This window comes from bacterium, assembly GCA_022616075.1.
Lineage (GTDB): Bacteria > Acidobacteriota > HRBIN11 > JAKEFK01 > JAKEFK01 > JAKEFK01.
Genome location: JAKEFK010000024.1, coordinates 1 through 57,671 on the forward strand (window position 1 = coordinate 1; position 57,671 = coordinate 57,671).

General features: G+C 49.0%; 54 protein-coding genes and 1 pseudogene (1 of these 55 running past the window's edge). 27 read left to right on the plus strand and 28 right to left on the minus strand.

Translation table 11 applies throughout. From position 1 onward, the window contains the following. Together L0156_02020 and L0156_02025 are read right to left on the minus strand one after the other, a co-directional pair. Positions 1 to 752 (minus strand): hypothetical protein (locus tag L0156_02020; protein MCI0601766.1); only part of this gene is annotated, 752 nt, incomplete at its 3' end. Positions 753 to 1,195: 443 nt separating this feature from the next. After that, complete coding sequence (locus L0156_02025) at positions 1,196 to 2,746, minus strand: beta-lactamase family protein (GenBank protein ID MCI0601767.1); 1,551 nt, start codon at positions 2,744 to 2,746, stop codon at positions 1,196 to 1,198. Positions 2,747 to 3,030: 284 nt separating this feature from the next. Between L0156_02025 and L0156_02030 the strand changes: the two genes are divergently transcribed. From L0156_02030 to fabG, 3 genes are read left to right on the plus strand one after another with little or no spacing between them, the layout of a single operon-like run. Continuing rightward, positions 3,031 to 3,420, plus strand: coding sequence for an alcohol dehydrogenase catalytic domain-containing protein (locus L0156_02030; GenBank protein MCI0601768.1), 390 nt, complete (start codon positions 3,031 to 3,033; stop codon positions 3,418 to 3,420). Then, positions 3,389 to 4,054: an NAD(P)-dependent alcohol dehydrogenase gene (locus L0156_02035; protein ID MCI0601769.1), complete on the plus strand. Its 666-nt coding sequence runs from the start codon at positions 3,389 to 3,391 to the stop codon at positions 4,052 to 4,054. The genes L0156_02030 and L0156_02035 overlap by 32 nt, the downstream gene beginning before the upstream one ends. Before the next feature lie 13 nt (positions 4,055 to 4,067). After that, complete coding sequence (fabG, locus tag L0156_02040; protein MCI0601770.1) at positions 4,068 to 4,817, plus strand: 3-oxoacyl-ACP reductase FabG; 750 nt, start codon at positions 4,068 to 4,070, stop codon at positions 4,815 to 4,817. Between the two features lie 775 nt (positions 4,818 to 5,592). Here the strand turns inward: fabG and L0156_02045 are convergent. After that, complete coding sequence (locus L0156_02045) at positions 5,593 to 5,814, minus strand: serine hydrolase (protein MCI0601771.1); 222 nt, start codon at positions 5,812 to 5,814, stop codon at positions 5,593 to 5,595. Between the two features lie 278 nt (positions 5,815 to 6,092). Between L0156_02045 and L0156_02050 the strand changes: the two genes are divergently transcribed. From L0156_02050 to L0156_02060, 3 genes and pseudogenes are all read left to right on the plus strand, one after another. Beyond that, the gene (locus L0156_02050; GenBank protein ID MCI0601772.1) at positions 6,093 to 6,596 is read left to right on the plus strand and encodes an amidohydrolase family protein; all 504 of its coding nucleotides are present in this window, start codon (positions 6,093 to 6,095) and stop codon (positions 6,594 to 6,596) included. 296 nt (positions 6,597 to 6,892) lie between these two features. After that, the gene (locus L0156_02055) at positions 6,893 to 7,096 is read left to right on the plus strand and encodes a hypothetical protein (protein ID MCI0601773.1); all 204 of its coding nucleotides are present in this window, start codon (positions 6,893 to 6,895) and stop codon (positions 7,094 to 7,096) included. Positions 7,097 to 7,127: 31 nt separating this feature from the next. Then, positions 7,128 to 7,891, plus strand: a pseudogene (locus L0156_02060) (beta-lactamase family protein). A gap of 349 nt (positions 7,892 to 8,240) precedes the next feature. Here L0156_02060 and L0156_02065 read toward each other — a convergent pair. The 3 genes from L0156_02065 to L0156_02075 all read right to left on the minus strand — a co-directional run bounded on the left by L0156_02065 (position 8,241) and on the right by L0156_02075 (position 11,933). Continuing rightward, positions 8,241 to 10,445: a S9 family peptidase gene (locus L0156_02065; protein MCI0601774.1), complete on the minus strand. Its 2,205-nt coding sequence runs from the start codon at positions 10,443 to 10,445 to the stop codon at positions 8,241 to 8,243. A 112-nt stretch (positions 10,446 to 10,557) separates the two neighbouring features. Continuing rightward, entirely contained in the window at positions 10,558 to 11,334 is a 777-nt protein-coding gene (locus tag L0156_02070) for an AraC family transcriptional regulator (protein MCI0601775.1), read from the minus strand. A gap of 431 nt (positions 11,335 to 11,765) precedes the next feature. Beyond that, on the minus strand, positions 11,766 to 11,933 hold the full coding sequence (locus L0156_02075) for a hypothetical protein (protein MCI0601776.1): 168 nt from the start codon (positions 11,931 to 11,933) through the stop codon (positions 11,766 to 11,768). 158 nt (positions 11,934 to 12,091) lie between these two features. On the opposite strand from L0156_02075, the gene L0156_02080 reads away from it, so the two are divergent. Continuing rightward, entirely contained in the window at positions 12,092 to 12,535 is a 444-nt protein-coding gene (locus tag L0156_02080; protein MCI0601777.1) for a chromate resistance protein, read from the plus strand. A 213-nt stretch (positions 12,536 to 12,748) separates the two neighbouring features. Here the strand turns inward: L0156_02080 and L0156_02085 are convergent, their stop codons facing one another. Beyond that, positions 12,749 to 13,675 (minus strand): LysR substrate-binding domain-containing protein, encoded by a 927-nt coding sequence (locus L0156_02085; protein ID MCI0601778.1) that lies wholly within the window; start codon positions 13,673 to 13,675, stop codon positions 12,749 to 12,751. Positions 13,676 to 13,889: 214 nt separating this feature from the next. On the opposite strand from L0156_02085, the gene L0156_02090 reads away from it, so the two are divergent. Then, positions 13,890 to 14,903, plus strand: coding sequence for an alpha/beta hydrolase (locus L0156_02090; protein MCI0601779.1), 1,014 nt, complete (start codon positions 13,890 to 13,892; stop codon positions 14,901 to 14,903). 147 nt (positions 14,904 to 15,050) lie between these two features. Then, on the plus strand, positions 15,051 to 17,297 hold the full coding sequence (locus L0156_02095; protein MCI0601780.1) for a carbohydrate binding family 9 domain-containing protein: 2,247 nt from the start codon (positions 15,051 to 15,053) through the stop codon (positions 17,295 to 17,297). An 86-nt stretch (positions 17,298 to 17,383) separates the two neighbouring features. Here L0156_02095 and L0156_02100 read toward each other — a convergent pair whose 3' ends face one another. Further along, entirely contained in the window at positions 17,384 to 18,559 is a 1,176-nt protein-coding gene (locus L0156_02100) for an aminotransferase class V-fold PLP-dependent enzyme (GenBank protein MCI0601781.1), read from the minus strand. Between the two features lie 217 nt (positions 18,560 to 18,776). Between L0156_02100 and L0156_02105 the strand changes: the two genes are divergently transcribed. From L0156_02105 to chrA, 4 genes are all read left to right on the plus strand, one after another. Beyond that, entirely contained in the window at positions 18,777 to 19,154 is a 378-nt protein-coding gene (locus L0156_02105) for a Rid family detoxifying hydrolase (GenBank protein MCI0601782.1), read from the plus strand. A gap of 93 nt (positions 19,155 to 19,247) precedes the next feature. Beyond that, positions 19,248 to 20,606, plus strand: a complete 1,359-nt coding sequence (locus L0156_02110; GenBank protein ID MCI0601783.1) for a M20/M25/M40 family metallo-hydrolase — start codon at positions 19,248 to 19,250, stop codon at positions 20,604 to 20,606. A 29-nt stretch (positions 20,607 to 20,635) separates the two neighbouring features. Further along, complete coding sequence (locus L0156_02115) at positions 20,636 to 21,631, plus strand: ornithine cyclodeaminase family protein (protein ID MCI0601784.1); 996 nt, start codon at positions 20,636 to 20,638, stop codon at positions 21,629 to 21,631. Beyond that, positions 21,610 to 22,986 carry a chromate efflux transporter gene (chrA, locus tag L0156_02120; protein MCI0601785.1) on the plus strand — a complete coding sequence of 459 codons (1,377 nt, stop codon included), beginning with the start codon at positions 21,610 to 21,612 and terminating at the stop codon, positions 22,984 to 22,986. The genes L0156_02115 and chrA overlap by 22 nt, the downstream gene beginning before the upstream one ends. A 276-nt stretch (positions 22,987 to 23,262) precedes the next feature. Here chrA and L0156_02125 read toward each other — a convergent pair whose 3' ends face one another. Genes L0156_02125 through L0156_02135 form a run of 3 tightly spaced genes read right to left on the minus strand, consistent with a single transcriptional unit; the run spans position 23,263 to position 27,069 of the window. Then, positions 23,263 to 23,628 carry an alcohol dehydrogenase catalytic domain-containing protein gene (locus tag L0156_02125; GenBank protein ID MCI0601786.1) on the minus strand — a complete coding sequence of 122 codons (366 nt, stop codon included), beginning with the start codon at positions 23,626 to 23,628 and terminating at the stop codon, positions 23,263 to 23,265. A gap of 19 nt (positions 23,629 to 23,647) precedes the next feature. Continuing rightward, positions 23,648 to 26,047 (minus strand): ABC transporter permease, encoded by a 2,400-nt coding sequence (locus L0156_02130; protein ID MCI0601787.1) that lies wholly within the window; start codon positions 26,045 to 26,047, stop codon positions 23,648 to 23,650. Beyond that, a complete protein-coding gene (locus L0156_02135) occupies positions 25,963 to 27,069 on the minus strand; it encodes an AraC family transcriptional regulator (GenBank protein ID MCI0601788.1) in 1,107 nt (368 codons plus the stop codon). Before L0156_02135 ends, L0156_02130 begins: the two co-directional genes overlap by 85 nt. Before the next feature lie 217 nt (positions 27,070 to 27,286). Here L0156_02135 and L0156_02140 point away from each other — a divergent pair, with 217 nt between their 5' ends. After that, complete coding sequence (locus L0156_02140; protein ID MCI0601789.1) at positions 27,287 to 28,174, plus strand: EamA family transporter; 888 nt, start codon at positions 27,287 to 27,289, stop codon at positions 28,172 to 28,174. Between the two features lie 70 nt (positions 28,175 to 28,244). Here L0156_02140 and L0156_02145 read toward each other — a convergent pair whose 3' ends face one another. The 6 genes from L0156_02145 to L0156_02170 form a co-directional block, all read right to left on the minus strand. Further along, positions 28,245 to 28,613 carry a hypothetical protein gene (locus tag L0156_02145; GenBank protein ID MCI0601790.1) on the minus strand — a complete coding sequence of 123 codons (369 nt, stop codon included), beginning with the start codon at positions 28,611 to 28,613 and terminating at the stop codon, positions 28,245 to 28,247. Positions 28,614 to 28,617: 4 nt separating this feature from the next. After that, entirely contained in the window at positions 28,618 to 28,929 is a 312-nt protein-coding gene (locus L0156_02150) for a hypothetical protein (protein MCI0601791.1), read from the minus strand. A 258-nt stretch (positions 28,930 to 29,187) separates the two neighbouring features. Further along, positions 29,188 to 29,883, minus strand: a complete 696-nt coding sequence (locus tag L0156_02155) for an amino acid racemase (protein MCI0601792.1) — start codon at positions 29,881 to 29,883, stop codon at positions 29,188 to 29,190. 25 nt (positions 29,884 to 29,908) lie between these two features. Further along, a complete protein-coding gene (locus L0156_02160) occupies positions 29,909 to 30,286 on the minus strand; it encodes a Rid family detoxifying hydrolase (protein MCI0601793.1) in 378 nt (125 codons plus the stop codon). A 354-nt stretch (positions 30,287 to 30,640) separates the two neighbouring features. Next, the gene (locus L0156_02165) at positions 30,641 to 31,012 is read right to left on the minus strand and encodes a hypothetical protein (protein ID MCI0601794.1); all 372 of its coding nucleotides are present in this window, start codon (positions 31,010 to 31,012) and stop codon (positions 30,641 to 30,643) included. After that, positions 30,981 to 31,922, minus strand: coding sequence for a hypothetical protein (locus L0156_02170; protein MCI0601795.1), 942 nt, complete (start codon positions 31,920 to 31,922; stop codon positions 30,981 to 30,983). The genes L0156_02165 and L0156_02170 overlap by 32 nt, the downstream gene beginning before the upstream one ends. Before the next feature lie 266 nt (positions 31,923 to 32,188). Here L0156_02170 and L0156_02175 point away from each other — a divergent pair, with 266 nt between their 5' ends. Further along, complete coding sequence (locus L0156_02175) at positions 32,189 to 34,474, plus strand: carbohydrate binding family 9 domain-containing protein (GenBank protein ID MCI0601796.1); 2,286 nt, start codon at positions 32,189 to 32,191, stop codon at positions 34,472 to 34,474. Between the two features lie 22 nt (positions 34,475 to 34,496). Here L0156_02175 and L0156_02180 read toward each other — a convergent pair whose 3' ends face one another. After that, the gene (locus L0156_02180; GenBank protein MCI0601797.1) at positions 34,497 to 35,462 is read right to left on the minus strand and encodes an NADPH:quinone reductase; all 966 of its coding nucleotides are present in this window, start codon (positions 35,460 to 35,462) and stop codon (positions 34,497 to 34,499) included. 195 nt (positions 35,463 to 35,657) lie between these two features. On the opposite strand from L0156_02180, the gene L0156_02185 reads away from it, so the two are divergent. The 7 genes from L0156_02185 to L0156_02215 all read left to right on the plus strand — a co-directional run bounded on the left by L0156_02185 (position 35,658) and on the right by L0156_02215 (position 40,713). Beyond that, positions 35,658 to 35,798 (plus strand): hypothetical protein, encoded by a 141-nt coding sequence (locus L0156_02185; GenBank protein ID MCI0601798.1) that lies wholly within the window; start codon positions 35,658 to 35,660, stop codon positions 35,796 to 35,798. A 15-nt stretch (positions 35,799 to 35,813) separates the two neighbouring features. Then, positions 35,814 to 36,293: a thioredoxin family protein gene (locus L0156_02190; protein MCI0601799.1), complete on the plus strand. Its 480-nt coding sequence runs from the start codon at positions 35,814 to 35,816 to the stop codon at positions 36,291 to 36,293. Between the two features lie 63 nt (positions 36,294 to 36,356). Then, positions 36,357 to 37,211, plus strand: coding sequence for an arginase family protein (locus L0156_02195; protein ID MCI0601800.1), 855 nt, complete (start codon positions 36,357 to 36,359; stop codon positions 37,209 to 37,211). A 187-nt stretch (positions 37,212 to 37,398) separates the two neighbouring features. Then, positions 37,399 to 37,866, plus strand: coding sequence for a gamma-glutamylcyclotransferase (locus L0156_02200; protein ID MCI0601801.1), 468 nt, complete (start codon positions 37,399 to 37,401; stop codon positions 37,864 to 37,866). Between the two features lie 882 nt (positions 37,867 to 38,748). Beyond that, positions 38,749 to 39,033, plus strand: a complete 285-nt coding sequence (locus L0156_02205; GenBank protein ID MCI0601802.1) for a type II toxin-antitoxin system RelE/ParE family toxin — start codon at positions 38,749 to 38,751, stop codon at positions 39,031 to 39,033. Between the two features lie 10 nt (positions 39,034 to 39,043). After that, positions 39,044 to 39,346, plus strand: coding sequence for a HigA family addiction module antitoxin (locus tag L0156_02210; GenBank protein ID MCI0601803.1), 303 nt, complete (start codon positions 39,044 to 39,046; stop codon positions 39,344 to 39,346). 92 nt (positions 39,347 to 39,438) lie between these two features. Further along, positions 39,439 to 40,713: a hypothetical protein gene (locus L0156_02215; protein ID MCI0601804.1), complete on the plus strand. Its 1,275-nt coding sequence runs from the start codon at positions 39,439 to 39,441 to the stop codon at positions 40,711 to 40,713. A gap of 211 nt (positions 40,714 to 40,924) precedes the next feature. Here L0156_02215 and L0156_02220 read toward each other — a convergent pair whose 3' ends face one another. Further along, positions 40,925 to 41,341 carry a hypothetical protein gene (locus L0156_02220; GenBank protein MCI0601805.1) on the minus strand — a complete coding sequence of 139 codons (417 nt, stop codon included), beginning with the start codon at positions 41,339 to 41,341 and terminating at the stop codon, positions 40,925 to 40,927. A gap of 43 nt (positions 41,342 to 41,384) precedes the next feature. Between L0156_02220 and L0156_02225 the strand changes: the two genes are divergently transcribed. The 5 genes from L0156_02225 to L0156_02245 all read left to right on the plus strand — a co-directional run bounded on the left by L0156_02225 (position 41,385) and on the right by L0156_02245 (position 46,727). After that, a complete protein-coding gene (locus L0156_02225; GenBank protein ID MCI0601806.1) occupies positions 41,385 to 41,618 on the plus strand; it encodes a hypothetical protein in 234 nt (77 codons plus the stop codon). Positions 41,619 to 41,672: 54 nt separating this feature from the next. Continuing rightward, on the plus strand, positions 41,673 to 42,146 hold the full coding sequence (locus L0156_02230; protein ID MCI0601807.1) for a hypothetical protein: 474 nt from the start codon (positions 41,673 to 41,675) through the stop codon (positions 42,144 to 42,146). A gap of 9 nt (positions 42,147 to 42,155) precedes the next feature. After that, complete coding sequence (locus L0156_02235; GenBank protein ID MCI0601808.1) at positions 42,156 to 43,745, plus strand: hypothetical protein; 1,590 nt, start codon at positions 42,156 to 42,158, stop codon at positions 43,743 to 43,745. Between the two features lie 82 nt (positions 43,746 to 43,827). Continuing rightward, on the plus strand, positions 43,828 to 45,072 hold the full coding sequence (locus L0156_02240; protein ID MCI0601809.1) for a protein kinase: 1,245 nt from the start codon (positions 43,828 to 43,830) through the stop codon (positions 45,070 to 45,072). A gap of 14 nt (positions 45,073 to 45,086) precedes the next feature. Next, positions 45,087 to 46,727: a sigma 54-interacting transcriptional regulator gene (locus L0156_02245; GenBank protein ID MCI0601810.1), complete on the plus strand. Its 1,641-nt coding sequence runs from the start codon at positions 45,087 to 45,089 to the stop codon at positions 46,725 to 46,727. 112 nt (positions 46,728 to 46,839) lie between these two features. Here L0156_02245 and L0156_02250 read toward each other — a convergent pair whose 3' ends face one another. The 9 genes from L0156_02250 to L0156_02290 all read right to left on the minus strand — a co-directional run. Continuing rightward, entirely contained in the window at positions 46,840 to 47,295 is a 456-nt protein-coding gene (locus tag L0156_02250) for a hypothetical protein (protein MCI0601811.1), read from the minus strand. Next, a complete protein-coding gene (locus L0156_02255; protein ID MCI0601812.1) occupies positions 47,295 to 48,482 on the minus strand; it encodes a ThiF family adenylyltransferase in 1,188 nt (395 codons plus the stop codon). The genes L0156_02250 and L0156_02255 overlap by 1 nt, the downstream gene beginning before the upstream one ends. Beyond that, the gene (locus L0156_02260; protein ID MCI0601813.1) at positions 48,457 to 48,939 is read right to left on the minus strand and encodes a multiubiquitin domain-containing protein; all 483 of its coding nucleotides are present in this window, start codon (positions 48,937 to 48,939) and stop codon (positions 48,457 to 48,459) included. Before L0156_02260 ends, L0156_02255 begins: the two co-directional genes overlap by 26 nt. 70 nt (positions 48,940 to 49,009) lie before the next feature. After that, a complete protein-coding gene (locus L0156_02265; protein MCI0601814.1) occupies positions 49,010 to 49,459 on the minus strand; it encodes a hypothetical protein in 450 nt (149 codons plus the stop codon). A gap of 198 nt (positions 49,460 to 49,657) precedes the next feature. Next, the gene (locus L0156_02270; protein ID MCI0601815.1) at positions 49,658 to 51,559 is read right to left on the minus strand and encodes an ATP-binding protein; all 1,902 of its coding nucleotides are present in this window, start codon (positions 51,557 to 51,559) and stop codon (positions 49,658 to 49,660) included. Between the two features lie 381 nt (positions 51,560 to 51,940). Beyond that, complete coding sequence (locus L0156_02275) at positions 51,941 to 53,044, minus strand: XRE family transcriptional regulator (GenBank protein MCI0601816.1); 1,104 nt, start codon at positions 53,042 to 53,044, stop codon at positions 51,941 to 51,943. A gap of 6 nt (positions 53,045 to 53,050) precedes the next feature. Next, positions 53,051 to 53,632 carry a hypothetical protein gene (locus tag L0156_02280; GenBank protein MCI0601817.1) on the minus strand — a complete coding sequence of 194 codons (582 nt, stop codon included), beginning with the start codon at positions 53,630 to 53,632 and terminating at the stop codon, positions 53,051 to 53,053. 438 nt (positions 53,633 to 54,070) lie between these two features. Next, positions 54,071 to 56,119, minus strand: a complete 2,049-nt coding sequence (gene brxL / locus L0156_02285) for a protease Lon-related BREX system protein BrxL (protein MCI0601818.1) — start codon at positions 56,117 to 56,119, stop codon at positions 54,071 to 54,073. After that, positions 56,109 to 57,671, minus strand: the 3' portion of a protein-coding gene (locus L0156_02290; GenBank protein ID MCI0601819.1) for a PglZ domain-containing protein. The gene runs 999 nt beyond the window's last position; only the last 1,563 of its 2,562 coding nucleotides appear in the window; its start codon lies off the right edge, out of view; the stop codon is at positions 56,109 to 56,111. The genes brxL and L0156_02290 overlap by 11 nt, the downstream gene beginning before the upstream one ends.

Below are 57,671 nucleotides of genomic sequence, written 5' to 3' on the forward strand. Positions count from 1 at the left end.
CGAAATTGCGACAAAGCACTGTTGAAGGCAATGTGCAAAAAACCAAATAAGGGAGACCAAGAACACCCAAAAAATACTTGACGGAGCACCTCAGATGTCCTCACAGCGAATCCGAGCTTCCCCTGGTGCTTGATCCCGATGTAGGCCTGGCAATGAATTTCCGGTAGATTACATTGGGCAGGGCAGGCCGCAACTGTAATCTTGTGTTTGCGAGGCAGATCGGAATACTCCGGGTTTCCGTCAAGGAACTGTGCCAGCTGATGGATCACAGGACGCACATCAAACAATTCTTTACTGTCAATTCCAGCAACTGGACATCCGGTGATGTTTCGGACCACATCGCCACATCCTCCTACAGTATTGAGGCCAGCGCCCTTTAATGTTTCAAAGATATCGGGAAGATGGTCTATCCCGATGGAATGGAGTTGAATATCCTGCCTTGTTGTGATCTCACCGTAGTCTTTTCCGTAACGTTGAGACAGTAGACCGATGGTGCGGAGCTTTTGAGGTGTAAGAATACCGTTTGGAATCTTAACTCGCATCATGAATTCGCCCAATTTGGGTTTATCATGATAGAGGCCGTACCATTGGAGTCGAACGATATCTTCTTCTGCCATGGATTCATAACCACGTTGGATCAGCATCGGCAAATCGCTCAAGATCTCGAGTGGCGGCTTCTCTTTTTTTAGTCTCTCGCGAGAATTTTTCTTGAGCACTTGTTCCAGTGTCAGATCTTCATCTGCCAATTTCACTCCAAAAACTTTCGCCCAAAATAAAAAACCCGCTTCCTCTTCAGGGAGGACAGCGGGTTAAGAATTTCAGATTTTTAAGGGATTGCTAGAACCGGCGCGTGTGCCGTCTAACGGATTTCAAAACCTGCTGCCCTGCCCCTACGAAAGGGGCGGATACAGCAGCAATGTGTTTTGAAATCTTTTGTATTCATGAAGACAATTTGAACCTAAGTCAATTGTCCTGAATTGTCAAGCCGTTAGCGATGAATACTTATCATGGATAAGATGAACGAACTTGTGTTTACGGCGATTTATAAATAACGCCGCCTTTTCGGACATGAAGGGCCTTGTAACTATGCGCCCGAAAGTGGGTCAATTTTCAACGCCCCTTGACAGAACACATTCAGGATACGCGGCAAAGTCCAGCCGAAAAGCTGACAACTCCAGTAGATTTTGAGCCTGCATCATTGGGAAATGTTCTTTTCAAGCTGCATCCAGAAGGGAAGCCAGAAATGGAATAAAGGAGGTGGAGCTGCTGCGGCAATCTCGCCTGTCAATTTGTTATCCATGAGCCACAATCGAAAACGCGTGCGGTGATTGTGATTTGCTGTATCGGGATTCCGGATCGTTGCATCGGAGCGTCCGGATACTCGACCTTCGATCCAGGTTAGATCGGTTACCGGATGTTCCGCATCATCACCGATTTTTAACCTCGCTGCGCTCTGATCGATCTGCAGCAGGACCGGAATTGTTTTTTCCCATGTCACGATTTTCCCACTCCACCTTCCCTGCAAACCTTCAGGCGCATGGAAGGGAAGTTCAGGAGGTCTGGGTTTTCGCGTCGGATCGAGCACGCGGCGCGCAGGATAATCTTCAATCAACACATCGAGCACCGAGTCGGCGAGTGAATACGTCAAATCCTGTCGACTGTTCGATAGAACAGCAATCACGATTCTTTGCTTCGGTGCAATTCTCAGAATGGTGGAAACACCCGGGGATCCACCTTCATGTCCATACCACAGGTGTCCGAATTTCGATTCCTCTCTACCTCCCCAACCCAACCCGTAAAACCAATCCAAGCCCCAGAATCCGGAGGCAGAGCCGGAAGACTTTTTCTCCTGGATCATCCGGTCAATGTTTTCTTTACTCAGAATCTGGCGCTGATCTTTTACCTGCTCTTTCAGGTGAAACATCCCGAACCGCACGAGATCGTGAGCTGTGGAATAGATTGTCCCCGATCCGCGAGAATCAAAATCATAATCTGGGATGAGGGTCTCTCCAGGCCCGAATCTTTTTGCGACGTTTCGATCCGCAGGACCAACCGAAGTCTGATAAAGCCCGAGCGGCTGGAAGAGCTCCTGTTGCATGAATCTGCTAAAGGATTGCCCGGATACGTCTTCGATGACCCGTTCGAGAATTCCGTACCCGAGGTTGGAGTAATCGTGTTGTTCGTCCGGTTGGCGCACGACAATTGCGTAGCGTTGGACTGTCTCATCCAGGGAAGGGCGTCTTGTTTCATCGTTCGCAAAATAGTAGCGATTCTGTTCTGCGAGCCCTGCCCTGTGCTGCAAAATCAGTTGCAACGTGGCATCCTTTGCATCGGCCGCATGTCCTGTAATTTTTGCGTTCTTTAAATAGTTGTTGGCCGGACGATTCAAATCGACCAGACCATTCTGGACCAGTAGCATCAGACCTGTTGCTGTAAGGGGTTTTGATACGGACGCGATCGGATATGTTGTGGCGGGAGTTGCCTTCCTCCTGCTGGAGATGTCAGAGAATCCAAATGCCTCCTGCCAGAGGATTACTCCTTTCATCGCAACAGCGATCGAAACGGAAACCGGCGTGCCTGTTTTCACGGATTGCAGTATCTGGGTGCGTATCGGCTCCAATCGCGAATCCTGTAAGGGGAGCGTTGTCGCTTCCCTGGTCGATGAAATTGTGATCTGTGTGAGCAGGGCAACCAGCAGGCTAAAGGTAAGCAAGGCGAAGAGAGCGCGCGGTTCGCGGGTGCTCATGGTGCAAGCTTAAAATCAACGGAACTGGCTGTCCAGTGAGTTATTTTCAGCATTTGGATGAGAGAATCTAATTTAGAATTTTTTCGGTCACGACTTCTCCTATCAAACCGATTCGGTAAAGCAAACGGTGACCCCCACTGATTTGCCAAACTCCGATCATATAAGACATAACCGCATGAGCTCATGACGTTAATGAAAAAGATTAATTGGTTTCTGTCCAGTAGGAATCATTAGAATAAGCAAATGAAATTACAGGTTATGAAAGTTCAGGAAGAGAATTTGAGATGAAACTGGTTGAATTACGCGAACGTTACGCAATTGATAACCTCATGGTTGTAGAGGGTCCGGTACCGGAAGTACGTGCGGGCGAAGTGTTGATACAAATCAACGCATGTTCCCTGAATTATCGAGATTTGCTGATTGTGAGGGGTTATGGACGTTGGAAAAAAACCTTGCCGTTCGTGCCACTGTCTGATGCGGCTGGAGAAGTTGTGGAGGTTGGACCTGGAGTTTCAAGAGTTGCAATTGGTGACAGTGTTGCTGCGATATTCGTTCCGGCGTGGTTAGATGGAGATCTTTCGGAGGAAAATGATGGGCCTGCCATGGGGGAAATGCTCCCAATACAGGGTTCTTCCAGAGGAAGTGCTGGTTCGAGTCCCGGAGCACCTGAATGATACGGAAGCGGCAACGCTGCCGTGCGCGGCCGTAACGGCATGGAACGCCTTGTCCGGAGAAGGTTCGCCGAAGCCCGGGGAGACGGTAGTTGTACTGGGTTCCGGGGGAGTATCGTTGTTTTCGCTTCAATTTGCTCGCCTCAAAAAAGCGCGTGTTATTGCATGCTCCCGGAGCGAAGCCAAGATAACCCAACTTTTAAAACTGGGTGCAGATCACGCAATCAACTCTGGAGTTTCACCTGGATGGCCTGAAGTTGTGATGCAATTAACGGAGGGCCGCGGGGCCGATTACATTATAGATGTTGTTGGCAGGCTCGCGGATTCCGTTCATGCACTCCGGTTCGGAGGTCTCATTAGCGTCATCGGAATGCTCGATCGATTTTCGACTGAAATCGATCCGGCTGTAATAATGGCAAAAAAGGCGCGTCTCCGCGGGCTCCAGGTTGGCTCAAGGGAAATGTTCGAAGCCATGAATCGCGCCCTTTTCCGCCACCGAATCCGTCCTGTCATCGATCGCGTTTACAACCTGACAGCCGTGCAGGCCGCCTACCGCAGACTTGAAAGCGGTGATCAGTTCGGCAAAGTATGCATCCGGCTCTGGCCTGATACTAAAGAAAAAAGCGACTTTAACTAAGGAAATAGGAATCATGAGATTCGTCGGAAAAATAGCTCTCGTGACGGGGGCCGGCAAAGGAATAGGGAAGGCTACAGCTCTCAAGCTGGCATCGGAAGGATCTGATGTCGCTGTACACTATCTTCGTTCATCGGAACATGCCGAATCAGTTTGTGAGAAAATTCGTGCGCTGGGAGCTCGAGCCTTGGCGGTTCAGGCAGATATTGCCGACAGAGAAACCGTAAATAAGATGGTAGCTTGCGTCACTGCGGAGCTTGGCCCGATCCAATTGCTGGTAAACAATGCGGGGGATATAGGGGATATCGATTTCCATCAATTGCAGCCTGAGCATTGGGATCGGATTGTTGCAATAAACCTCACAGGCCCCTTCAATCTTATCTGGGCAGTGAAGGAGGGGATGCTTGCTCGACAATTCGGCAGGATCGTAAATATTTCCTCTATTGCGGCCTTAGCCGTTCGACCGAATCTTCTTCCGTACTCAGCTGCAAAAGCCGGGGTGATCTCATTGACAAAATCCTGTTGCGCTCCGTTTGCTCAAAAGAATATCAGAATCAATTCCGTCGCACCGGGCGCAATTGATACGGATATGTTGCGTGAGCTTTCCCCACAAACAGTAGAGCAATTGAAGTCCGCGACTCCGTTGGGCCGTTTGGGCGAACCGGAGGAAATCGCAAATGTTGTCGCGTTTCTTCTCAGTGAGGAATCAAGTTACATGACGGGCTCTACAATCATCGTCAGCGGTGGCAGAATGCTGATTCCGTAATCATGCCATGCTGATTATCGAGCCTTCATAGATATGGCGTCTTTCTGCTGAACCAAACCGGATTTTGGTGTCAGAGTGACGTATGGACTGCCGCGAACTTGTTCCAGTGTTAGATCATCCTCTGCCAATTTCACTCCAAAAACTTTCGCCCAAAATAAAACCCCGCCTCCTCCTCAGAGAGGACAGCGGGTTAGGAATTTCAGATTTTTAAGGGATTGCTAGAACCGGCGGCTGCGCCATCTAACGGATTTCAAAACCTGCTGCCCTGCCCCTATGATAGGGGCGAATACAGGAGCAATTTGTTTTGAAATCTTTTGTATTCATGAAGATAATTTGAACCTAAGTCAATTGTCCTGAATTGTCAAGCCGTTAGCGATCAATACTTATCATGGATAAGATGAAATTATCAAATGAGGTGACGCTCATCTAGGAAATTCTTCCTTTCAGATCCTTACAAACTCAGCGGCTCTGAGATGTTTTCTGAAAGTAATATCCACCTTCGTAGAAGCCAACTACATTTCCCATTGAATCAAAGACAAAACTAAGAATTTCGCCAGGAGAATGCGGACCGGACATTCTGAATCTGTCTTTCCCTTCAGGCGTAAGCTCGGAATCGGAGTTTGGATACTCTACCCAACTCAATATCAACTGATTGTCCTTTATAGCGAGGTCCATACTAAAAGAGAGAACCTCGGATCGATATCGGCCGATGAATTTTCCGAAATCTTTTGACGTTTGGAGGGAAACCGATTGTTGTTTAGAACGGTGGATCCGATCAAAAATCGGAATTAGCAATCCAGGACTTCTCACAAGTGTTTCGTGGCCACTCCTTTGTATCCATATTCGTTAATATTACGATTCCCAGTTTTGATTCCGGGACGAAAGCAATCATCGAATCATACCCGGGAGCGTCGCCTGCGTGACCAACTAGAGTGCGGTCGCTTTTTCGAAAAAGGGCGAACCCAATTCCGTAACCGAAACTCCAATTGCTATTCATGAACTGAGGCGTCCGCATTTCTCTCAGACTATGAGCTGATAATACTTCAGAATCGTCTTTGAACTGGCACACATTTACGCCAAAAAAACTTTGGAAGCCGGCTTTACGTCGGTTCGTGATCTTGGAGCCAGCGAACTGATCGACGTTGCCTTGAAAAAAGCGATTAACAATGGGAGGATCCCCGGTCCCCGCATGTTCGTTGCCACTCTCACCTTGGGCGCCACAGGTAGTCACGGAGATTGGGGGACCGGCTTTCCCCATACCTTCGTATGGAAGGATTGAGTAACACTGCGGATGGGGTTGAAGAGATCAGGAAAGCTATTCGACTTCAGATTAAGTACGGAGCCGATCAAATTAAATTTGCAGCCACTGGTGGGGTATTTAGTGAAGCGGGATCGGCCGAGGGTATGCAGTACTCTCCTAAGGAGATGAGAGCCATCGTGGATGAGGCGCATCTCTGGGGCAAGAGAGTTGCGGCGCACGCACACGGAACGCAAGGAATAAAAACTGCTGTGGAGGCAGGAGTCGATTCCATTGAACATGGAAGTCTTATAGATGAAGAAGGAATTGAGATGATGAAGAAACGTGGCACTTATCTCATTCCCACAATTTTTGCGGCGGATGCTGTTGAAATTTACGGTAAGGATTGGAATCTGCCTGAAAGTATCCTCGCAAGAGGGCGGTCTATCAACAAAGAAAACGTGAAAACTACAGAAAGGCAATCAAGGCGGGTGTCAAGGTTGGGTTCGGATCAGACGCCACCGTATTTCCCCACGGAATGAACGCTGTCGAATTTTCTCATCTAGTCGAAGTGGGAATGACGCCAATGCAGATAATCCAGGCCGCTACAGTTGTTAATTCAGAACTGCTCGGTAAGAGCGACGAATTAGGATCCATCGAACCAGGAAAAATATGCTGATTTCATCGCCGTTTATGGAGATCCATTGAAGAATATCGAGGCGCTCAATGATGTACGATTTGTTATGAAAGGCGGCGTTATTTATAAATCGCCGTAGACAGAAGTTCATCTTTACGAATCGAATTCTTTAACTCATTCGGAAATAAATGAGCTAAGATAGTGGTATTTTTGATGATTCCTCGTGGCGCATCATTGATTAAACGGACAAGAAATTCCCTTTTCATCTGTTTCTTTCTACTCCTTCACTTCGAAACCGGCCAGAGTCCATCTGCGGCAGCGATGAAGGATGATCCTGAAATAAAAGCTGCCCTGCAAATTGTTGACGAAATCATCACCAGACGCCATTCTGTGGCGGAAATATAGGACCTCAGCCGCAATTATTTACGGCGAGAAGGTGATATGGGCAAAGGGATATGGTTATTCCAATATTGAAGAAAAACAGCCGGCCACCCCTGATACGATTTATCGAATCGCATCTATCACTAAAGTGTTTACTGCGACAATGCTCATGCAATTGCGAGATGAAGGCAAGCTACAGCTTGATGAGTCTCTAGTGAGCCATATCCCCAATCTTAAGATTCGCAACCGATTCTCGAGTTCCGCGCTCCTTTCGTTCAGGCAGGTCGCATCACACTCTTCAGGTCTGCAGCGGGAACCACCCGATATTCAAAAATACTGGGACACTCTTATTTTTCTTCCATTGAACTCATGATGCCTTCCATTATTGAGAAGGCTGAAATGGCAACGCCACCGTTAACCTGCTTGAGCTACTCGAATCTGGCTGTCGCCTTGATGGGTCACGCCCTGGAGAGAATCGCAGGTCTGGACTATGAGACATACGTGACCGAGCGAATTACTCAACCTCTAGACATGACAGATACTTTTTTTCATCCTTCCCAGAAAGTCCAAAACAGGGTAGCAATTCCCTACACAAAGACTGCGGGAACGGTATCAAAACAGAAGCTAATCTATTCGAGTCTGGGAGGTCTACAGCCCGCGGGAGGACTCTTTTCAACGGTAACGGATCTGGGAAGATTCATTTCACTCCACAAGAATTGCGCGATCGATTGGAGACATCCTGAACAATTCGGCTTCGTAGTTCTCAGCCTGTTCTGTGATATGCGTGTGGGCATCTATCAAGCCGGGCAGCACAGTTAATTGGGATAGATCAATTCTTCGTGCACTAACCGGAACCTGAACATGATCCGCCGTACCAACTGCTTCAATCGGTTCCCCTTTTACTAAAATCAGCTGATTATCAATCACTTTTCCAGTTTTGACGTCAATCATCCTACCGGCCTGGAGAACGGAATAACTAACTTCTTCTGCTTGCAAGTTTGCGAAAAGGGTGGCGAAAAGTGAAAAAACCACGATGAAGAATTGGAGTAATTTCACAGTCTGTCCTCCTGTCCTTTTCTAGACTATCCGGAAGCATTGCTGATGGTATTGGACAAAAAAGATTGATTGGACAAAAAGCACAATCGGTGTAAGGGAAGCAATGACCACTTCAACCGGGTCCGAAGCCCAGAGGCGAAACATTCAAGGCCGGTTCAGGCCCCGGCCCAAGGTGGCGCTCGAACCAGTCTAGCACCCGCTGCAGGACGTCCACCTGATGGGCTCGCTCGCTGATGCCATGCGGCTCGCGTGGGTAGACGACCATCTCGGTCTCTGTACCGACGAGCCTCAGAGCATGATAAAACTCCCACCCTTGGCCTACAGGAGCCAAGTCGTCCGCTTCGCCGTGCAAGACGAGAGTAGGCGTACGGCAGTTTTTGACATGCGCCAGCGGGGAGCGGTTCCAATAGGCATCGGGTCGATCGATGTGAGTACCGAGGAAGTAGGGCGAGAAGAACGACGGTGTAAACGTGCCGCTCCCATTGGAGCTCGCCAAATTCGACAGTCCGGCGCTCATGACGGCTGCCTTGAAGCGGTTGGTTTGAGTAACCGCCCAGGCGGTCATGTAGCCTCCGTACGACCCGCCCCCGATCCCGAGCCGGTGCGGATCGGCGATCTTCTGATCGATCAAATGGTCCAGGCCGTCCATGATGTCCGTGAAGTCTCCGCCTCCCCAGTCGTCGCGGTTCGCCTCGGCGAATCTCCAGCCCTGGCCGCTTGATCCACGAGGATTCGGCAGCAGAACCACGAAGCCGTGAGACGCCAGGAGTTGGCCCCATTCCCACGCTGAGCCATGCCAACCTGCCCACCATGCCCACTCCGGCCCGCCGTGCACTTGCACGACTGTCGGCTGCGGGTTTCCCTTTCGGAAACCCGGCGGGGTGATCAGCACACCATGGATTATACGGCCGTCCTGGCTGCTCTTCCACGATATTTCCTCACTCTCACCGAGCCGCCAGGAGGCGGCCTGCGGATGGAGAGAGGTAAGACGGCGACCGGGCTCGCCGATACGCAGCACCCACACATCATCGGGCGACTGGCCCGTACCGCTGACGTACGCCAGCACACGGGAATCGGCGCTCGCGCTGAATCTGCGGCCAGGCCACAGGAAGGTCTGAGCCTCGCCTAGCACCTGTACCGCTTCCGTCGAGACCTTCACGCGCAATAGGCGCGTCCGCGCAGCCTCGAAGCTCTGGAATAGCAGATGCTCAGAATCCGAATCCCATTCTGCGCCCCAGTCTCCCGTCCAGAGCGAGCCCGGGTAGTCGTCCAGCAGATAGCGCGGCCGACCGCCGGCGGCGGGAACCAAAGCCACCCGGATGGAAATGTTGGCGGGAGATGGGGTCGAGAAAGCGATGGTGTGTCCATCCGGCGACCAGCGGACTATCTGTTCCGAATAGGCAATCGCTTCGCTCAGGGTGCGCGCCACTTGGCCCCCCTGCCTTCGGATCACAACCAGTCTGGAGGGCTGATAGTGGACGTCTTCCATGCGAGGCGTCTTTGCGGTCACGATTGCGATCTCCTCTCCACCGGGCGACCAGTCAAAATCGCTGATCTCGAGACGCTGTGGTGATACCGGTTCGGCATGACCGTCGACCAAACGCACGACGTACAGTCGCGAGTACCTGTAATTATGGTCAGCGTACCGTGCATCGTCGCCATCCTTTGATTTTTTCACCTCTTCTTCGGAGGGAGCTTCGCGCAGCGTAAAGGCGATCATCGAGCCGTCTGGTGACCAGCGAAATCGCAGTACCTCTCCCCGGAGCGCGGTGACCGGCTCGGCCTCACCACCGTCCAGACGCAGCAGCCAGAGCTGGGCCCCGGCTCCGCTCAGTGCCCCCTGTGGACACGGGCGATCGGAGAGGAAGGCGAGCCGCCTGCCTTCTGGGGACCAGCGAGGCGTGGTGTCGTTGGCTAGATGCGACGTCAACCTGCGAGCCGGTGCGTTGCCGTCGGTTGGGACGATCCAGATATCGGCCTTGGGGAGCGGATCAGGGCGTGCCGAATCGACCGCCTCACGTACCACGAAGGCGATCCGCAAGCCGTCTGGTGAGACTTGGGCGTCGCTGACCTCGCGGATGGCGACCAGATCCTCGGGGGTTACAGAGCGCTTCGCCTCGCTGATGGTGTCCGAAGACGCTGATGTAAAGCCTGCTTCCAAAGTTCTTTGGCGTATGTGTGTGCAAAAATTGCGCGATCGATTGGAGACATTCTGAACATTTCGGTTTTCGTAGTTCCCCGCCTGGTCTGTTTGTCCGTTTGCGAAAAGGGTGGCGAAAAGTGAAAAAACCACGATGAAGAATTGGAGTAATTTCACTGTCTGTCCTCCTGTCCTCTTCTAGACTATCTGAAGCGGGGTTGATGGTATTGGACAAAGAAGATTGCTTGGACAAAAAGCACAATCGGTGTTCGACCGCAGGAGCTACCACTTACGAACAAAGAGTGCGATATTGCGCCGGCGTCAGTCCTGTCATGCGCTTGAAGACTCTACAAAAATGGCTTTGATCATAGAAACCGACATCAGCGGCGATCTTAGCCAGAGATGGGTTGATGCGCGAAGAGAGAAGTTCGCAGGCAGCTTGAATGCGACGCTTCCGTAAATAAGCGCCTATCGAGTGGCCGTAAACTTTCCGAAACGATCGCGAGAGCCGCGTAGAGTTTACACCAGATCGGCGCGACAGTTCCTCGAGTTTGAGCGGACTTGCATAATTTGAATCAATGATCTCTTTTGTCATAACAAGCCATGGCTGAAGCGTCGATGTCTTCATGCAGAAGGTCTCTCGAGAAACTTGTCCAAGCATCTCAAGAATGATCCCCTCTATGATTAACGGATGGGTTTTCCCTCCGTATCGTAATTCCTGTACTAGATTCGCGGCAAGCCAGGACAGACGACCACCGCGAAAAATAATCGATTCTCCAGTTTTTTGTAGAAGCTCAGCGAGGCAATGTGCCCATTGTTCACCAACTTCCACATGCAAGACGCGAGCTCCCCTGGAAGAAATCCGGTGGGAGTGTTCTTCGCTGGAAGGATGAAATCCAACCGTCCATGGGTTCCATTTAATGTTTTTGCGCCCATAAGTATCGACGAATGCACCTTTCAACAGTATCCCAATGGAAACGCAGGAATGAGAGTGAAGGGGTATCACCAAATCCGGAGGATAAAAGTATTCGATCAATCGAAATCCGGTAAGCTGTCTATCGTCCAAGGTTTCTCGTTTATTATCGCATCCTGAACTCATATTTTGGCAGGATAAACTGATAAGAATGATTATATCCTTTCATTTTCCAACAGACAGAATAAATGTTCTCTCTGTGTTTTGCATAACCTCGGAGATGGATCGTTCGCTGACCAAATACATTTTTCCTCTGAGAATTCTGATGCAGGTAGCTTTTCTATGGTTTGTTTGTTTGCCAACCCGGGAAAACGGCTGCTCGATCCCACCAGGTACTTTCGGGAAAATCAGTCGAAAGCTGTTTCCAATGTTCCTTTAAGATTTCGCGATTCCTTCCAGCTATTCGGTATGCTGCGATTCCCTTCCAAAATAACGCTTCAGGAGTAACCGTCAAATTCTTTGTTGAGCAGTTGCGTCACCCGTTCGTTCGGATACGTCACGGCATCCATTTTCCCGCAACCCAGTCAACCGGGAACGTAGAAATCGATAAAAAGCGCCTTTTGTTTTTCTTGCGCCTTTCTTTGCGCTTCTTCAATGTTGGAACACCATAAGATGTCCGGCATGTTTGCTCCTTCTTTCTGAACCAGAATAGATTCTTCAAGATCATTGGTCGAATTAATTGTTTTCAGCATGTCGATGAGACATTGTCATGAGAAAAGGGAGAAGTCACGCATGATGGCTTCTCATGCAAATCTTGAATAAAACTAATTGGACAGGGACTCCTCTCCGATTCTACAATCGTCGGCCACCACATTCTACAATAGCTAAGAGTTTAAGGAGGATGGTTTAAATGAAATGGATAACAAGGGAAAAAGTAAAAGTTGATCGTGTTGCTTGTCCGTGGTTAATTCAGAGATTTCTCGATCCGCAGGCCGAGTTTCTCTTTGTTAAACCGAATCGAGTGATGCTCATTGCTGAAAAAGAAAATGCAATTCCATTTGATATTCCAGGCGCGGAGCTGGGCCATCATGAGGGCAGATGTTCTTTTGAGGCCTTTCTAAGACATTACAAGTTAGAGGATTCTGCGCTCCATCGGCTAGCGAGAATTGTTCATGGAGCTGATGTGAAAGACGATCTCTATCGATGCGCCGAAGCGCCCGGTTTGAAAGCAATTGCCCACGGATTTAGCCTACTTGGGTTGAATGATGAAGATATTCTTGCAAAGGAGTTCATCGTTTATGATGCTTTGTATGAATACTGCCGCAATACACCGGCAGAAACAGGAAACACGTAGTAGTATTCTCCGGATCTGCCCCAATCAGCGCACCCGCGCTTGAGGATAATAACCAAGGCTCTCACCGGTCAATACTGGCTGCTCTGCACGGAAGTTGATCCGTTCACGTTAGCTGCGGCAATGCGTCGCGAAATCCACGCTGTTGAGCGAGATGTTCCATCTTCCAACATCCGAACGTGACAGGTTCTGATTTGAGCTTTCCAGCACAAAATTTCAGATAACGAGCTTGAGTCCTTTTGAGGAACGGAACGGGATCGCGGTCTCCGAAAGCAATCGCGCGAATTCGCGATAATATGTGGGCGCGGACTTGGAATTCAGTGTGACAGCGTGCCACTGGCGATGGACTCCGTTTTTTGTAAGCCGGACACCAATGAGCTGACGCGATTTTAAATACGATGCAACAGCCCATCTGGCCATCACAGCGATTCCCATCCCTGCTCTGACCATTTCCACGATTGCCTCCGTTAATGCCACTTTATAGGTTCTCTTTGGCCTGATGCCGGCTGGTCGCAAGAACCTACGAAAGACGAGGCTCTCTTCCGCTGGAATTGCGTACACGATCAAACTCTGATCGGCAAAATCTCGCGGTAGGATGTAGCGATGTGTAGCCAAAACGTTGTCCGGTTTCATGATTACCAGAAGCTCGTCTTCAAACAGTGGAAAACAGGAAAGATTCTTTGTCTGAACTTTCGTGTTCATAATTGCAAGATCCAGCTTCCCCGCAAGTAAGAATTCCAACGGTCGATAAGTTGCTTCCAAAACGATCTCCACCTCAACTCCTGGAAATTTCTCTTGCATCGCTTTGAGCAAGGAAGGCAGCCATTGATAACATGTATTACACTGCGTGCTGATCCGTAAAATTCCTTGTTCACCGTTGGCGAGCTTGCGGATGTTGTTTTCGGTGAGCTCTAATTCTTCTAACACGCGGCGGGCGGAATTTAGTAACTGCTCTCCCGCTTCAGTAAGAATCATTTTGCGATTGATGCGCAAGAAGAGGGACGTGCTAAGGCGGTCTTCAATTCCCCTGAGTTGATGGCTCAATGCCGGTTGTGTGACATGCAACCTGTGGGAAGCCTTTGTCATGCTGCCTTCATCCGCAATTGCTTCGATCAATTTCAGATGACGAATTTCTAAATTCATGTTACCAGGCAAGGAAAATAATATTATATCAGATAATGTATATTAGATAATCCATAATAATTTCTAATAGACTTGATGAGGATAAAGAATTGGACGGAAAGAAAGATGAGATAAATACTGTTTCGCAACGATGACCGAAGGAGAATCTAGTTGATGCACAAGCTCGCGTGGGCTACGGCCGTACTCTTTCTTTTTCTTCAAGCGAGAATTTTCGGTGAAGGGGGATACGCTGGAGCGCGTCGCATCCGTGCCCCGGGAAAAGTGGGAAGGAATCGAGACACGATATGATGCCGTACTCACGGAAAAAGGGCACTGGCTGCGCTCCATAGTGACGCGGCCATTAAACCGTACCGGAAAGATCCCGGGCATCCTCGTTGTAGGATGGTTGAGTTGTGACACAGTTGAAATCGGTGCAGCGCCGCGCGGCGGTTTTGCAAAGTTGATGCATGGGCTTCTCACAAAATCAGGATACGCGATGATGCGGATCGACAAACCGGGAATTGGAGATAGCGGAGGCCCTTCTTGTAATACATGCGATTTCGAAACAGAGCTTGCCGGCTACAAAGCGGCGCTGCGGGTGTTTAAGAAATATGACTTCATTGATCCTGAAAGGATTGTTCTTTTAGGCTTGAGTAATGGGGGAGGCTTTGCGCCGCTTGTTGCTGAAAAAGAAAAAATCGCCGCTTACATCGTATCGGGAGGGTGGTCCAAAACCTGGCTCGAACACATGCTCGAGATCGAGCACCGCAGACTGGGTCTGGAAGGGAGATCTTCCGGAGAGATTTCGCGCGAAATGCAGCGTTTCGCAGAGTTCTACACATACTATCTGATCCATAAAATGACTCCCCGGCAGATCACCACAAAATATTCACATCTTGCCAATCTGTGGTACGACGAACCGGAACATAAATACGGACGACCGGCGGTTTTCTTTCAACAGTTACAGGCATTGAATCTCGCTGCGGCATGGGAACAGGTGAGGGTCCCGGTCCTTGTTATTTACGGTGAATATGACTGGATCATGAGCCGGTCGGACCATGAATGGATCGCGGAAATCGTAAATCGAAATGCTCCGGGACGCGCCCGCTACGTTGAGATTCCAAAGATGGACCACGGCTTTACAATTCAGGAGAACATCCAGGAAAGCTTTCGGAATTTCGGTGGCGGAAGATTCGATGAATCGCTCGTAACTTTGATTCAGGATTGGCTTCGCCAGACAGTGAAATAAGAAAAAAGCATTCTCCTTACCACAACCACAACCCGGCTATTTATAAATATTCCTCATGTTGATAAAAGAATCAATTACTATTTTTTATTAGGACCATGAGAAGAAAGAATTGGACTGCGAGCCGGAGCGGAAGAATATTACTGAGGGATGAAGGTCCTGTTTTTTATCTTGCTTGCTCAGACAGCATTTGCGTTTACCAGGCCGGTCGTGGAGATTTCCCGAATCCATCAAGCGCCTCAAATAGAAGATTTTCTGGACATGGATTCCGACAGCGAGAGAGACCTTCTGAAAATAGAAGGATTCCGGCAGCGGGAGCGGAATGACAATAAGCCCTCCACGCGTCTTACCAGGGTTTTTCTGGGTTATGATGACCGCAATTTCTATGCAGTTTTTCAATGTTTCGAGAAGGATCGCGACAAAATTCGCGCGCGGATGATGAATCGCGGCAGTAACGCGATCTACAATGACGACATCGTTACAGTTCAGCTGGACACGTTCAATGACCAGCGCCGCGCGTATCAGTTCGTGTCCAACCCATTCGGCGTCCAGCAGGATGCCGTTTGGTTTGAGGATTCCGCAACCTTTGATTACTCCTTCGATACTGTTTTCAAAACGAAAGCAAGGATCACTCAAGACGGATATGTTGTCTTGTTTGCGATTCCATTTCGCAGTTTACGGTTTTCGTCCGATGAGCGTCAAAACTGGGGAATTCTTTTAACTCGTTATATTCCCGGGATCGATGAGCAAACTTACTGGCCTCAGTATTCGAACAAAATCTCCGGACGACTGAACCAGACGGCGGTTCTGAATGGTCTGAGGAATATTTCACCCGGGCGTAATATTCAGCTTCTGCCGTACACTGCGTTTCGGTCTTTTCAGGCGCTTGATCTTCGGAACCTGTCCACTCCGCGGATTGTGGAGGACCCGGCGGAGAATGAGGTGGGAATAGATGGCAAATTCATCGCGAGGGACAGTCTTGTTGTCGATGTGACGGCGAATCCTGATTTCAGCCATGTAGAATCGGATGAACCGCAGGTCACGGTGAATCAAAGATTTGAGGTGCTCTTCCCTGAAAAACGTCCGTTCTTTCTGGAGAATCAAAGCTTTTTTGAAACTCCGATTAATTTACTGTTTACGCGGAGAATTGCTGATCCGCAATGGGGGACGCGCCTGACCGGAAAGATTGGGAATTACAGTCTGGGCGCTTTGCTTAGCGATGATGAATCGGAAGGAAAGAGTCTGCCTGAAGATCATCCGTTGTCGGGGGAACGCGCATATTATGGCACCATCCGGGTAAGTCGCGATCTCGGACACCAATCTTCAATTGGGTTGATTTACGCCGACAGCCGATTTGCCAGCAGCTTCAACCGCGCAGGCGGTGTTGATGCTCATATCAAATTCAGCGATCAGTGGGTTTCTACTTTTCAAGCTGTTACAACGTCCACCAGGAATCAAGATGGAACCAGAAGTGCCGGGCCCGGATACAGAGTGAACTTGCGGCGGAATGGGCGCCATTTTGTTTACAATTTCGACTACCATGATTTCAGTCCCGGATTTGTCTCGCGTACTGGATTTGTGAATCGCACCGATATTCGACGATTCGATCAACAGGCAGGCTACAGTTTCCGCCCGGAAAGCAACTTTCTGTTCGCGTGGACGCCGCATTACGATATTTCCTATGTCTATGATCACAGCGGAACACTGATAGATTGGTTTCACAATCCATGGGTATCGCTTGATATGGCTGGACAAACGTTCCTGGGGTTTGGTTATACCTTTTTGGCTACCAGGGTAAAACCGGACGACTTCCCGGTCCTCACTGAGAATCTCAGGATATCCCGTCACGAGTGGGGTGTGACCTTCAACACGGAAGCATTGAGACGGCTCAGTGTCGCATCGTCACTATTTGTTGGCAGATCTGTAAATTTTGTGCCCCGCGAAGATAAGCCTCCCGCCGGTGCCGATTTTCTGAACGCAGCCTTAACCCTTTCCTTCCGCCCGACGAATTCCTTCACCATTGATACTGCGTACATCCTGAACAGGCTTACAGATCCTCAGACATCTTTCGATATCTTCAACAATCACATTATCCGGACAAAATGGAATTATCAAATCAATCGCGAACTTTCGATTCGTGTCATTGTGCAGTATGACACTCTGCTGGCCAATACGAATTTTACTAGGTTGCAAACAGTGAAAAACCTGAATGCGGATTTATTGGTCACCTACATGGTTCATCCAGGCACCGCGCTTTTTGTCGGATTCAATAGCAATCTTCAAAATTTGGATCCGAGTCTTGCCATGACTGGCTCCGGCTTGCTGCGTACTCGCAACGATTTCCTGAACGATGGCAAACAGTTCTTCGTAAAATACTCACATTTGTTCCGATTCTGACCGCTCTGACAACAATTCGTCTAACCGCAATAAGTTCGAATGGAGTTAAGGCGAATTACCGGGAGAGCGTCGATAGCGGGAGCAACTCAAACAATCGAGGAAAGAACGTTGCAAAATCTGACAATTTCCTCATCGGTATTGTAGTAATGTACGGAAGCTCGAACGAGCGCCTTCAGTGAGCGGGCTTCCATGTCCAGACGTGCCGAGCCAATCTGCGAGACCCACACGTTGATGTTCTGTTTTCTCATTTCCGATCGGATCTCGAATGGATCTTTTGTTTCTGCAAGAAAAGTCACGATTCCACACTTTTCTTTGCCAAGATCTGCGACTTTGACTCCCCGAATCGAATTCAACTTTTCGCGAAGGTGATCCGCAAGAGTGCTTATCCGATCCCGGATCGCTTCGATCCCCCAGGAGAGCGCATAATCGATGGCCACGCCTAGTCCAATTTTGGCAGCTATATTTGACTCAAAATTCTCGAAGCGGCGCGCATCTTTTCGGATCTCGTATCGATCCCTTGAGATCCACTTCGCTGAATGTAAGTCTACAAATGGAGGTTCAAGAGTTTCATAAAGATTGCGCCGAACATAAAGGAATCCGGTTCCTCTTGGCGCCCGAAGATATTTGCGACCTGTAGCCGATAACATGTCGCACCCGATCTCATCGACCTGAAGTGGAATTTGACCGGCTGACTGACAGGCGTCCAGCAGATACGGAATCCCAGAACTCCTTGCGATTGTTCCAACGTCTGCAGCCGGATTTATGAGGCCTCCGTTGGTCGGAACATGGGTAATGGCGATTAACTTGACTCGCTCATCGATTGCGTGTTTGAGCGCATCGATGGAAATCTGTCCCGCCTCATCGTTAGGAATCACCTCAATCATCACACCCGTCTTCGGGGCCAATTGCAAAAATGCAACATAGTTGCTGACATACTCCGCCATCGAAGTGAGAATGCGATCCCCCTTTTTCAACGGCAATGAGTAAAACGCCATATCCCAGGCGCGAGTTGCGCTCTCCAGAACTGCAATCTCATCGCGCCCTGCACCGATCAGCTGAGCAATAGAATCATAAGTGTGCTCACACTTGCTTTCCATTTTCTCGGCAGCTTCGTAACCGCCTATTTCTGCTTCGAGCCGAAGATGGCGAATCACCGAATCCAGTACAGGCCGGGGAATGAGTGATGCGCCGGCGTTATTGAAATGAATTATTTTTTCGCATGCGGGTGTGTCCCGGCGTGCCTTATCCACATCAATCGACATTTCACACTCCTCTTCTGAAAGGGATCCTGATGCTCCCACTTCGAACGTTAATCCTTCTGGCGACATAGATAAAGTTAATTGTTCTAATCATATCGATGAACTCTATACATCTACTCGCGAATGCTTCATGTTCGAAATCGATATGTGTCATGAAAATTTTTTGTTTGATAAAGGATCAGAGTTGTAGTCACATCGAGAGAAACAAAGGAGGGTACGGATGGAAGTTGTTTCAACGAAAGCAGCACCCGCGCCGATCGCACCTTATTCGCAGGCCATAAAGGCCGGAGGATTTCTTTTTATTTCAGGATCTGCGGGAACGGATCCCAACACAGGCGCAATCGTAGAAGGGGGCCTGGCCGCGCAGACAGAGCAAACGCTTAGAAACCTCAGTGCCACAGTCACAGCAGCAGGATCGACACTGGAAAAAGTCGTAAAGGTTACGGTTTACCTGAAAAATATCGAAGATTATGAAGAGATGAATCGGATTTATCAGAGATGGTGGTTAAAGCATTTTCCCGCACGCACAACGGTCGGCGTTGCGGCTTTGCCCCGGCCGGAGATCCTGATCGAAATCGATGCTATAGCGATGCTGTGATCTACACTACCTCGGTTGTCTTTGTTGTCAATAGAGTACAACGAAGCAAGCTCCGTACAAGATTGAGAGAGGAGCCGCCGTAGAATAAAAAGAATGCACGAATCCTCATTGGCAGAATTTATCAAGAGCAGCCGTGGAGATTTTGAGACAAAGCTGTGCCGGCTTGTTGAAATTCCAACGATCAGCGCGGACCCGGGGCGTGAGAGTGATTTTCACGCCGCCGCATTGCTGGCTGCCGGTTATTTAGAAGAATTTGGCGCTGAATCCGCGATCCATCAGACTGGCGGACATCCGGTTGTGGTAGGTAAGTTTTCGCAGCCTGACGCCAGAAAAACGTTGACGATCTATAACCATCTGGATGTGCAACCGGCAGAAGAACCGGAATGGAAACGCGCTTCGTTCGTGTTTGCCAGGGAAGGGGACAAATATTTCGGCCGTGGAACAACGGATGACAAAGGTCCTGCGTTAACGGCTCTCTTTGCAGCTCGTTATGCGATGGAATCAAAAATCCCACTGAACATACAGTTTGTCTGGGAATTTGAAGAAGAAATTGGAAGTCCTCATTTCGAAGAATTTTTGCAGAGAAATGCTCCATCTTTGAAGAGTGACTCCGTCATGGTAGTCGATTCGATCTGGACTACCAGCGATAAGCCGGGAATCTGTTATGGGATTCGAGGGAATCTCAGTGGATCCATGCTGCTGGAAACGGCCGAAGCGGGAGTCCATTCGGGAATTACAGGTGGCGTTGCCAGGAACCCTCTTACAGAATTATGTTGGGTCGCGGCCCAATGCTACGATCCAAAAACAGCAAAGGTGTTGATCCCTGGATTCTATGATGACGTCCACAAAGTTAGCAGAAGAGAGAAGGCAAACTTTGTGAATTCCGGGTTTGTTCTGAAAACATTTGCTGCGGCTTACAGGCTAAAAAAGATTCGTGTTCAGCAAAGCAAAGAAGCCATGATGCGCCTATGGTGCCGACCTACATTTGAAGTTCACGGAGTTGTCGGAGGTTATTCAGGCGCAAAAGTGAAGACGGCAATTCCTCCTCGCGCGGAATTGAAGTTTAGCTGTCGCCTGGTGCCGAATCAGGACCCTGAAAGGATATCAAAGCTGATTCAGCGATTTGTTAAAAAGCTAAATCCTGATGTGGAAGTGGTCATTCATGCGAAACTGCAATGGTATGTCGGTGATATCACAAGCTCTTATGCGAAAGCAATCTCGGATGCGATGAAATTTGGATTTTCGCGCTCGCCTGCTTTCGTTCGATCCGGCGGTTCGGATGGAGCAATCATTCTTCTTCAGCGTTACCTAAATGCTCCGGTTCTTATGCCGGGACTCTCCTTGCCTGAACATGGCTACCACGCTCCAAATGAATTCTTCGACTGGGGGCAGGTTGCCGGTGGGATTCGTACGTTTGTCCGTTACTTTGATACGATCTCGCGATTCGAATAACGCCGATGTCATAAGATATCCTTTTCAAAATGAAGAACAAAGGCAGTTTGATTCTGACACGAAGCGAAGTTGCGGATCTATTGGATCTGGAATCCTGCATCCAGGCCGTCGAAGACGCGTTCCGCTGGCATGAAGAAGGGGCGGCACTCCATCCAGGTGTTCTGAGCACACATGCTTCCGATGGAGCATTTCACGTGAAAGCTGCCGGCGTGCAATCGAGCAGGCTCTATTACGCGGCCAAGATCAATGCCAACTTCCCGCAAAATACAAAAAAGTTTGGCTTGCCCAGTATTCAAGGGATCATTCTGTTGTGTGACGGCCAAAATGGCTATCCGCTGGCGGTCATAGATTCCATCGAGATTACAATCTTGCGGACAGGAGCAGCGACTGCAGTGGCAGCGAAATATCTTGCGGCGCCGGAGGCAGAAACTGCGCTGATCTGGGGCTGCGGAAACCAGGGAAGAATTCAGTTGAAATCGATTGCAAAAATCGTTTCGCTGAAACGCGTATTTGCTTATGATGCAGATTCCAAAGTTTTGAACAAATTTGTGGCAGATCTTAGCCAGGAACTGAATATTGAAGTGATTCCAACATCGGATCCTCTGTCTGCTGCACGGTTCAGCCAGATCTGCGTCACCTGTACTCCATCGCGTACTCCTTTGATCGGGCCTGAGAATATTTCGGAAGGCGCTTTCATTGCGGGCGTTGGGGCCGATAATCCACAAAAGCATGAACTTGCCCCGGAACTTCTTACTCGCGGCAAAATTGTGGTGGATCTTTTGGACCAATGTCTTGTAATGGGGGATCTTCATCATGCAGTGGAAAGAGGTATCGTTCGGGCAGATCAAGTGCACGCAGAACTTGGCGAGATTGTTTGCGGTAAAAAGAAAGGTCGCGAATCAAAGCAGGAGATTATCATTTTCGACAGCACAGGGACCGCGCTGCAGGACGTGGCTGTTGCCACCATTGTGTATGAAAAAGCACTGAAAAGACAAAGCGGTAGGTGGATCGATTTTCAAAAGTAATTGGAGAAAATCATTTCTTTGCGTCTGCTCTAATGGATGCTGAAACCTCAAAAACGTATTCGGGCGTTTCATTTGGAGATGCCTTCCGCTTCTGGCTCGTGCTAGGGTTCATCAGCTTTGGTGGTCCCACCGGACAAATTTCCATCATGCACGAAGAGCTTGTCGAGAAACGGAAATGGATCAGCGAATCCCGCTTCCTTCATGCTCTCAATTACTGCATGCTCCTCCCTGGTCCCGAAGCGGCACAGCTCGCAATCTATATTGGCTGGCTTTTGCATCGGACGATCGGAGGAATTGTTGCGGGAGTGTTTTTCATCTTACCTTCCATTGTCATCCTGTGGCTTCTTTCTTACATCTATGTGATTTATGGAAACGTGTTCTGGATTGCTTCCTTATTTTATGGACTCAAGGGCGCCGTGATGGCAATCGTCGCTGCAGCAGTCCTGCGTATCGGAAAGAAAGCTCTAAAGAATGAAGTGATGTGGGTAGTGGCCGGCTGCGCGTTTATTGCGATTTTCTTTTTGAAAGTTGCTTTTCCCTGGGTCATCTTTTCCGCCTGTTTCATCGGCCTCCTGGGGGGAAAACTGTATCCGGCAAAATTCGCGGTCTTGCGTACTGCAAACAGAAATGTTTCCGATGTTGCGCAAATCAATGATCAGACGGCCTCACCTCCACACGCCAAACCATCGCTTGTGCGAGCGATCAAAATCTGTATTGTATCAATGTTCTTGTGGTGGACACCGGTTTTCCTGACCGCAATGTTCCTGGGGCGCGAACACACAATCTTTCGAGAAGGTATTTTCTTTAGCAAAGCGGCTGTGATTACAGTTGGAGGCGCCTACGCCGTGCTTCCCTACATATCCCAACAGGCTGTCGAGAAGTATAACTGGCTGCAGCCGGGTCAGATGATGGATGGTTTGGGATTGGCGGAAACCACACCCGGACCGTTGATCATGGTTGTTCAATTTGTAGGATTTCTGGGAGGCTGGAATCATCCCGGAGAACTTCCGCGTCTTTCAGCAGCAACGTGGGCCGCGCTTTTAACTACGTGGGTTACATTCGTTCCATGCTTTTTGTGGATTTTTTTAGGCGCTCCGCATGTGGAACAATTGCGGAGCAATCGCTCCCTGACGGCAATGTTATCCGTGATCACAGCCGCTGTCGTTGGAGTTGTTCTAAACCTTGCCGTTTGGTTCGCAATTCATTCTTTAATTCCTGCTCCCGGAACCATTGATTATTTTCTATTGTTTCTTTCTGTCACTTTCTTTATCGGGATCATCCGCTTTTCCTGGAATGTCGTCCCTGTGGTTATCGCTTCAGGAGCGCTTGGGATCGCTTACAGAATCTTATCTTGAATTCCTGAATAGTTTGAATGGAGGGCAGGTTCTCTGTCTGAGTCTACAAGGATGCAGATTTTCCCAAAATGAGTTGCTCCTGCCAGATGCTGAAATGCCTGAGCCGCTTCATGGCAAATAAAGACACCCCTCCGGTTCCCAACACCACGACTGTGTCTTCCGGCCTGAGACGCCCTGCGCAAACCACGGCATTCCATGCCGTAACTCCCGCGCACGGAAGCGTTGCAGCTTCTTCATCGGACAGATGCGGCGGGACCGGTACGACACTATCTTCGTCTACTGCGATGTATTGTGCGAGAACCCATCGGCTACTGCGCCTCCGAGCGGAGAGACAAGTTTTTCCGGAGAGACTTCGCCCTCCAGCCACCTGGGATAAAAGATGGGCGCAACGCGATCTCCCTTCTTGACTCTGGTTACTCCGGTACCTGTCGTTTCGACAACGCCGGCTGCATCGGAGACAGGAACGCGGCCGGAAGGAGGTCTCCAACGGTTAACACCGTTTACTACGAGTAAGTCTCGATAATTGAGTGAAACCGCCCGGACGTTCAAGACAATCTGGCCGGGTTCGGCCACAGGCTCCGGACGTTCGACAACCTTTAAAGAATCAATACCAAATTTTTCACCAACTTTAATGACGCGCATGTTCCTGTCCTTTCCTTTATCACTCGTATCTAATTGCCACGGTTGGATCAACTCGCGATGCACGGCGAGCCGGAACAAAACATGCAAACAGAGCTACAAAAACCAGCAGCAATACGATCACAATGAATGTCTGCGGGTCGGTTACACTGACACCGAAGAGCAGGTTCTTGATTAGCCGCGTCACCGCAAGCGACGCCACGAAACCAAGCGGTACGCCAATGAATGTTAGCTTCATACCTTGACCGATCACGAGTTTCAATACGTCACTCCGCCTTGCTCCGAGCGCCATCCGAATGCCGATTTCATGAGTGCGTTGTGCTACTCCGTACGAGATCGCACCGTAGAGTCCTGTGGCCGCAAGCACCAATGCCGCGACTGCAAAAATGGTTAGCAGCCACGCATTGAAGCATCGCGGAGCGATTGAAGCGGACATGTACTGCTGCATGGTCCGCATGTTCGAACTGGGCACATCGCGATCGACCGCCTGTATTTCGCGGCGCACCGCAGATGACAACGTCATAGGCTCAACTGCCGTGCGAATCAGCCAGTATTGATTTCTCGTCATCCACACCACGTCATCTTCGTGAAACTGATGGATCGGAAGGTAAATGTGAAGCGATGGGTCGCTGTCCAGGCTCGCATGTTTCACGTCTCCCATCACGCCTACTATTTCAACAGGACGGGGACCTGTGTCATTGTCATCGATGAGAAGATACGCCCCGATTGGGCTACTGTTTGGCCAGTACCGCCTGGCAAAATTCTGACTGATGAGAGCTACCGGTTTGGTCTGCGCCGTATCGTGCTCTTTGAATTCACGGCCAGTGATCAACGGAATCCTCATCGCCTCGAAGTAACCTGCGCTGGCAATACGAAAGTCTGCCATCATCGCTTCATCAGGAGGGGTTGCGCGCCCCTCTATGGTAACTGGTACGCGGGCCAAAACGCCGCTCAGCGGAAGCGTGGAGACGAGGCCAACACTTTCGACTCCTGGCAAACTTTCAAGGCGTGGCCGGAGCTTTTCATAAAATCCGGTGACTGCAGCGCGGTTGGAGTAAGTTGTTTTTGGTAATGAAAGCCTTAGCGCCAGAACGTTATCTGCATCGAATCCGGGACTGACTTCTTGCAGCCGCAGAAAACTTTTAACAAGCAAACCGGCGCCGGCCAGCAGAACAAGTGAGAGGGCGATTTGAAAGATGACCAGGAAGCCTCGCGCACGACTTTGTCGCGGTCCGCTGACAGATCCACGAACCCTCTCTTTGAGTTCGTCATTCAGACTTACGCGTGTCGTTTGCCATGCTGGGGCCACACCGAAGATCATCGCAGTCAACAGCGAAAGCGCGAGCGTGAACAGAATCACGCGAAAGTCCACAGAGACTTCCGCAATGCGCGGCAGGTTTTCCGGGCTGAGCACAAGCAACAATGGACTGCCATAGTATGCAAGCAGCAATCCACCTACGGCGCCTAGCAGAGCAATCAACAAGCTCTCTGTTGCAAGTTGCTGAATTAAACGCCAGCGATTGGCGCCGAGGCCCATCCGAATGGCCATCTCGCGGCGCCGCGTTGATGCCCGCACCAGCGCCAGATTCGCCAGATTCACACAAGTGATCAGAAGCACCACACCGATTGCTCCAAACAAGACCCACAACGCGACGCGGAAGTTTCCCACGACTTCTTCATGCAACGGAGTAAGCGTGACGCCAAGCTTTTGTCGATTGGCGACCGAGTATTGCTGCCGAACCCGCTCGGCTATGGAAGTTAAATCCGCTTCAGCTTGTTGGAGTGTGATGCCCTGCTTCCTCCGCGCAACGGCGAGCAAGAAATTTGTCGATGTGCGTATGTTGCGCGATGGATCGGCATCAGGAGCCAGCGGAACCGCGAGTTCCGCTTCTCTGATCGGAAAGAAAAACTGTGGCGGCAGGACGCCCACCACCGTGTAGCTCGCGCCATTCAGTGTGAGCGTTTGTCCATCGAGCAGCGGATCAGCGCCAAATCGCCGCTGCCACAAACCGTGACCTACGACTACTACATTTTCCTGACCGGGTGTGTCCTCTGCAGCCAGCAAAGTACGCCCGATCAACGCTTCCACGCCAAGTAACTGAAAGGCGTTTGCTGAAATTCGGAGGCCTTGCAATCGCTCAGGGTCACCGCGGCCGGTTAGATTCGCACTCCAATTCGCAAACGCTCCGATGTCGTCCAGGCTTCGATTCTGGTCTCGAAAGTCGATGAAATCAGGAAGATTAAACGGGCGCTTGCCCGGGTCCACGCGGCGCGAAGTCATCCACACCAATTGTTCCGGCTGCTTGAAGGGAAGTTGGCGCAACAGGATGCCATTGACTAGACTGAAGATCGCTGTATTACCACCGATGCCGAGTGTAAGTGCAAGCACTGCCTCCAGTGAAAAGCCCGGTTGCTTGAGCATTGTTCGAATTGCGTACCGTAAGTCTTGCCAGAGATCTTCCACAATATTTTCCTCCTTGAAGAAACTAAGGATCCGTTAGCGCATGACGGTATCTGTGTGGAGTGGTTCCTAAAGAACGTACAAAAGCGCGTCGCATCACAGCGGCATTTGCGAATCCGCAGATAGAGGCAATCTGTTTGAGACCTCTGTCCGTTCGTTCGAGCTGGAGCCGTGCTGCTTCCACACGAATTCGCAGAAGACATCCGTTCGAAGTTTCGAACGCTCATGGCTACGCGGTCTGCAAGGATCTGAACAGTGAGTTTCCTGTGAACGTTTTCCCGAATCCAAACTTGAAGCTCCTGTATCGCTTTCATTTCCGATGCCTGAGCGGCCAACGATACGCTTACCTGTTTCTGTTTGCCGGATCTGCGGAGAAACAAAACCAGTTCGCGCGCTATTTCCTGCGCAACGGAGACGCCGCAATCTTCTTCCACCCAGGCAAGGGCCAGATCGATTCCCGCCGAAATGCCTGCGGAGGTATAAATGTTTCCATCCTTCACCCAGATCGGCTCCGATTCGACTTTCACCCTCGGATAGCGATTTGCCATCTCCTGTCCGAATTTCCAATGTGTAGTCGCTCTTTTGCCATCCAGCAAACCGGCTTCTGCCAGCAAAAACGAGGCAACGCAAACGGAGCCGAATCTGCGAACAATGGGAGCTGTTTTTTTCATCCATGCGAACAGAACCGGATCGTATTCGGTGCGCGTTTTAAGTCCGCACACAAGCAGCACCGAATCGAATTTCCCCTTCACATCCTGAATGTAACCGTGTGCAGCAAAGGAAAGCAGACCTTCCTCTCCCTGAACAACCAGTTCTTTCTTGTTGGTGACAACTTCCACTTCATAAACTGCCTTGCCGGACAGACGATTTGCAGCACCAAGAACTTTGAGGAGGCCCACGAGATCCATCTCATCAACAGGCGGGACGACTACTACAATGATCCGCTTTCCATTCGATCCTGTAGCCTGATAGTTCTTCGTCATCTTTTGCCCAAGTATACTCGGCCAAAACATTTTCGAGCAAGAGAATATGTACCGTTTGGCGGAAAATGACTTTCTTCTGTCGCGAAACGGCGTTAAGCAATCTGTAAGAGCCGAGAATAGGTTTTTAATCTTGGCATCTTGGCGGTTAGAATTACATGTTTAGAAATCGGTAGCGCAGATTTTTCGCAAATTTTATGATAACGGCAGATTCAAGAAAATGCTTTCACAGAGACGACTGTTTCTGGTCCTCGCCGTATCAGCAACAGTCCTTTTTTGGGGCTCATCCTTTGTGGCGATCAGGGCGGCTCTAAAGGATTATGGAGCGGAGCAGCTTGTGTGTCTTCGATTTTTGGTCAGCTCATTCATACTGTTCGGTATAGCAATCGTGAGGCGGGTTCCACTTCCCAGAATATCGGATGTACTGGCAATCTTTCTTTGCGGTGTGCTCGGAATAACCTTCTACCAGCTTGCATTAAGCTTCGGGCAGAAGACTGTAAATGCCGGAGCAGCCTGCTTGATAATCAACACGGCGCCTATTTACACGATCTTGTTGGCGCGCGTTTTCTTGAAAGAACAATTCTCACCAAGGATCTGGATCGGAACAACGATCAGTTTAGCCGGAACTACTTTGATTGCTCTTGGCGAGAGTGGAGGGATTGTAATCAACCGGGGCGCCATTCTGATTGCCCTTGCCGCTTTATGTTATGCGGCGTCTGTCATCTTGCAAAAACCGTTGATGAAACGATACGAACCAGCCGCCTTCTCAAGTTACTTGATCTGGTCAGGTTCCGTCTTGCTACTTCCCTTTATTCCCGGCGCTGTTTCCAGAGCCAACGAGGCAAGCATCACCACAAGCGGCGCTATCGTTTATTTGAGTGTGTTTCCTACTGTGATCGGCTTCTATTCTTGGTCCTTTGTACTATCGCATCTGCCCGCGAGCAAGACAGTTTCATTTCTTTACATGATGCCTGTTGTTGCTGTGCTTTTGGAGTGGATCATCTTTCGTGAATTGCCGCGATCTTTGACTGCTGTTGGTGGACTTTTCTCGCTGGTGGGCGTGGTTCTTGTAAACACTTCTAAATTTGCTAAAAACAAAAACACCTGACACGTGCGCCAGTGTAATCGCCAGTTCAAAAACGCCGGGAAACGAACTTTTCCACAGCTACTCCACTGACTTAGAATTGCACGTTGACTTCCGATGAACAGGATTGAAAGGATCCGTTTTCACAAACCTTATATCGAAAGGAGGCTCCTTTTTTACTAGTCGCGTCGTCCCAGTGATAACTATCGTTCGGAGTTGTCAGGCGTTTGACTCCATTTCTGAATAAAACGACATTTTCCGAGCGCACATCCGTTCCCCAATCCAGATAAACGAGTCTCCGACCATTAGAGACAACGGCTTTGCCGAAGAGTGGAACGATGATCTTGTTTGGGACGAACGCAGGAGGTACGGGGCATGAATTGAACCCGTTGTTTGACAAGATTCCCACGGTTTCGCTTTTTTCATTTAACACAATGACATCCGGTTTAGAATCGCGATTCACATCCTTAATCGCCACATCGAAACCCGGGCCAAACTCCGTCGCTTCGGGTCGGGCACAGATTCTCGTAGTTCAGGAATGCATCGAAGCAACCTGCGCCATTGTTTATGAGAATCCGGAGGTGGCCTTGTCTGTTAATGATTGCCAGATCATCATCACCATCACCGTCCAAATCGCCAACCGCCACAACTTCCGGGATTGCGCCAGCATTGTAGTTCAACGGACTTGCCAGGTTAATTTGCGCTGTTGTTATTAAAGGAAACAATAACAAGGAACACACAACAAGGATCACAATGGTGAAAGCAATTTCACTCCTCATATCTTCTCCTCGATCCGACGAGATCTTTACTTTCCAATATAGGTCCGGCAAGCAGAACAGATTTGTTATGACAGCGTAAAATTTTTCTTTATTTTTATTCATCATATCGATGAGACAAAAGAATTAGTCTTATGAACGCCACGGTGAGGCTAAGGAAGGATGGAAGGATATGATTAGCCGATGAGATCGTGCCGCAGATCTCAACGCTCTAAAACTTGAGTGAGGTCCTGCCACTGTCAGGCGCTTGCGTCGTTAATACTAATAGAGTAGTTTTTGGACAACAGCGTTTACATGAATCCGGGTTGTATCGAGCAAAGGGACTTGAGCGCCCGCCTGATTATCCAAAATCAGCGGTAATTCGGTTCCCGCCAGAATCAGACCCTGAATCTGTTCCCGTTCCAACATCCTGCCGGCAATCTTCAGAAGCTGACTACGAGTTTCTGGAAAAAACATCCCTTTGAGTAACTCATTCATGTATTTGTCATGAATAAAGTCACGTTCATTTTTATCGGGAACCACCAGCGCCATTTGTCTCTTTCGAAATATGGTTGCGTAAAACTCTCCCTCCATTGTGAAACGAGTGCCAAACAGCCCAAGCTTTTGCAAACCCACAGATGAGGCAAAGTCACAGGCGGCCTCTACGATACTTATCAAGGGGAGAGCCACCTTTTTGCAGATCTCATCAAAAACAATGTGCGGCGTGTTTGCGGCCATAATTCCGAAATCGGCTCCTGCCCTTTCGAGTCGTTCGATTTCATTAGCAAGATACTCGACAAGTTTTGGCAGTTCGTTTGCGGCAGCCATTTGGAGCATTCTGTTCACGTCTATGCTGTTTATGATGATGGAAGGGTAGCTGCCGTCACGCTTTTGCTCGCGATACACTGCAATGATAGACTTGTAGTAATCGACAGTCGATTCCGGCCCGATACCGCCAATAATTCCTACAGTCTTCATCCGAATTTATTACGGTTCCTAACGCCTATTCTAGAGCGGTTGCTTCAATTTCAATCAAGCAGTCCATAGGTAACCGGCTTGCTTCGATTGTTGTTCGAACTGGAGGCTTTTCTCTGAAGAACGTTGCGTAAACCTCGTTCATGCCGGCAAAATCATCCATGGTTTTGAGATAGACAACGCACCTCACAACTTTCCTCATGCTGGTTCCGGCGGCTTCCAGCAGACTGGATACATTCTGAAGAGCGCGTTTAGTCTGACGATCGATTCCTCCTTTGACGAGCTCTTGCGTCGTGGGATCAAGAGGAATCTGTCCTGTAGCAAATACAAATCCATTCGCTTTAATCGCTTGCGAATACGGCCCGATGGGATTTGGAGCGGCATCCGTGGTTACAACCTCAATCATAAACACTCCCTTCGATCATTATTTTTCTCGGCTGTGGTTTTAATTCCATTCCGCACTTCGCACAAAGATTCCATTGCAAATGTTGTTATGAGAGAACCGGACAGCAAAAGGGTACGCATCTCTTTTCCTCGCTTTTTAGCGCAGGTACTTTCTAGACAGGTTACTGCCTGAGAAAGTGTTTGTAAAATTGATTGTTTTCATTACTGTGATGAAAAATCTAAATTCATTGGAAAGGGATTCAAATCTTTATTTCCCACTGAAAAAGCGTAAGTGCCTCCATTTTCGACTTCCATATTACGCATCGAGAATTGCCCCAGGTCCGATGTGCTTCAATCTTTCGCAGTTGTCAAATTCTTAGAATGATGACAAATCGTAAAGCGAAGGACTCCAAACGGCGGAAATAAACCCTTGATACGGCCGGCGCTCGTCGTAGGGATCCGCAAACATTCCGGCTTCGACAACCTTCCGATTGGTCACTGCAAACATGTAGTGCCAGAGCTGATTAAAGACTTGCTCGTACGGGACTCCATACTTAAGCGGTGTAATTCCCCGCAATTCTTTCCGGATGTCCTGATAGTTATCCATCAAGAATTCCTGAATAATTTCGCGTCCTGTTATCAGCATTGAGGAAACGAGAGCCTTGTCGGAAACAGAAAGTACCGGTACTACTGGAGCAAAAAGACCATCCGTTGACTCAATCCAGTGAATCGCTATGAGAAAATCCACAGCGTCCTGGACTTGTTCGGGGGGGTAGATGCAGCGAGGAAGCCAAGTTGAGCGAGGTCGCGCGATTCTTTTCAAGACCAAACATTATTCTTCCCAACAGGCTCCACATTTGATGATCCACGGCTCTGCGGAGAGTATGAAGGGACGGTTTTAAAGAATCAGGCAAATTGCCAGGTGTATAATCCCAACTGATTGCCCATAGCAAATCCGGAAGCGTATAACGTGGCAGGGAATGGTGATCTCCGAAAGATGTGATAACGACATCCTGTGACTCTTCGTTGTGGCTTCCCCAATATAATCCTTTCAATATTGACGGGTCTTTTTCCTGAGCCCAGGGAACATAACCATTTCCCATCGCATCTTTCGGAGGTTTATAGCGATACCCTTTATCTGCTGTAATTCTTAAACCGTCCCAGTCCAGTGAGAAACAGCCTAGAAGAATAAACGCGAGTTCCTTCTTGCGATCGGTGGAAAGAGATGGATCGGTCGAAAGGATCGATTCGATCTCATTTTTTCTTCCCAAAAACCCCTTTGTCATTTTCTCCGCTTTTGCTTCGGAAACGCGAAGAATCGTCTTCAGATCTTCTCGGGTAAATAAAGTGAAGTTGATTGTGTACCGATTCTCAGAAAAACGGATCAACCCGAGGGCTTTCAGATCTTTTCGTCCGACAGTTGATCCTTGGAGTGCTTGATCCAAATATTCTTTGTCACGGGGCTCACGTGCTATGTCCAGAAGAATCTGCTGCACTTGCGGGTGTCCCATTGCGCTCGAATATTCACCGGTTTCTGAACCGACGATTCCATAACTCAACACACCGCGGCCGGGATTCTCTCCAAGTAATCCCGTTTGGAATAGTAAGAAAGAAGAGAGCAATAGAATCACGCATCGATTCGATGATTTTTCGGCCATTTCCTCTGGACCCGTAGATTTAGACCAGGACCTTGAACTTTTGGTTGGGCAATTAATGGCTTGTTTGTGTGGCCTGCAAAGAAGCTGATCATTGTACGGCATGGTGAGCGCTATCACCTTGATCCACCCAGCCGGTGGATTGTGTTATTCATCCGTGCAGCAGAGCGCATGGCCATTCCACGGATGATAAATAAATGAGTTGTTTTCATTGATATTATCTAAATAATTAATTTGAATCACATAATCGAGGCGATTATGCTTCGGGGATGATCTCAATCATCAGTCGTGTGCTGCTTGCATTGTTGATATTTCACGCAATCGAATCGGAAGCACAAATCCATTCGAATCTGACGCCTAAGATATTGCAGATCCGGCGTATAGACGACGCGCCAGTTTTGGAAGATTTTCTGGACATGGAACCTGACTCACAGATTGAAAAGTCTCTCACGAAAGTAGAAGGTTTCATTCAGCGGGTTCCGTCTGATGGATCTCCATCGAGCCGCCGGACTGTCGTTTATCTCGGCTATGATTCATCGCATTTTTACGCAGTCTTTCTATGTTTTGATCCGGAGCCGGAAAAGATTCGGGCAAGAATGTTCAACCGCGGCAGTGAAATCATACTCTCCGACGATGTAGTGACGCTTCAACTGGACACGTTTCACGACAAGCGGCAGGCTTATGTTTTCGGATCGAATCCTCTTGGAGTGCAATCCGATTGGGTCTGGGTGGAGGGACGGGGCTTCGATCAATCTTACGATGCCGTATTCCAAACTAAGGGCCAATTGACGGACCGGGGCTACGTAGTGTGGATGGCGATTCCATTTACAACTTTGCGTTTTCCATCAAAACCGAACCAGGAATGGGGAGTTCTTCTCACTCGCGACATCCCTCGATTGAATGAAGAAACATTCTGGCCTCACTACTGCAGCCATATTGAAGGTCGCTTGAATCAAATTGCAGACCTTACAGGTCTGGAGCAAATTACTTCCGGGAAAAATACTCAGTTGATCCCATATGCCTCCGCACGATCTTTTCGAGCACTGGATCAGAGACCAGATGTGACGCCTCATTTCATTGACAGCCGCTTGGATCCGGAGCTGGGCTTAGATACGAAACTGATTATTAATGACAGCCTGGTTCTCGATCTAACCTTGAACCCCGATTTCAGCCAGGTTGAATCGGACGAACCTCAGGTTACAGTGAACGAACGTTTTGAAGTCTTCTTCCCGGAAAAGCGGCAGTTCTTTTTGGAGAACGCCAGCTCGTTTCAGACTCCGATGAACCTCTTGTTTACGCGAAGAATCGCAGATCCACAGATCGGAGCTCGACTGACGGGCAAGATCGGAAAATATGCCATAGGCGCTCTCTCAGTCAACGACGAGTCGCCCGGTAAGAATGTCGCCGAACACCATCCAATATCGGGAGATAAAGCTATATTTTCGGTATTCCGGATTAGCCGGGACATTCTGGAAGGGTCCAACCTGGGTATCCTGTTTACGGACCGCGAATTCGAAAGCTCATTTAATCGTGTAGCGGGGATTGATGGACGTTTGAAGCTAAATTCGAATTGGGCGGGATCTTTTCAAGCCGTCACCAGCGTTACGCAGTTATTGGACGGGAGACATCTATCAGGACCTGCTTACCAATTGGATTTATTGCGAAGCGGGCGAAAGTTGTCCTACGAATTCATTTACGCCGGCATAAGCCCAGACTTTCGAACTCAGTCAGGATTTGTTGAACGAACGGACATCCATAGTTTTCATCAGTCCGCAACCTACAGCTTTCGTCCCGAAGGAAAGCATCTTATTAACTGGGGTCCTGCTCTATTCACAGATTACATACTGGACTATTCGGGAAAGCGCCTGGACTGGGTATTCAATCCCCATTTCTTAATGGAATTCACAGGGCAAACCTTGATCTCGTTGCGATACGCAGCATTCAGGGAGAAATTACGTGCCGTTGATTTTCCTGTTCTTGCCAAAGATCAAGACTTTTCACACCATCAATTCGCAGCCTCTTTTGCAACCCAATTGATTCCCCAGTTCAGTGTCAATGCTTTCGGGTTTCATGGAAGTAAAGTCAATTTCAATCCAGCCGAAGGAACGATCCCCTTCTTGGGTCAAACAACACACCTGGAATTGACGTTGACTCTCAGACCAGGCAGATCTTTGACTGTCGATCACACTTATCTTCTTACTGACATGAATCAACGAAAGACGGGCGTTCCTATTTTCACAGACCACATTCTTCGTTCCCGTTGGAGCTATCAATTCAGCCGTGAACTCTCCATGCGGGTCATCCTACAGTACAATGCGTTGCTGACCAATCCTGAGCTTACCGATCTCCCTACGATCAAATCCCTGAATGCCGACTTTCTGCTGACCTATCTAATTCATCCCGGAACAGCTCTGTACATTGGTTACAACAGCAATCTGGAGAACCTGCATCCTGATTTGATCCGGAGTTCCACAGGTCTGGTTCGAACCAGGAACAGCTTCATTAATAATGGAAGGCAATTCTTTGTAAAGTATTCCTATCTGCTTCGCTTGTGACGTGGGGAAATTGTAACGTTCATCAAGGGATCATCAGCACGATCTTGCCGTAGTGTCCCGGCTCCAGGATAGCTTCATGAGCGAACGCGGCTTCGTGGAGCGGGTATCGGCGCCCGATTACAGGCCGGACAACCCCGCTTTGCAGCCCAGCGCCCAGCGCTGCGTGGATCACAGAGACGTCTTCATCAGAGGCGTTAGACAGAAGCATGCCTAGAATCGATGCATCACGCGACATTGTATCGCGTGGATTGATTTCGATCGTTCCACGATTGCCGATCACAACGACGCGTCCATTTCTAGACAACATCGCCAGGTCCCGATTGAGATTTTGGTTCGCCAACATTTCCAGAACAATTGACACGCCGGCGCCACCTGTGGATTGCAATACTTCTTCCACAAGGTTGGCGGAATTGTGATCGAACACCTGATGCGCTCCATTTTCACTGACGATCACACGTCCCTCATGGGTCCCGGCTGTCCCTATCACACGCATGCCCCAGGCATGAGCTAACTGAACCGCGGCCAGACCAACTCCTCCGCTGGCCCCATGGATCAGAACCGATTCTCCCGGGCGCGCATTTGCCTTCTGAAAAAGCGCACGAAACGCTGTCGCATACGGGACTCCAAGGGCTGCTCCCTGCTCGAACGTCACGTTGGGAGGAAGCGGATGCGCTTGCGCTTCTGTGCACAGAGCCGTTTGCGCATACGTCCCTGTGAGACTGCCCGAAAGATAAACACGTTCACCGATCTTAAATCGCGTATTCCCGCCTCCAACAACCGCCACTTTTCCCGCCCCATCACGCCCTGGCGTGTATGGAAGCTGAGGAGATTTGGCATAAGTGCCCGCGCGAATGTATGTATCCACCGGATTCACACCTGCAGCATGGATCTCAACCAGCAGCTGGTCTCCCCCGGGTTGAAGATTCGGAACCTCTTCCAGTAGCAGCTTTTCAGGACCGCCAAACTCACGTACAACAATCGCTTTCATTCAACTTCCCTCAACGCGATTTCCCTAAGAGTCTCTTTGCCACATCCATCAGATCGGCCCGCTAAGTAGTATTGCCCATTTTATGGATGCGAATCGAATTCTTTTTTCGAATTATCCAAATGAAATCCTTTCATCGAAAGGATTCTCATGATAGTCCTTCATCGAAATACTGAAAACAATTAATTTGACAAATGAATGATCCAGCCCGTATTCTATTTGCTGAAACGGAGTGCATATATGCCGGGAATCCTGTGGTCTTCTAACGTTGATGACGCGCTCATGAAAGCCCAAAAAGAAAAAAAAGCGCTTTTTATCGATTTCTACGTTCCCGGTTGACTGGGTTGCGGGAAAATGGATGCCGTGACGTATCCGAACGAACCGGTGGCGCAACTGCTCAACAAAGAATTTGCCTGTGTCAAATGCAACGTGCAGGAGAAAGTGCCCGAGCTGCTATTGAATTTCGGAAAAATCCAATGGACTCCCACGTTTGTCATCGCGGATCACGCGAAAAATCAGATCCGAAGGATTATCGGGTATCGGCCGCCTGTCGAATTCCAGGCCGAACTTCACGTTTCGCTCGGCCTGATTGATTTGCTTCACAATCGTAACAGGGAGGCTCTCCTGCAATTTGAGGGCATTGCGAATCGATTCCCGAAGTCATTGGTTGCGGCGGAATCTGTGTTCTGGAAGGGAATAGCTGCATATCGAACTGCAGGCAGGAATCGAGAAGTTTTAAAAGAATACTGGAATCAGCTTTTAACCGACTATCCGGAAAGTACGTGGTGGGATCGAGCGGCTGTTTTTCCTGGCTGGGAACCAAACCGCCCATAATCTCAATCAGCAGCAGGAATAGGAAGTTCGTTGCAATCTTAGACTTATGAGAAGATTGGAGAAATGGCGGCAAGATCCTCTAAAGTGACGATTCTTAATGTTCCTTACGATTCTGGTTACCGTGATACGCGGATGGGGCGTGGTCCCGAGCGCATCTTGAGTGTCGGATTGTTACAAAAGCTGGCAGATGCCGGAATCGAGGTCGAATCCGAAGTGATTGAAGCGCCCGTCAAATTTCACACTGAAGTGACCACAGCATTTCAGCTTAACAGGATACTGGCAAAGCGAGTTCACGAAGCGACTCAAAAAGGTCGCTTCCCAATTCTGCTTTCAGGCAATTGTGGTTGTTCGATCGGACTGATGTCAGGCCTGCCACAAGACTCCGGTGTTATCTGGTTTGATGCTCACGGCGACTTCAACACGCCGGAAACGACTTTAAGCGGCTTTCTGGATGGGATGGCGCTTGCGATTCTCACAGGAAAATGCTGGACTTCGCTGTCCTCCGCTATCGATGGATTCCGCGCGCTCCCTGAATCAAAGGCATTGCTGGTTGGGGCACGCGATGTGGATGAAGAGGAAGGGCGTTTGATTCAATCGTCCGGATTAGAATGGATTCGTCCGCAAGAAATGCAACAGCGGTTCATTCCAGCACTGGTATCGCTGAAATCCCGTACTCCCGCCGTGCATTTGCATTTTGATCTCGATGTTCTGGATCCGGCTTTAGCGCCAGCAAATCAGTATGTCGCGCCAAACGGACTTACGCCCAATCAACTGATCGACGCGGCAAAACTGATCACCGATCGATTCGAAATTACTTCCATTTGCATTGCTGCCTACGACCCGGAATTCGATCCGGATGCAAAGGCCGCGCGCGTGGCATGCGATTTGATTCTTGGTTTGTTGCTCCACCAACGCTGAGACGCTTGCGCGGCTAAAGAAAGCTTTGCCGCTGTTCGGATGAACAGTACTCATTATTTTGATGAGAACAATCAATTTTACTTGAGCCATACTTGCTACTACACTTACCCCTCATGTCAAATAATCTCGAAAGAAACGGATAGTTCCATTCACTGTGCAATCTTAGAATTATGAGAAGATTAGAGAAATGACTGCAAGATCGATTGATGTTTTCTTCTACGGCTATTTCATGGACGTTGATCTGTTGCGGAGTCAAGGGGTGTCGCCAACAAATCCTCGGCGCGCCTTTGTCGACGAATTCGCGCTGCGAATCGGTCGCCGCGCGACGCTTGTTCCAGCCGCAGGCCAACGAGTCTACGGAATGATCATTTCGCTGACCCACGACGAAATCTTGCGGCTTTATTCGGCGCCCGGACTGGAGCACTATCTTCCCGAAGCGGTAATAGCCCATACATTCGAAGGCCGTGACATTCCAGCGCTCTGTTACAGCCTTGCACAACCGCCGGCGGCCTCCGAGCAAAATCGAGAGTATTTATCAAAACTACTTTCAGCCCTTCGTAAGCTTGGTTTTCCTCCGGAGTATATTTCTTCGGTAGAACATGCAACGGACATGCAGAGTCCGGAACCTATCGCCTCACGCTTACGTTTCCAATGAAGTGAAATCCAAACTTTCGTTAGACAAGTTAGAAGTTGGATTGTTTCTCGGAAAAGCACTAGGGGAACTGCAAAAGCTGTTTGCTTGCTGAGCAAAAGAGGAAGTGCGATTCGGCCGTCCTGAGAACTTTTTCTTCTTCCGGGTTGATTCTCATCTACTGTTGTCCCGGAATATTGAAGCGCAATTTCCGAATTTCAAGAAATTCATTTCACCCCATAATGAAAAACTATCAAACATTTGCGCAACGTCGAGAAAGCGAACTCGTCGGTTTTCCCTACTATTGGGACGCTACTAGTGTCCCCGCACCAGAACAACCCGGAGCGTTTCCGGTTCGGCGCGAAGCACTGCAGAACGCACGAGTCAATCCGACGGCATGCAAACAAACTCCAAATTCCATTATGGGAATAACCCCTGAACGAAGAGCGTTACGTGAGAATGCGATATATGAGAACCTCCGATGCCAAAGTCGGCCGTAGAAATATGCGCTTTCAATCACCACAAGGATAGCTGCTTCCTAAATTCCCGTTAGGGTCGCACGGCTCTCCTGCTAGACGTTTTGCACTCCTACCGGCGGGATTTTGGGCACGTGGCGGCCGATCGGGCGCACCAGCACCATTTTCCAATTCGCTCACAACATACACAGTTCAAATACCAGAAGAACGATCAGCACGGCCGCTGCGGCGCAGTATGCGATGTATTCCTTCATGTCAAATCCTCCGCCGCAGCCTTTATCAACAAACGTGCCAGGAGTCTTATCGACGAGAAGAAGTGCTTCGCGTGTATGTGAGGTCGAAAACTATTGCATGTACGGTGAAATCATTTCGACTCGTTACGTTTCTTTTTATGCTTGACGTAACGCATAACGCATGCTTATGATTGGAAATGATCATCAGCTACCGGGACAAGCGAACCAGAAACTTTGCGGATGGAAAACGAATCAAGTCATTTTCTGGCATTGAGCGTTCGGCGCGTTTGAAGCTTGATCGCCTTGAAGCGGCCATCTCCTTAAAAGACCTTGCTGCATTGCCCGGTAACTGTTTGGAGGCGCTGTCTGGGGATCGGGAAGGTCAATACAGCATCCGAATTAATGACCGATGGCGGATTTGCTTTGAATGGCCCGACAAATCTCCCGGCCCTTTAAACGTGGAGATTGTTGATTATCATTAGGAGAACCACCATGACAATAACCGCTATTCACCCTGGGGAACATTTGGCGGAAGAACTCAAAGAGTTAAGGATGAGTGCTGCAGAGTTAGCGCGTCAGCTCGATGTGCCCACGAACAGAATTACCGAAATCCTGAATGGACAGCGAGCGATCAGTGCTGATACCGCATTGCGCATGGCACATTTTTTTGGCACGAGCCCCGAGTTTTGGTTGAACCTTCAGAGCATTTATGACCTGCGTCTGGCGCAAGAGAAAGCCGGCAAAACCATCAAGGAGTTACCGAGACTCAGGCGTCGTGTTACTGCTAAGGTGTGACTGAAACGGCCTATTTGCGTGGGCCTTCATTTAAGCTCGTCGGCTTAATTTCGTAAAACACTGGCATAATACGATAGAGCATAAATGTAAGGATGCATCGCGACTTTCCACTTGATGTGGACATCCCAATCAAATTCATCGACAGGCGCGTAGAGCGGTTGCGAACGGACCCGAGGTCCGATCTACGGATGGCATTGAACCCAAACATTCATTGCCAGTTTTCAGTGCCCGATCTCAGTGAAGAGGATGTCTTCCTCGTACGACAATGGTGCACTCAGACGTCGGACCTAGAGCGAAATACTTCCGCCAGAAAGGCGGAAATCATCGCGAAGCGTTTTTACGAGAGTTACGGGCTTTCAGTTCGTGATGTTTCAATTACACAGTTACAGACGCAACGTTCTTCCGGAGAGTGGAAGCTTTACGATCTGCAGGTGAATGATTCCCCGGTCGACGTGAAAAACTATCGTAGCTTAAGGAGAAGATCATCGCGTTACCGGGAGCATCGAGTGAAGCACTTCAAAAGAACCGATCAGGGCTTGGAAATATCAATTGCCGGTGTTGTTTCTCCGTGGACCAATGTGGACGAAATCGTATTCCTGGGCGAGAATACCTTTAGTGAAATAGAGTCGGTCCGCAAATACTTTCAACAAGGTGATCTACTCACCCTTGATTTTTCTGGAAATGCGATTCACCGCGGAACTCTTTTGCCACCATGGATGTTTGACTACCCTTTGCAATGCTACAAGCAACGGATTCAAAGCCTTGAGAGGATGAAGAACAGCAAATTGTTTGATTTTGCTCAGTGGCCAGCATGGGAGTTGAATCCTTTCGCGATTTCGATTCTCTTACGGCGCGACGTTACAGAAATCCCTGAGATTAGAACCAAGATGGAAGACTGGGAAGTCGAGTATTACAGAGAGCTGTTCGAAGCATGTAGGCATTGCGGAGTGCTCCTTTCGGTTGTATTTTTCGCCACGCTTCGACATTTTCTAGCAATGTTGCGTTCGTCATATGGCACAAGCGCGAAATACAGGCCTTCGGACTATCGGAAGTTCCTTTACTTCCATCCGGAATGGGTCCATCCGGTTGGAATCCACGATCCGCTGGGAACAGTATCAGTACTTGTTTCAACTTTGGATGCCCTTTGGAGAGGTTCTCACTATCTTATAAAAGATTATCGGGATTTTCGTCTCGACGCGATGGGAATTCTAAGAGGCAGGAAGGAAGCGCAAAAAGATTGGAAGACAATTATTGCTTATTGCGCAAAATGTCCCCGTGACCCACTTCTCCTTTCAGAGGAAACAAGACATTGCAGATATGGAAGAATTATTTGCGAGTGTGGGCATTGTTGCTCGGACTGCAAGTAAGAGAGCTGTAGATGCGCAAATCAATGGAAGTTGCAATTTCAATTATGAACCGTAGCCGCCTGTCTTGTGAGCGTGTGCGGGGCATTGTGAATCTAGCTGCGCAGAGTCGGCCTTCGCATCAGTTCCTGATATCGGACTCTCGGGCATCATTTAACAATATCTACCGGTCTCAAACTGCATCGCCACACTGCCTCTATTCTCTGAAAGTACGTCAATCAACGCAAGGATAGCTGCTCCCTAAATCGCCGTTGGAATCGCAAGGCTTTCCGGCTAAGAACGCATCGAAGCAGGTGCAGTCCTGCCAGTGAAGATAGACATTCTGTAATCCTGCGGGCGGGATCTTTGGGATGTGATTCGTTATCGGGCTTACATATACCTTGAAGATATTTCCGCCAAGATCACTCATCGCGGTGATCATTCCAAGCCATACTTCTTTCGGCGCGTTCGGATCCCTTCCAATATCGCCGCCGAACTTCACATCGCCGCATTTGTAAAATGCCTTTGCGCAGGTTGCTGGTTTATAGAGCTGGATCGTGATGACTCCGCGCGAAGCTGCTACAACCGTTCCATAGAGATCAGGACTTCTGTGCGTGAGGGGCGTTGTGCAAACGATTTCCCCGGTTTGCACAATCGCTGCAGCTCCAAAGAAGCAGCAGGTTAAGTAAAGCAGGATGATTTTCCGTGAAGACTTACATGGAGCGTTTCTATTTCGCATACCCGATTACGAAACTCAAGAACTGTGCCAGCTAAACGCCACGGCACCTGACTCGGTGGAGATCCATTTGAACGGCCCAAAGGTCGAAGACTTTCTGGGTCGCGGTCGAAAGATTTCGACCCCGACACTCATTTTTGATATGCGATATCTATGGAATGATATCCACAACGTCGACGTGATCTCTCCCTGACCGACGAAGAAAAGCTGGCCAAGTTCTTGCTTTTACGGTGCCAGAGAGGTTGCGATGGGTCTGCTTTATTTTGAGCTAACGGGTAACGTTGAATTCTTCAGGCTGCGGGCGATGGAACACGGATTCGATCTGTTGATGGCGCGCACGCCTTACGGAATTGCAGGGTTGGGTGAAACGCACGCGATCACCACATTGATTGAGGAAATGCGCGCTGAACCTGCGATGGAGTTCCGCTTTTCTTTGCGCAATCTTTCCAGCCAATGTCTCAAGGAGCTCGTGGATCTTCACGTTCCGGAAGATGAGCTTCGCTACTACATCGTAACTTCATTAGACATCAAGAACCGCGACCTGCTCGTTTGTGAAAAGTCGCAAGGGCGATATTTCGTGATCAGACGTCCCAGCAAGAAAGAATGCCAGAACAGAAGCAACGCCCCCATTCTTATCACAAGGGAGAAAACTCAGTACTTCGCTGAGTTCGGCACTGATTTTGATATCGACCAGGCCGATTTTTCCAGGTTCGCTTTTTAGGGAGTACATATGATCGATGAAATCCGTTGTTTGAGATGCAATGCAAGGTTCGAAGAAATCGAATTCTGCAACCACGGTGAGATTGTTTCACCAACGCCGTTTTGCGAGGTTTGCGGCGATTGTATTTGCGAAAAAAATGGAGATTCAACAGAAAACCGGCAACTGATGGAAATTTTCTATTCAGGAGTTTCTTCAGAGATCCTTGATGAACTTCCACGAAGGAGAGAGCATGAAGAAAAACTCCTTTCCATGTTTAGGAACTCGACGCATCCTTTGAGCTCAATTGATCATCTGCGTTCGACCTTCACACCGATCGCAGTGAATCAAATGCTCCGCTTTATCGTCAATGGAGGCATCCGCCGCTATCTTGTGAAAGCCATAAACGAGGACCTTCTTCCCGCCAGATCTCTTTTTTCGCGATCTGAGTGTTCCGTATTTCGTACTCATTCTCTTTATCCGATTAAAGTGTTCAATTTCGGCTCGCGAAGCAAAGGGGTCGTTCTTCTTGCTGGAACTGCTCACACATTGAAGGGCTTATCCCAGCTTGAGCTTGGAAGAGAGGAAGTAGTTTTTGTGGGGGTTGAACTCAATGAGTCCCCCAAGCTTCTTGTCGATCAGTACCAGGAAGAGCGCGACTATACTCACGTCCTGCGAGTCTTCCGGGCATGGGTGGAGAGAGTGCGTCCTGAATTTGTCCGTTTTACCGAAAATGGAATTCCGCAATGCCTGATCGGAAAAAAGTGGGTCAAACCGCAGGGCTTCGATTCCACTGACGAATGGATTTCTGACGCGGAAAGGCTCAAGGATGGTTTTGCAGATTCCAGCGAGTTTTCATTCCGGTTCACTGGGACAACTGATAACTCCATCATCATGACTGTTTCTCCAACAAGAATCTCTGAAGATTCATTGTGGCCGACGTGCGAACGCGTCTGGAAAGAGTTGCTGATCGCGCTTGAAAGAGCATCGGGAATATTGCTTATCGCATCGCACCGTGAGGAAGTGGGTTCTGTGCGCCAGTTCCTCATGGATAGACTGAAGGAAAGGTTGGTGGAGTTTTCCGATTTCTCCAACTGGGGAATCGATGGCTCCGACTTTTACGCCGGTAACGTCGTATTTGCCGACCACACTCATCTCAAAACAGATCCTCATGATCTGATCGATCTGTCGCAAAGCGTTCCGGTCATTCTCTTCTACACAGGAATTCATCCTTCTGAGTATCTTCGTGAGCGGCCGATCCGAAGAAGGTTTGAAGCATGCATCGTCGGGCATTATCTCTTTACGAGTTTTCGCCCGCTCTGCAAATGTGCAGAAGGCGTTTCTTCTCACGCAGTAAAAATTGCAAATGGCCGAATTGTTGATGCGGACTTTCTCGAACCAAAGGGCTGCGGACAGTGCTATGACTCCGGTTACCGCGACAAATATCTCCTGCTGTTTCCATATGAAGCACTGGTTCCGGAACCCGATGGAGATCCCTTTATTGATCAAAAGATGTTTGACGATTTTCTCGGTCTGAAGGTGTTGGATTTTTTCTACGCCTCGCGGCTGTTCGGCGCCTGTTTGAAAAACCAAACGGTAGTCGCAAGACTCGGATCTGAATGATCTCATGGCACTGGAGCTCAATAGAACGCGAACGGCACCGATTACTGTTGTCCTGGTGGGTAGTGATAGGGAGGTTTCTCAAATGGAGCTGGCGAATACGAAAGTGAAAGCATTCCGCTTTACCTCCGGAGAGGAAGCCTTTGATTGGTGCCGTCGGAATGAGGAAACCTTTTCCCTGGTTATCGTTGGTCCACATACAGATGATATGACCGGAAAGAAACTTTCCAGGCTGATCAAGCAAGAGGTGGTTATGGATGTAATTCTGATTCTTGAATCGAATGACTCAGAGGAGACCGTAAAAAATCACACTGCCGCAGACATTTTGCTCTACCCAACAGAGTCGGTTATCGATCTTGTGCGGCAGTACATTGCCAATTACGCCTCTTACGGAAAAGGCGTTCCTGATGCTGAAATCATAATGCCGGAATTCGAACAAATTTCGGGCTTGAGTAAAGGCGTCACCCTTAAGGGCTATACTCTTATCAACCTGATTGAATCCGGCGGGATGTCGGCTGTCTGGGAAGCGTATTCGAACATCAACAAGTCCGAGCGCGTCGCTATTAAGTTTCTTCATTCAACCTGGCTGCAGAGTGCAAGGATTTCGGAGTCGTTTAACCATGAAGCGATCCTTCTTTCCAAATTTTCTCACAAGAACATTCTGAAGCTTTTGCTGTCCGGTTGCTGGAATTCTTATCAGTACATGATTCTGCCTTACGTTGATGGAATGAGAGGTGACGATCTCTTTTCAGTGATTGAGCCTGCTCGCAGCGAAGTTGTGAGTTTCATTGCCTGTGAGCTCTTCAGCACGCTGGAGTACATTCACAACTTTGCTGATGATGGATTGCAGCTGAATGTTCAGCATCGAGACGTGTGTCCGGATAATCTTCTCTTTTCGAAATCCGGATCGATGTTTCTAATCGACTTTGGAAGCGCGCGATCCGGACTGTTTGAGACCGGCTGCGACATTCGTCCTGTTCGTGAAAGCATCGCAGGGCATCATTTATATAATGCTCCCGAACAACTGGACCGTTTTCATCCTCAACACAGTCGGCAATCTGATGTCTATTCTGCAGGTTTGACTTTGTACCGGCTCTTCGTACCCAGGCTCTATGCGGATGAGAATCAAATATACGCTGACGTAGGGTCGCGAGCGCTTTATCCCCTTCCGGACAACGTTCCGGAGTATTACTGTGACTTTTTTCAAAAAACCCTCGCGCGGGCGCCCGAAAATCGCCCGACAGCAGCACACGCGCTCGCTTATATCAAGCGTCACTTTCCGCTTTTACAACAAGACGAGTTTAAAAATTACCTTCGTAATTTTATTTGAGCTGTGAGGTTAGGATGATTGACTACAAAAAGAAGCAGATCGTTCTGGACGTTCTTGAACATCTTCGGGAATTTATCCGGTCTGATAATTTGGCTTTCGAAATTCATAAAGTCATCAAAGACGTTATGAGTGCTGACAACGTCACGGTGATTTTTGGTGACGATCAAGTTGATCAGTACTGGATCACGAGCCAGCCGGCAGAGGAACGCGGTGTGAGCTACACAGTTGTGAACAAGGCCAAAGCTGATGACAACGATACAGGCTACTGGTTTGCGGAAGTCGCGGAGCGGAGTAAAACGAAAAGCCAGATGGACTACGACATGAAATATTGCCTGGCTGCGGTTGTAGACACAGCGTCTGTTGTAGATCGCAGGCTCGGAACAATCTATTGTGATGTGCGCCGGGGACCGCATCGATACACCGAGCAGGATGCGAGATTCTTGAAGTATCTTGCTGACCACCTTGCTGTGTACTTGGAGTTGGTGATCGCCCGAAGAAATTCCGCAAAACTCAGAGACCGGAATGATAAGTTTATGGAACTGCAGAAGCAGAATCCTGCAACTGTTCTAGAACGTCTCGTTGGATTTTCTCCGAAGATTGTGGAGATCAAAAACGACATCATGACTGTGATTTCATGTGTTGAGGAACCGGTCTTGATTCAGGGTGAAACCGGCACGGGCAAAGGTGTCGTTGCAAAGATTATCCACGACCTTTCCTCACGCAGCTCAAAGGAGTTTGTAACAGTTGAGTGCAGCAATCTTCAGAAGGAGCTTGCGTATTCCGAACTCTGGGGGCATAAGAAAGGCGCTTATTCAGATGCGCGCGAAGGCCGTACCGGCCTTGTGCGAACGGCGCATGGCGGAACGCTGTTTCTTGATGAGATCGGGGACCTGCCTCTGATCCAACAGGGAATGCTTCTACGAGTTTTACAGGAGGGTAAGGTTCGACCTTTAGGCGAGGATAGAGAAGAAGTGGTAAATTTCCGGCTGATTTGCGCCACAAACCGCAATCTCCACAAGATGGTTCAGGAAGGTAAGTTTCGGGAAGACCTTTACTGGCGCATCAACAAGTTCCCAATTTATCTGCCGCCGCTTCGCGATAGAAAAGAAGACATTTCGGTTCTTGCTGACCATTTCGCAAAAACGAAGTCCATTTCTCCAGACGCAATATGCTTGCTCAAAGCACTTCCTCTTACCGGAAACGTCCGTGAGCTGCAGGACCTCATTGGAATGGCGAAAGCATATGCGAAGTCCATGGAGATTACTCTTAAGGACGTGGAACTTGTTCTTGAAAGATGCAGTGCGAACTGTGTTGCATATCCCGACAACACTTCTTCTACTGAACCCGTGGATGGAAAAGTGCTCTTAAGCAGAGTCTTTTTGCACCAGTTGAGTTTTCAAGAACTTCAAGAGATGTGGAACAAGAAACGGATCACCAAAGAACAACTCAGGGCTCTTTTTGATGTTCTTTTTACTGTTACGCGTGGAGCGGTTGCTCCCATCGGCCGTAGGCTGGGTATTACTGAGCAGAAGGTTATGGATCAGTTCATCGATTGGGTCGGCTACCTGCGCAAGCAGCGAATCCTGCCGCTGAAGGACGAGTTTGACTTCCCGGCCCGGATTTCACCTGAATCCCTCGATCAAGCTTTTGTCTAGAACACTTCTTGAACGATCCTTGAGCGGGTAGAAGAGAAAGACCCAACCGAAAGGGATTGGATTCGAAAATAAGGTCAGCAATTTGGCGAGCAGAGCGAACTCAATGCTTAATTTATAAACGCTGCCACCATTGTTTCACTATCTGCCAAAATCCGGTTTTTCCTTTGTCGGTTTCCGACATCACTCGGGTATCTTCTGCTGCACCCTCGATTGCCATCTCACCGATGTTGAAGTATCTCTCTTTCTCAGAGCGGTCGTATGCTCTTCCGGCCTCAATCTCGTTTCTAGACCATCGAGCAGCCCAATGAACATTGTTATTCGTTATCCAATAATGAGACTGGCACTCGAAGCTCCAGTTCCCGATCGAAGGATGAAGCGAAATCGTCTTGCCATCAAAGATGAGCTTCCAATCCGTTGGTCCCAGCGGAGTAACGACTTCTTTTCCACAGCCACAGCAGCACTTGTGGACTACGGTTGCATACCTAATCGATATGTAAAGGGTCTCCTTCTCGATATGATCGGGAATAGATTCGACGAATTCATGTTTAAGAACTCTCTTCCTTCTCATTAACGCATGTCTTCATTTGTGAGCAAGTCGCAATCGATCGTATACGTGCTGTGATGTTCACGCTTGAGGTCGCGATAAAAGCCAAACAGTTTCTTCCATTTGATGACAGCTAAGGCGGCGTTGAGAGCGTTGAGATCAGCAATCTGGATATTCGTATCATATTGATTGTCTCTACCACCATCCGAAAAAGAGATCCTGTTACGAACATGGTCACGCTGTTTCGGCGTGCTGGTCGTGATCCTTAGAATGCCGCCCAATGAATCATCAGTCACATTAACACCCATACCGACGTCGATGAACGGAACGCCGCAGTATTCGAGCATTTCCACGATCATCTTTTTTGCCGAGCTGCGATCCAGGCAAAGAAAACCGAAGTCCATGTTTTGCAGTTCCCCGACATTCCCTGCATCTACATAAACCGCATGATCAATGACACCCCGGTGCATTTTCGAGTACAGACTCTTCAGGTAGACAACCTTAGGTGGCTTCGTCATCAGGTCGTCAATCGAAGGAGCGCCCGGGGATCTGAAAGCGTTGTGCTGCAAAAAAGCATCTCCGTCAAAAAGGTGGATTTCCTTTACAGGGGTCTTAGCAACAAGATCCAGCACGTAACAGCCGGTTCCGCCCAACCCCACGATTGCAATCTTTAGTGGTTCTAGCTTTTTTGCGACGAAGTCAATTTCGGCCCTGCTTGAAGCGGTATCGATGTAATTGAATACAGTTTCCTCATTCTCTTTATCTGGTTCGATAACGGGAAACGTTTTTGACGTAATCAATGGATCGATCAACTGAGCCGGGCCGGATATGATTGCGACATATGTGGTCACTTTAACGTAATAATCCTCATACAATCCGCTCGGCTTGGGCTTCGCTGAGAACCTGTGTTGGACCACGACGCCCTCAGCGAGGGTGCGGTTTTCACATGAATTTCTGATCTGCTCTATTTCCTTTCCATCCGCATTGCAGGGGTAATCGCCGACAAAATGAGCAACATGATCCTCAGGACGTGAGGTTATATCGCCCGCCAGGGTTAATGTTGAGACCAGAATTCCGAGCTTTATTTCTTTGCGGGAGTTTACATACGGAACATCCTTCACGAGTAAATAGCCGGAACGGATTTGGAGATCATAACCCTCGTCGCGCAGCTTTTTCAGGTCAGCGCTATGACTTATCAGTTTGCGTGACATTGAAGATCATTCCATCCTTGATCTTAACTTTTCCTCCAGGCATCAACGTACCTTCTAGGTTCGGATGAGGGCCGCCCTCATATGTGATTGTGAACAAGATGTTCTCTCCGGTCGGCACAGGGTCGAACGCAAGGGCGACGATTTCATTGAACGACAACTCCTTCTTCGTTACGACTTTCTTTCGGCCATTTACGATGATCGTGAATTCCTTGCCCTTGGCGGAACCACTGTGGAAATGCTCGCCATCTTTCAGATGGATTATCTCTTGGTCGTTTGGAATAGGCTGATCTTCTCTATTGCCGGTAACCTCGCGATATAGCACGAGTCCTGGTTCTATATCGCCGAGCTTATATATGGCCTCGCCTATGGTGGGATTTGGCGATACGTGCAGCTTCTGATCAATATGAATCCTCACCTCATCGTGTTTCTGGTCCGCTTTCGTTTTTTGTTCAGACATTAAATCATCCTCCTTAAATGTGTTTGGTAACTCTTCCTTTGCGGCACTGCTTCGCTAATTTCGATTGGCATCAGTTGTCCTGCTGGCATAACCGCGCCCGCAAGCGTGAAATGAGTGTTCTTGCGCGGCCCACCTTTGTTTTGGTCAATTCGTGGTAGGAAAATCCGCGCGCAATAGAAACAAGAAGTCGCCATTCCGCCACGCTCATGTCGCCCCGGAGCTCTGCCAGACGAAGGCGAGCCAGCATCCGATGTTCTGCATGTGGTTCGAGCTGCTCTTGAAGATATTTACGCTTGAGCCGCGCATGGTTCCGTTCAACCCAGGAGCCGGTGGAAATGGCCGTGTTGAATTTGCGCTGAAATTCTTCTTGATCTGCGGGAACGCCGGTGGATTCAACGGTCGCCAGCAAGAAGGCGAGACCGTTTTCAATACCCCAAGTTCGGTGAGTTACTTTGCCGCAACGCGCGGCCTGTGATTGGTGCTCCGCATAAACGCACCAAGGAAAAGGTAAGTCTTCCATGTTCATCTCCTTTTGTGGGGATCGCTATTGTCCCCGCGATGACTGAGTGCAGATGAACCTTTTCATTGGCTTGCTGAACCGCGAACCGGAACGCTGTGCCCGATTCGAGGCCTATACCAGCCGCCTAGCAAGGCCGTTCTGCCCCACAATTATTGTAGTCCAAAATCGCTTAATGTTACAGATGGTTAGAAAAAAAGATCAGAAAGTTGTCAATTGCGTCGCATAAGTGTCTGACCACTCCTTTCGGAGAAGGTCGAACATCTGCTTCCGCTCAGGATCCTGCTGAGCCATCAAACTCTGCGCCCGAGCTAGCGACAGGAGCATCAACTGGAGTGCTACTAAAGTCTGCTGCGCACCATTGAATGTCTGCGGCTCGGAGGCATTATTTTCCGCACTTGTAGGAGCACCCTCGGCGACTCGCGCGTCCAGTGTCAGCGCAGCATTGCTCAACGGCTCGTAAAGCCGTCCGTAAAATGGATGTGCCGTGTTGATCGTCAGAATGATTTTGCCGAATCGTTGATCTACATGATAAAACGGCCAGTACTCGTCATGCTTATAATGTATGATGTGCTTCGAGCTCTTAACGCGCTCAAAGGCTTCCTCATCAGTCTCCATTTCCCGCTTGAGCATCATCGCGAGAGTACGGAGGTTCTCATCGAGCTGCCGCTGTTCCTCCGGAGTGTTCGGCGTAGGCTCGATCAAGGCCTTTGCCTGGCGAAGCTCGGCCTCATCAGCCTTCATTTCACCGGCGCTTGGCTTGCTTCCATGGCGTATTACCGTCTGCTCGCTTTGATATTTCTTGATCTGCTCGCGAAGTGCAGTTATTTCTCCAGATAGCGCTTCAGAGATGTCCTGCAGCACATAATCCTTGGGACGAATGCCCTGCTTATTCGCGGCTACTCCGAATGCCTCGTCCAACTCGCCTGGGAAATCGATCTGGATGCGGAGCCAGTTCGCGTCACTGTGACGCTTCATGATCTCTGGAATCGTTCCGATGAAAACCTCGCGGTCGTTCCGCAAAACAGAGACCGTATTGTCGTCGTATAGGTGCAGGTCGTTTTTGCGAACCTTGAGAGGAAGCGCTCCCCAATCTGAGATCGGCAGGGCGTAGAGGCGAATAGTGACGGGTGCACGCTCGACGTTTTCCGATTCCTGACTGTGGTTTTCGCTCCGCTTCACTTGGATGACCTTAGAAAAAACTACCCGGCTTTCTTTCACTCTGATCTCAGGAATTCTGGTGTGCCGAGCAGAGACCATGGAGTATGTCGGATCGAAAGGCTCTACCAGCCGATTATTCACGTAGAGTTTTGTGCCTTTTGCAAGCGCGCGGCGATAGACACGGGACATCTCTTTGATCGCATGCTCACACAGCGTCCGAGCTTTCGCAAAAGTGAGCCGGTCGCACAACGGCAAATAAACGATCGTACCTGACTTCCCGAGCCTATCCTTGAGTTCGTCCACATCTTGCGCAAAAAGCGACTGCTCGTTTCGATCGGGAAAAGAGAGTGCTTTCGTCAAAATATCAGAGACCTCACTCGGCAGCAGGTCCATAAGAGTAGGGTCTGGCAGCTCGATGAGGTTTGATTTTTCCTTTCCGATGGCTTCGACATCGAGGGTCATATTGTAATAGGCTCCCGATTCCTGCCATGAATAAATGTCAAGAATCGGACTCATGCTGAGCGCCGCAGTTTTCATGCCCATGCCGAAGCGCCCGATGCCGGAACGGTTGTCAAAGACCATGGAACCGCCGAACGATGTTGCGAATTTTAGGACATTGGGTGCCATCCCGTTGCCGTTATCGAGTACCAAAATATTTGTCTGGTAAGCGCCTTTCTTACCAGTCTGGCTAAAATAGACGCGAACTTCGGTGGCGCCCCACTGGATAGCGTTGTCAATATGCTCGCACAACGCAGACGTTGTGCTGTTATAACCGACATCGCGCAAAGATCTGATGAGTGTTTGCCCGAAAAAGAGCGGTACGGTCGCCTTTTCCTTGATGATCCGATTCAGTACAGTCTTCCCGCCGCGCGGGGCATTCTCGCCCCAAACTGGGGTTTGAGCATCAGCTTCCGACGAGGTGGGAGTATTTTGTTCTAGCATTTCGATTCTCCTGTTTTGTGACCACCGGCTGTTCGGGGTCAGAGTCGAGAGCATAATGGCTCTCATTAAATAAGTAGTTGAAAACGCCCAAAAGTTACATTGTGGCCAGAAATCGCGTGGAATTTTAGAAGTTTGATCGTTATTGTAAGAATGAGTGACAACGGTTTTCTGCGCGACTGATTCAATCTTTCGATAACGTCTCACGCATTTTGCTGCAGCCCGAGCGCATTTATGATTTCCGTTGCAATTCTTGTTTTCTCTTTGCTGTTGGAATCATATCCCAGACGAAAGTCTCGGAAATCATTATCTCCGGAATAAGGACCATAGACTCCACCGTTTGGGGAAGGTACTTCGTAACACAGCCCATTCTTCGAAGCTCCTTTACTTGTTTTGTCTAAACATCAATATGTTCGAATCTGCAGTGGCTTTCGATCTTGATTGTGATTTTTCTCTATAGCCCTCAATAATGGTTTTAAGCATGCCTTCGCCCAATTGCGAATGTGAAGACAGCTGGGCGAGATCAATAGGAACCCCGTATATAGCCTCGATCATCTGTCGAATTAGCCGTGGTTTTTCTGCCGGTATGTCTAGGCTTTCAGGTTCTTTCATTCTCCACCCATTAGCGGATAACTGCTCAAATAAGTAACGATATTGTCGCTCCGAAATAGCTCGCACATCAAAGGCTCGCCTGATTAAGGCTTGTATGGAAACGCCCCATTTTGGTTTTAGCTGTGCGATCCTAGAAAGAGTAAGTGGCGATACAAAATCTCGAACGATGCCTTTCTGAGGCATCAAGAACTCTGCTGCGAACTGGTTGGCACTCTTCTCCTGTTCAACGCCTAGTCTTTTCTTGTGCCCCAAAATAAGATGGCCTAATTCGTGAGCAATGGTTAGCCTCATCCTGTCAGCAGGTCTGTTCTTGGAAATCGCAATGAGAGGCACTTGGTCTCCAGGAGTATCATGAACGATTTTGCACGAAAATGCGTCACGTCTTGGAAGCTCGACTGGCAGAGCCAAAATCAAAACTCCAATTCGTTCTAAAGTATCTATCAAATTCACAATGGGACCATCTTCGGTGAGAATACAATGCATTCTAGTTTCAATGGCTGCTTGCTGAGGATCACTCGATGGGGATTTTGGGAGAGAGGGGGGGACTGGGCTAATCTTGGCGGCGAGCAGTGTGAAAAGCTCGTAGAGTACTTCTGCATACCGCTTAGCCTCTACCAATTCCCGTCTTGTCATCGTGGCGTGTGCCCTAAATACAACGGCGCTTGAGTCGAACTCAATCAAAGGATCGTTGGAAAAAAAGGAAAGAGGGAAGCGGGTGTATCTTGAAATATCAGATATCAAATCGGCGGAAGGCTCTTTGAATCCTCCTTCAATCTGAGCTATCGCGCTCTGAGAAACTTCAATTTTGTCAGCCAATTGTTTTTGAGTCCACCCATGAAGTTCCCTTGCTTGTCGTATGCGTTTTCCGCTATACATTTGTTTTCATCCATTTTCTTTCTTTTTGTCCTCTTGTTTCGGTTCGATAGGAAGTTCTCCCGGATCATTCGGAGGTGGAGGCGCGGAAGAAGAAAGACCGGGATTTTTTATTTCCATTATCCAATGAGCTTCAACGGATTCTTCGTCAGCGTATTTTGGACAAACCAACCAAAGCCGAGAAAGGTTGTGAAGTTTATCAGAATTCCAGATGATGATGAGTTTTAGCGGGTCAACACCGGTAAAGAGAAGCTGTTGGCAATACGCTTGTCTAGGGTCGGACTTTGACGCCGGCGGATTTTGATCATTTGCTTTCCAAATTCTGATACCGTAATTTGGAAGTTGGAGCCACAAACCAGCGTTATTGATATGCTCCATCTTGAGATCTGCAAATTCTTTCTTCTGTAAATAGTTCTTGGCATAAGCTCGAACATTGCCAGCCCAAATGGTACCATCAAATTCGAGATCGTCAGCATCAACTATTTCTTTTGATTTCATCGCGCCCCATTCCAAGGCGTAATAAATCTCGCGCAGGAGCCAGTCCAATTCTTGATAAGTTTCTTCAGGATTAGGAAAGTGCGGTAGGTTCATCTTCTTATTATTACCTCGTATCGGTAATAAAATTACCAGCAAATTACCATTCTGTCAATGGCTCCCCGCATTGCTGCACTTTATTCCGGATTGCTCGACTTTATTCTGCGTTGCCGCGCGGTTTATTCCAATCTACACTCGTGGGGTCTGTTGCAAAGGATGTGAAACTCTGCATCATCAAGAGTGTTGGAGTCGTAATGGCAACAAGTGCTCCATCTTTGCATGTGATTGAAGAGAAGTTCCGGAGAAGAAATAGGCATGGGCCAGATGCGAATAATCAGTGGATTGTTGAAAGACGGGCAGGATTCCAGATCATCTCGGCAATCATCATATAAAGCTTCTGCCGAGCCATCTAATTCGGCTTTCTTGAATTCGTGATACGCCTGGAACGGTCAGGCTCTTGTCTCTCACAAATTTCAAGAATCCGGGGTTGCGTGTTTACGTCAAGCCAAGCGATTTAAGCGCTGCCGTCATTGGATCGCTGTAAAAGATCGGGTCGACGCGTTCCATGATGTCGGCCGGAACGGCAAGGAAATCGCGCTTGTTCTCTATCGGAACCATTGCACGGCGAGCACCATTTTCCTTTCCTAATTGAAGGGCTTGGTCTAAGGAGCGCAAAGCCTTAATGTTCCCCTGAATGCTCAGATCTCCAAGCACCATTAGCGCTGGCAAAGTCGAAGATTTCTTCAATGCAGAATATATCGAGACAACAAGCGCAACGCCCGTCTCTCCGGTGACGTGATTGTGCAATAAATCGATGACCTCGACATGGAAGTCAGTCGTATCCACTTGCTGAGCAATTCCCATATCCACCTTATGACCCTGTATGTAGGAGAACGCGCGACGAAGCGACTCGCGCATCCCGGGATCGATTGCACCTGACAAACTCAGCTTTCCAGTTCCAGATGAGCAACCGACCTCCAGTCGAAACAAACCAACTTTTCCTTGATCATCAACGGAGGCCGTGTAAAGCGACCCGGGTGCAAGCGGATCCGCAGAAATCAGATTCCGCCCGCCTTCCTCCGGAACACCGACGTAACGCTCCTCACCTGTCTCCTTTTCTATATAGGAGAAAGATGTGTTGAAGAATTCAAATGAACCCATCTTCTTCAACTGCTCTTTGACCCTTCGCCTTCCTTCCAGTGCGAGCTCCAATATTTCTTGGAGTTCGTCTTTCGTCATCTCGCCATGGGGATAAATTAGTTTGGCCAGCCCTGCAACGGTTTTTCGTGATGCTTTAACATCACGAGATTTCAATTGCGATCCAAGAGAAAAATGCGTATCAATAATCTCGGTGAAATTGCGGCGGCGGAGCTCACGAAGCGCCTCAGCAAGATAGTCCACGACGAATCCATACCCTGAAGTGAACATGCTGGTCTGCATTTTCGGAATCTCCCACCCAGGAACATAAAAATGAATGCGGTCCAGAAAGGCGGTGTCTTCCCGGATCACATCCGGCAAAGGAGCAAATAAATGCGACGACCGGACCATCACATCAACCGCCTGGTGGATATTTCCAAAGAATGCAACCGAAGCAGTGCCGCTCAATTGCTCTTTTCCTCGCGCAAAACTTCCTGATTCGCAATAGGTCTTCAGCGTGGTAATCACTTCTCGCGGCATCTTCTGCAGGTCGGCCACTTCATCAAATGCGACCGCATCCCACAAGCCAACCAATCCAATCTTGTTCGTGCTCATGTTGTAGAAAAGATTGGCAACGGTTGTAGGACCAGTTAGAAGAATTGCGTACGGAGAGAGTTGCTGGTACGCGAACGATTTTCCGGTTTCGCGGGGTCCCAATTCAATCAGGTTATAATTTTGCTCGCATAATGGCACGAGCCGCATCAGATAAAGGAGTTTCAACCGCCGGCTCATCCCGATGGGTTCTAGCCCGATTGTGCGAACTAATAAATCGACCCACTCTTCTGATGTGAAACCTTCTCGCCCGTTAAAATATTCCTGGATATCGAATGTAGCCACCTGAATCGGCTTCAGATCATCAATCCAAAACGGACTCCGGCGACCCTGAACCTGATCATCATATTCATGGCGTAATTCGACCTCGGACCAAACGCCATCCACGAGAAGACGATCGAAATTCCGCACGAACCGGTCCGGGACATGAATGAAGCGGTTCCCGAAGTTTACGATTTCCGCCCAGTACTTATCATCTTCAGCCAGATACCGAACTTTGACTTTATCAATGAGGATGTGTCGTCCTTTTTCTTTGACAACGGACTGTGCCTTATTCGCTTCATCGGGGCGCACGAAATTTTCCGCAAGAGTCGAGTTGACGATTTTTAATCCTGCTTCGACTGCGACAGGATCATCGGTTGCACAGTACTTGCCTAACAAGTATTCCAGAACATAAACCGGCACTGTTGATCCGAACTTGAGCTTGCGCACCAATTCTTTTCGGACGACCTTACCGGCGAAAGTTTTGCTGACCTTGGCGTCCAGCGCGTCCGGAACCGACTGGTTAGAAAGCAAGCGATACCTCCACAGGATTCGGTTTTACGAGTTCCATTCCGGTTAACGAATCAATCAGATGGATGGTAACGGATCCTGACGCTGGCGCCTTTTCGGTAAGCATTAAAGCAATGGTATTGGGTTCCACGCTGTTCGGGCTTTGCGTGGATTCGCGTAGCGCAAAATCTGCCGTTGTCTGGTTGAACCCATAGCTGCCACTGACAGGAATCGAGCAACTCTCGTTTCCGACCCGCGCTTCCACCTTGATCCGGGGCCATTCCATCTCGAGCACTCGCGATTCCCCTGTAACTGTAACGGAAAAAAAACGGCTGGTAATTTTCGGAGTCCCAAGTGCCAGCTTCCATGAGATGCCTTTCACTGTGTCGTAATGCTGGGTCACTTTAGGGCGGGCTGTCAGAACTGGGATGATGAGTTCTTGAGGGGATGCCCCGCCGTGGAAATAAGAAACCGATCCGCCCGAACGGAATACAGCCAGGTTCAAGGGAACGGCGATGTCAAGATCGCTGTTGATGCCGAACTTCGAAAGCGGTTCCATAAAATAGCTTGGACTGCTAGCGCCGTTTCGCCCTACCCAGACGCGACGATGCAGCAGCGCGGTCTTTCCTCCGGGCGCATCAATCTTCATCGAGTCGTCCATTTCTTCTCCATACAGAAATCCATGATCTGCAGCAACGACGATATGTTCGACTCCTACCTCCGCCAGTCGCCTCATCGCGATACAGAGCTGACTTAAAACATCATCCATCATTTGCCTGGTCGATGTAAAACCTTTTTCTCCACTGCTGTCGATTTCCTGAGAGGTCAGCAGGACGATAAATGGGCCGCTCGGCACTTCTTTCAGCTTCCTTTTTATTGCTTTGTATTCTTCCAGCTTCAAAACCACAACCGGCATATCGATGTTTGACGCAAAGTATTCGATCCGCTTTTCCCGATTTGCGAGGACTTTATCGCCCATTACGACTTCCAACGCCTTATTGGGAGCACGAAGTTGCATGGATTGCCGGGCCCTTGGTAACAAAGCGGCCATCCCAACTTCAGTAACCGCCGGAAGCGTTCCAATCACAGCATTGAGCTGAAGATCAAACTCCTTTCCCAGTAGTCCGTTCAGCTCCGTCGCCATTTCGTAGCGTAATGCGTCTACGAAAATGTATGCGGTTTTCTTCTGATGAAAATGAGGTTCTACAAAAATCTCGAAAACTTCACTTTGCTTGTAAAAGTCCGGTATATGAAAAGAGGCATCTTTCAAGGCTCTTAAAAAAGTTTCAGCTAACAGAGTGGCCGCTTCGTGGTGTGCTTTTCTCGCGGATGAGACGAGCTTGTCAAGATCATCCGGCAGCTTTAAATGCACTTCAAGGTTGGACGTTTGCTTTTCCAGATAACGATGGAGAGTATCCATCCGGTGCCATTCATCGATATAAGAACGGACTATGGATGAGGCGTTCTTCTTGCCGACCTGTGATTGAACAAAAGAGCTGAACTGAATCAACTGAGCGGCAAGGTTAAGAATATTCCACTGGCCCTTGAGTTCTGGGTCCTGCGTAGCCCAGAAACC

Excerpts from the sequence above, each read along its gene's own strand:
- L0156_02095 (MCI0601780.1), top strand. The coding sequence starts at position 15,051 with ATGAAGGTCCTGTTTTTTATCTTGCTTGCTCAGACAGCATTTGCGTTT.
- L0156_02075 (MCI0601776.1), bottom strand. The coding sequence starts at position 11,933 with ATGCTGAAAACAATTAATTCGACCAATGATCTTGAAGAATCTATTCTG.
- L0156_02200 (MCI0601801.1), top strand. The coding sequence starts at position 37,399 with ATGACTGCAAGATCGATTGATGTTTTCTTCTACGGCTATTTCATGGAC.
- L0156_02260 (MCI0601813.1), bottom strand. The coding sequence starts at position 48,939 with ATGTCTGAACAAAAAACGAAAGCGGACCAGAAACACGATGAGGTGAGG.
- L0156_02210 (MCI0601803.1), top strand. The coding sequence starts at position 39,044 with ATGACAATAACCGCTATTCACCCTGGGGAACATTTGGCGGAAGAACTC.
- L0156_02150 (MCI0601791.1), bottom strand. The coding sequence starts at position 28,929 with ATGAGGAGTGAAATTGCTTTCACCATTGTGATCCTTGTTGTGTGTTCC.
- L0156_02225 (MCI0601806.1), top strand. The coding sequence starts at position 41,385 with ATGATTTTCCGTGAAGACTTACATGGAGCGTTTCTATTTCGCATACCC.
- L0156_02115 (MCI0601784.1), top strand. The coding sequence starts at position 20,636 with ATGAAGAACAAAGGCAGTTTGATTCTGACACGAAGCGAAGTTGCGGAT.
- L0156_02045 (MCI0601771.1), bottom strand. The coding sequence starts at position 5,814 with ATGAATAGCAATTGGAGTTTCGGTTACGGAATTGGGTTCGCCCTTTTT.
- L0156_02245 (MCI0601810.1), top strand. The coding sequence starts at position 45,087 with ATGATTGACTACAAAAAGAAGCAGATCGTTCTGGACGTTCTTGAACAT.
- L0156_02215 (MCI0601804.1), top strand. The coding sequence starts at position 39,439 with ATGCATCGCGACTTTCCACTTGATGTGGACATCCCAATCAAATTCATC.
- L0156_02170 (MCI0601795.1), bottom strand. The coding sequence starts at position 31,922 with ATGGCCGAAAAATCATCGAATCGATGCGTGATTCTATTGCTCTCTTCT.
- L0156_02125 (MCI0601786.1), bottom strand. The coding sequence starts at position 23,628 with ATGCGCGTCATTAAAGTTGGTGAAAAATTTGGTATTGATTCTTTAAAG.
- L0156_02110 (MCI0601783.1), top strand. The coding sequence starts at position 19,248 with ATGCACGAATCCTCATTGGCAGAATTTATCAAGAGCAGCCGTGGAGAT.
- L0156_02175 (MCI0601796.1), top strand. The coding sequence starts at position 32,189 with ATGATCTCAATCATCAGTCGTGTGCTGCTTGCATTGTTGATATTTCAC.
- L0156_02135 (MCI0601788.1), bottom strand. The coding sequence starts at position 27,069 with ATGACGAAGAACTATCAGGCTACAGGATCGAATGGAAAGCGGATCATT.
- L0156_02255 (MCI0601812.1), bottom strand. The coding sequence starts at position 48,482 with ATGTCACGCAAACTGATAAGTCATAGCGCTGACCTGAAAAAGCTGCGC.
- L0156_02105 (MCI0601782.1), top strand. The coding sequence starts at position 18,777 with ATGGAAGTTGTTTCAACGAAAGCAGCACCCGCGCCGATCGCACCTTAT.
- L0156_02265 (MCI0601814.1), bottom strand. The coding sequence starts at position 49,459 with ATGGAAGACTTACCTTTTCCTTGGTGCGTTTATGCGGAGCACCAATCA.
- L0156_02205 (MCI0601802.1), top strand. The coding sequence starts at position 38,749 with ATGATCATCAGCTACCGGGACAAGCGAACCAGAAACTTTGCGGATGGA.
- L0156_02130 (MCI0601787.1), bottom strand. The coding sequence starts at position 26,047 with ATGCTCAAGCAACCGGGCTTTTCACTGGAGGCAGTGCTTGCACTTACA.
- L0156_02180 (MCI0601797.1), bottom strand. The coding sequence starts at position 35,462 with ATGAAAGCGATTGTTGTACGTGAGTTTGGCGGTCCTGAAAAGCTGCTA.
- L0156_02250 (MCI0601811.1), bottom strand. The coding sequence starts at position 47,295 with ATGAGAAGGAAGAGAGTTCTTAAACATGAATTCGTCGAATCTATTCCC.
- L0156_02235 (MCI0601808.1), top strand. The coding sequence starts at position 42,156 with ATGATCGATGAAATCCGTTGTTTGAGATGCAATGCAAGGTTCGAAGAA.
- L0156_02155 (MCI0601792.1), bottom strand. The coding sequence starts at position 29,883 with ATGAAGACTGTAGGAATTATTGGCGGTATCGGGCCGGAATCGACTGTC.
- L0156_02195 (MCI0601800.1), top strand. The coding sequence starts at position 36,357 with ATGGCGGCAAGATCCTCTAAAGTGACGATTCTTAATGTTCCTTACGAT.
- L0156_02085 (MCI0601778.1), bottom strand. The coding sequence starts at position 13,675 with ATGAATTTAGAAATTCGTCATCTGAAATTGATCGAAGCAATTGCGGAT.
- L0156_02030 (MCI0601768.1), top strand. The coding sequence starts at position 3,031 with ATGAAACTGGTTGAATTACGCGAACGTTACGCAATTGATAACCTCATG.
- L0156_02160 (MCI0601793.1), bottom strand. The coding sequence starts at position 30,286 with ATGATTGAGGTTGTAACCACGGATGCCGCTCCAAATCCCATCGGGCCG.
- L0156_02275 (MCI0601816.1), bottom strand. The coding sequence starts at position 53,044 with ATGTATAGCGGAAAACGCATACGACAAGCAAGGGAACTTCATGGGTGG.
- L0156_02100 (MCI0601781.1), bottom strand. The coding sequence starts at position 18,559 with ATGTCGATTGATGTGGATAAGGCACGCCGGGACACACCCGCATGCGAA.
- L0156_02025 (MCI0601767.1), bottom strand. The coding sequence starts at position 2,746 with ATGAGCACCCGCGAACCGCGCGCTCTCTTCGCCTTGCTTACCTTTAGC.
- L0156_02280 (MCI0601817.1), bottom strand. The coding sequence starts at position 53,632 with ATGAACCTACCGCACTTTCCTAATCCTGAAGAAACTTATCAAGAATTG.
- L0156_02080 (MCI0601777.1), top strand. The coding sequence starts at position 12,092 with ATGAAATGGATAACAAGGGAAAAAGTAAAAGTTGATCGTGTTGCTTGT.
- fabG (MCI0601770.1), top strand. The coding sequence starts at position 4,068 with ATGAGATTCGTCGGAAAAATAGCTCTCGTGACGGGGGCCGGCAAAGGA.
- L0156_02230 (MCI0601807.1), top strand. The coding sequence starts at position 41,673 with ATGGGTCTGCTTTATTTTGAGCTAACGGGTAACGTTGAATTCTTCAGG.
- L0156_02270 (MCI0601815.1), bottom strand. The coding sequence starts at position 51,559 with ATGCTAGAACAAAATACTCCCACCTCGTCGGAAGCTGATGCTCAAACC.
- L0156_02240 (MCI0601809.1), top strand. The coding sequence starts at position 43,828 with ATGGAGCTGGCGAATACGAAAGTGAAAGCATTCCGCTTTACCTCCGGA.
- L0156_02185 (MCI0601798.1), top strand. The coding sequence starts at position 35,658 with ATGATCCAGCCCGTATTCTATTTGCTGAAACGGAGTGCATATATGCCG.
- L0156_02140 (MCI0601789.1), top strand. The coding sequence starts at position 27,287 with ATGCTTTCACAGAGACGACTGTTTCTGGTCCTCGCCGTATCAGCAACA.
- L0156_02190 (MCI0601799.1), top strand. The coding sequence starts at position 35,814 with ATGGATGCCGTGACGTATCCGAACGAACCGGTGGCGCAACTGCTCAAC.